Genomic DNA, 57,671 nt, shown 5'->3' on the forward strand with positions numbered 1-57,671 from the left:
ACCCGCCCACCACCTACAACACACCCATATTTTTAAAACTCTTCCCCCCCCCTACCCTCTTCCCATCTCCCCCCCCGCCGGCCCCCCCCCGGGCGGCCCCCCCCGTCCCACTGTCATGGGCGGGCGCGAACACGTCGCCGAGCATCAGTGCCGGCGCGCGACAGCACCTTCACCAGGGCGAAGAGCCTGCCGGATCATCGTCCAGGCCGTCGACGAGCGAGATCCGCACACGGACGCGTTTGCCGACGGGCTCGCGGCGGACCTCGAAGCTCTGGCAGACCGCGAGGACGATCTCCAGTCCGTGCTGTCCCGCGCGCGCGGGGTCGGCCCGCAGGGCGCCGGGGAGCACGGAGCCGGAGTCCCACATGGTGATGCCCAGCATGTCGCCGTCGACTTCGAGGTCGAGCAGGCAGGGCCCCGGCGCGTACTTGCAGACATTGGTGGCGAGCTCACTCACCACCAACTGCGCGGCGCCGAGCGCCCGTGCGGACACGTGCGGACCGCCCGGGGACCGCTGCGCCCCGGCCAGGAAGTCGCGGACGAAGTCACGGGCACGGGCGATCTCTCCCGAGTCCATGTCGAAGGCGGCGCTTCCTGCCACGACGCCCGGGACGGCCACCGTGCCGTCCTGCCCGGTACCGCGATCCGTCGCCAGCCGTTCCACCATCACACGCTCCATCACATGTCCCCCGTCAGGTGCGCTGCACCACACCGCTCACTTGATGCTCCGCCTACCCTCCCTCTCACGTTTCAGGCCGGAGAGTCGGGAAAAAACCGGCCGCGCCGCACAGGGCCTGCGCGCCCGCCGCGTGGATCGCAGCCCGGACCGCTGCGGGGGCGCCTGTCACGGTCCGGTCGCGGCGGGCGACAGTGCCGAAGCGGCTCGGTCGGCATGCCAGGGTGCCCGGGTGTGTATGTGGAGTGCCGCCGGCTGTGGCGGACACGAGGAGCACGGCGACACGACTTCCTACAGGCGGATGACGACGAGGGCGACGTCGTCGGCGGCGCCCTCCGCGATGTCGAGGCTGGTCAGTAGCCAGTCGGCCATCTTGCCGGGGGCGAGCGTGCTCTCCTGGGCCAGGGCCGTGGTCAGGCGCTCCAGGCCGACGTCGATGTCCTCGCCCCGGCGTTCTATGAGACCGTCCGTGTACATCACGAGGGTGTCCCCACTGGTGTAAGGAATCCCCGCCTGGGGGCGGGGAACATGGTAGGGGCGCGCGCCGAGTGGCGGATCGGTCGCCTGGTCCAGCAACTCGAAGGACCCGTCGCTGTGGAGCAGGACGGGCGGTGGATGCCCGGCGTTGCTGTAGATGATCAAATTGCTGCGGACCTCGATGAGTACCTTGACCGCGGTCGCGGCCGTCGCGCCGTCCAGGGAGCGGGCGTACAGCCCGAGGACCTCGAGAGCCTGGGCGGGACTGGGAATGGCACGGATGACCGCGCTCAGTGCGCTACGGAGCATGCCCATGACCGCCGCGGCTTGCAGGCCGTGGCCGACGACGTCCCCGACCGCCGCCGCGTACCGGTCCGGTGACAGGTCCACGATGTCGTACCAGTCGCCGCAGACGTTCAGTGATGTGGTCGCGGGAAGGTAGCGCACGGCGACGTTGTCGTTGTGCCTGGTCAGGTCCGGGGCGGAGAGCATGGCTTCCTGGAGGGTTATGGCGACCTGCTGTTCGCGGGCGTGTGCCGAACGCAGTTCCTCGTTCAGCCGCTCCAGCTCGCCGGCCCGCGCGTAGAGTTCCGCTGCCATGCCCTTCTCTCGCTCGGTGAAGTCCTCGGTGAGCCGGCGGGCGCGGTGGGACCGCACGAAGGCGGTGACATCCTCGGCCCGTTGCACGATCCACCGCACCCTGCCGTCGGGTCCGGAGAGCGGGGTGTGTATCTCGGACCACCATCGCTCCTCGAACTCGCCCGGGCGGCCGACGACGGGGATGTCGTACCGCGACAGCACCAAGGTGTCCGGTTCCCCTGTGTCGAGGACCCGCTGAAGCGACGACTTCACGTTCTGGTGTGTGTCGCGCGGAATGCCCGGGCGTTCCGGCAGGGCTTCGAAGAAGTACTTCCCGATCAGCTGGTCCCTGGTCCGGCCGGTGGCCCGCAGATAGGCCGCATTCGCATAGGCGATCACCAGGTCCGTGTCCAGCATCAGATAAGGGCTGGGTGTGGCGTCGAAGAACGCGGTGAAATCGATGTCCGCCTTCATCACGCGCTCCCTCCGGCCTGCGAGCGCGACGGGTCTCCTACAAATCTACGCGTGATCCGACGGCCGGTCTCATTCGGCCGAGGGGGACGTCGGTGCGGGCACACGGCCACGTTCGCATGCGCGTCCCGCCGACGTGATCACCGGGCCCGGGGGCGCGTGACGTCGACCCCACGTGACGGACGAGGGAGACGAGATGACGGCCGACCGCGGGCCGCCCCCTCACCCGGGGCGGCCGTGGGTGAGAGGGCCGACCGGCTACATGAGCCGGTGCAGCGCGCGCACCAGTGCCTCGATGCCCGCCTCCGCCTTGGAGCGGGGGCACCCGACGTTGAGCCGGACCCGCCCCGGGGAGCCGTATGCCGCTCCGGGCATGACGGCCACCTTCTCCACCTCGACGAGCTCGCGCTGCAGGGCGTCGTCGTCGACGCCGAGCGGCCGCAGGTCGATCCAGGCGAGATACCCCGCCTGCGGGGGCTCCCAGCCGAGCTGCGGGAACTCCCCGCGGAGGCGGCCGGCCACCATCGCTAGGTTGCCCGCGAGGTACGTACGCAAGGCGTCCAGCCAGGGCGCGCCCTGCCTGTACGCGGCGATGTGCCCGACCAGCGACAGCACAGCGGGGGAGGAGAGGCCGTCCGCTTCCTTGAGCCGGCGCAGGTAGGCGTCACGTGACGCCGGATCCCCGATGATCCCGTAACTCCCGGTCAGCGCAGGGATGTTGAACGACTTCGATGCCGAGGTGATGACAGCCCAGCGCCCTTCGTCACCGTGTCGTACCCAGGTGCGGTGGACATGGGGCGCGTACGCCAGGTCGGAGTGGATCTCGTCGCTGATGACGGCCACGCCGTGCCGGGCGCACAACCGTGCCATCCGGTCCAGCTCGTCCGCGGACCAGACCCTGCCCGTCGGGTTGTGCGGCGAGCACAGCAGCAGCACGGCCGTGTCCGGCAGAGCCAGGAGGCGCTCCAGCTCCACCCAGTCGTCGAGCGGGCACGCGTGGAGCTGCCGTCCGTGGGCCGCCACCGTCTTGGGGAACGCGTCGTACATGGGGGTATGGGCGACCACGCCGTCACCGGGCCGTGACCACAGCCGGAGCAACTGCGACAGCTGGTAGACGACGGAGGGGGCGTAGACCACGGACCCGGGATCGACGGCCGTCGCATGCCGTGTCGCGTACCAGTGGACGATCGCGGAGAGGAAGTCGTCCTGCCGCCACCGCGAGTAGCCGAGCACACCGTGGTCCAGCCGGCCGCGGAGTGCGGTCATGATCTCCGGAGCGGTCTCGAAGTCCATGTCGGAGATCGTGAACGGCAGCAGATCCGGCACGCCGAAACGGTCCTCGACGTAGTCCCACTGCGTGCACCAGGTGCCGTGCCGGTCCACCGGGGTGTCGAAGTCGTAGGGCGTGGGCACGCTTTCACGAGCCCGGCCCGGGGAGGGGGAAGCCATGGTCAGCCCACCGGGATCATGGTGGCGATGGCGTCCTTCACCGACTGGACCTGTGGCCCGATGACGACCTGCACGTTGTGGTCGTCGAGCTTGATCACGCCCACGGCGCCGAGCTTCTTGAGCCGGGCCTCGTCCACCTGTCCGGCGTCCTCCACCGTCATGCGCAGACGGGTGATGCAGTTGTCCAGCGACCGGATGTTGTCGGCGCCGCCGATCGCGTCGAGGATGGCGACGGCGTCGTACTTCCCGGCGACCAGCTCACGCGCGGGCTCCTCGGCCCCGTCCGAAGCGGCATCCGCGTCCTCCTGCTCCGACTCCTTCTCGCGGCCGGGGGTCCTGAGGTCGAAGCGGGTGATCGCCCAGCGGAAGAGGAAGTAGTACACGGCGAACCACACGGCCGCGATCACCGGCACCAGATACCACTTGGTCGTGGAGCCCTGGAGGACGCCGAAGACCAGCCAGTCGATGACGTTGCCGTCGGTGTTCCCGATGAAGACGCCGAGGACGGCAGCCGTGAGGAAGCCGAGCCCCACCAGGACCGCGTGGATGAGGTACAGCCACGGTGCGACGAACAGGAAGAGGAACTCGAGCGGTTCGGTGATGCCGCCGACCACGCAGGCCACCACGCCGGACACGAGCAGGGCCTTGATCTCCGGGCGCATCTTGCTGTTCGCGCAGTGGTACATCGCCAGCGCCGCTCCGGGCAGGCCGCCCAGGTAGGCGGCCATCTTGCCCTGGGAGAGGAAGTGCGTCGCGTCGGTGACGGCGGCGTTCGGCGCGCCCGCGCAGTTCAGGTGCGCGTAGAACATGTTCAGTGCGCCGGAGACGTTGTCCCCGCAGACGGCTCCCGAACCGCCGACGTCGGTGAACCGGAACATGGCCACGAGGATGTGGTGCAGCCCGATCGGCCGCAGCAGCACCTCTCCCATGCCGAAGAAGAACGGTCCGAAGACGCCGGTGTGTCCGATGCCACGGCCCACGGCGGTGATCCAGCCGTTGAAGGTCGGCCACACCAGGGGGATGAGCAGACCCAGCACACTCAGGACGAGTGCGGAAAGGATCGGGACGAAGCGCAGCCCGCCGAAGAAGGCCAGTGCATCGGGCATCCGCTGCGTACGAAAACGCTGGTGGAGCAGGCTGACAACGATGCCAACGGCTACGGCTCCGAGGAGTCCCGTATCGATGGACTGCACGCCGAGCACATCGGCTATGCCGTAGTGCTCGATCGCCTTCTCGTCCTCGAAGTCGACGCCCTTGGCCGTGAGGTAGAAGTTCACCGCGAGATTCATGGCGGCGAAGCCGACGAACCCCGAGAACGCGGCGACACCCTTGTCCTCGCGCGCGAGACCGAGCGGAATCGCCATCGCGAAGAGGACGGGCAGGAAGGTGAAGGCGACCAGACCCGTGTTGGCCATCCAGGTGAAGACGAGGTGGAAGCCCTCGGCCTTCAGGAAGGGGAGGTTGTCGGTGACGGCCTCGCTGGACAGCGAGGAGCCGATGCCCAGCATGATGCCGCAGAAGGCGAGCAGGGCCACCGGGAGCATGAACGTCTTGCCGAGTCCCTGGAGGAATTCCCAGAGTGCGGCCTTGGTCTTCTGCATGTGTACGGAACTTTCGAGCCTGGGGGACGGACCCGGGCGCTCGCCGTGGTGCTCGCGGAGAGCCACGGATGATCGAGCGGCGTAAGGCATGACGCGGGGATGCGGGCCGCCTTCGCGCGACGCACCCGAGGATCTCCCGGTGAGTAGCGCCAGGCGGGGCCGTTCCACCGCACGGATCACATCACAGCAGGTCGGCGACTGTCCATGGTCGTCGGGACCTCGCTCCGGGTACACGCAGAGTGATCGACGCACGGAGTGAACCCCCTGTCGCGTGCGGTGACGTACGCCACCCGTTCGCCGACGTGACGGGTGTTTGGCCGCGCGTCCGGGGGTAGGGGCCTTGTGATCGCCGGAAATGACAATCCGGTGGAGAGTGCGCGAAAGCTACCGAATCAGGAGGGTCGATGTCCTCGAAGCGACGTCGTAAGAAGAGGGCCCGCCGCAAGAACGGCGCGAACCACGGCAGTCGTCCCCAGTCCTGAGGGGTGGCTGTGCGTCAGGGGGGTGGCACATGCCACCCCCCTGACGCGTTCCCGCGATCCTGACGCGTTCCTGTGATCAGGTGAGCAGCTGGTTGCGGTGGGAGGCGCGCCGGGCGGCCGTCAGCAGGGCGTGGATCTGGGGGCCGGCCTGGTCGAGGCGTGCCACGGGCTCGGCGAAGGGCAGCCGCACATCGCGGTGGGTACCGGGGTACTCCAGGCGCAGGGTCACGCCGTAACGGTCCATCGCCAGCGGGAGGATGCGCGTCACACCCTTGTCCGGCTGTGGCTGCACGAGGCGCAGGAGCAGCGGGACGAGTTCGCCGTGGTCGTCCACGAGGTGGGTCAGCATCGCCGCCTCGCTGGTGGCGATGGGGTCGGGAATCGTGTCCTGCAGCGTATCCAGTGTGACGAAGGTGCGGCCCCTGTGGTCCTCGAAGACCGCCTGGCCGAACTCCATGCAGGTGCTTTCCGCGGCCTCGGTGCTGTACGGGGCCGACAACAGGCCGGTCACCGTGACGCGGGCGCGTGTGCGGTCCCGTACGGGTGTGGGCGCGATGTCGGTGAACTCCAGCCTGACCGGGATGCGCGCCCCTGGTGGGGTGGGGCCGGTCTCGGACGGTTCGTGCAGGTGAATGTGGCCCATCGCGGCCGTGCCGTCGAGCCGGTGCACCTCGACGGGGTCCAGCCCGTCGCTCACCACCGTCATCGAGTGGGCCGCGGTCAGGATCGCCAGCACGCGTTCGGCGGGGGTGGGCTGTGTGGTGCGGGAGTTGAAAGGACGCATCCAAGTTCTCCAGAGGAGCGGGCAGGGAGCCTCATTGCGTTGACTTAGGCATGCCTAACCTAACTTATGAGGGGGGGTTCGGGTAGTGCGTCGCCCTCGCCCGGCAGGTGTCCGGGCGTCGGGATGCCCCGGGCCCGTGGTCGGCAGGCTGGGTGTCGATGCCGCCGGGCGGCAGCTCCAGCCCGGTCCGCTGCGCGCCCGTCAGGTCTCCGCGCGGCCCTGGGCAGCGGGCGGGCCGGACCCCAGCGCGTCCTGGGGTCTCGGGGCCGTGGTCCGGCACTTTGGCGGCAGACCCTGACTTGATCTTTGACCTCGGGCTCCGGACGAGTCCTCGCACTTGAGCACTCGGTCGGGTAACTGCCCTACGTACGGTCGGCCTTCGGCTGAGCGTGTGATCCGGCCCGGGAACACACGAGCTCAGCACGAAGGCCGTGAGGACGGGTCTGTCGCATCACGTCGTCCCACAGGATCCGTCTGCGGAACCGTCACGCTTCCGGGGCGAGTTCCACTCCTGTCTGCCCAGGCGCGCGGACGCGCTGTTCGAGCTCTCGGACGCGCTGTCGTGCACGGCTGGTCCGGTCCGGTCGTCGGTGGAACTGTCGCCGGTCGGCGAACACCGTCGCGGGCACGGGAAGTTCTAGGGGGCGTCCGCGCCTGCCGAAGGCCGCGCCTGCGCGAGGCCGGCGATCTCCTGCGGGGTGAGGCCGGTGAGGTGGGCGATGCGCTGGGCCGGGATGCCGGCGGTCAGCGCGCGGTGCACGAGCGCCTCCCAGTCCTGGGTCGTCTCCCGGAAGCCCAGAAGCTCGGCCTCCAGGTCAGCGACCGCCGTCGGAGCGCACTCCCGCTGCACCCGCAGCGCCTCCTCCTCGCTCAGGGGGACAGGCAGGCTCTCCGTGTCTGCGGGAATGAGCGATTCCGCGTCGGCGGGAAGGATCCTGACATGCTCCGACGAGGCGGAAACCCCGTGCGCCTGCAGCCATGCGTGCACAGCAGGCGTCTCCGCACACGCCGGTGCGCCCACTGCTGCGAGAGCGGCCCCTACCTTGGGGTGGCCGTCGGGAAGCAAGAACAGGCGAGCGTCGTGGTCCATTGCACAAAGCTACCTTCTCGAGCGGAGCGCAACGAAACCCGGATACCGGGGTTCGTCGCGCTCCGCCCGGCCGGGGCAACGTCACCGGGAGCGCGTGAAGAACGGCGGGACCGCCGACTCCTCGCCAGACGCCGGGTGTTCGTGGCGGTACGGGCCGGGAGGGGGCGCGACGCGGAGACCGGAGCCGACAGGCGGAGGGGTTCCCGGGGCTTCGGTGCTACAGCCGGTCGTGAGCCTCAGGCCGGTTCGGAGGTGTCCCTCACGGGAGTGTCCTCGATGCGGGAGCCGGGCGCTCCCCGGTTGGAGGCCGCCGGGCTGTGAGCGTGCTGCGGCGGGACCTCCTCGTCCCCCGCGCCCACGCCCGCCGCCGGGATGCGCAGGACCAGAAGGGCGACGTCGTCGCCACTGGGGTCGATGCGGGCCAGGAGTTCGTCGAGGAAGTCCTCGACATCGCGCTCCGCCAGGGCCGCCGCGTGCCGGCGCAGCGTGTCGAGGCCGGCCTCGATGTCACGGGTCCGGCTTTCGACGAGCCCGTCGGTGTAGAGCAGGAGCGTCGACCGGGGCGGCAGGGCCGTGTGCGCGTCGGGCCACGTCAGCCCCAGGTGCAGGGCCGAGTTGAGGCCGAGGAGAGGGCCGTGACCGGCTTCCAGGAACCCGGCGCGCCCGTCGGCGGTGACGAGCAGGGGCGGTGGATGGCCGGCGTTCACCCATCTGAGCTGCCACGGCCCGCCTTCCGGGCCTTCGATGCGTGCGAAGACGCAGGTTGCCATGGGGGCGTCGCTCGTGTGGGTCATCGCCTGGTCGAGGCGGTGCATGATCAGGCTCGGCGGCTCCGTACGGTCCCAGGCCAGGGCACGCAGCATGTTGCGGACCTCGGCCATGTGGGCGGCGGCCTTGAGATCGTGGCCGACGACGTCCCCGATGACCATCGTCAGGACGCCGTCGCTGAGGAGGAAGGAGTCGTACCAGTCCCCGCCGATCTCGGCGGCGCTCTCGGCCGGCCGGTAGCGGGCCGCCATCGTGAGGTGGTCGACCTGCGGCAGAGGGGTGAGGAGCTGGCGCTGCATCGTCTCGGCGACATGGCGCTGCTGCTCGGACAGCTCGGCGGCTTCCATGACGAGACCGGCGCGGCGCGCGATGTCGGACAGCACGAAGACCTCGGCCTCCGAGTAGGACGCGTCCGGAGCGACGCGGGCCACGGTCAGCGCGCCGAACACCTGCCGCCGGGTGTATAGGGGCACCACGACGGCGCAGCTGCCTCCCAGCCGGTCGAACAGTTCCCGGTGGGCGCTCGCGAGCGGGCTGTCCGGCTCCTCCGCCAGGGAGCGGGCGTCCAGCAGGACGGGCTCGGCGCTCCGCAACGCCTGCACGGCTGCCGAGCGGGTGGACTCCGGCCATGACGGCAACGGGCCCTTGAGCGCTTCCGCCGCCTCCTGATCGCCGATGGTCCGGACGGTGACGCGGTGCAGCTCACCTGTCTGCTCCGCCGTACGTACGTCGATCGCGGCCCAGTCACCCATGTCGGGCACGAGCAGGCCGGCCAGTCTGTCCAGCATCTCCGGCGTGTCCAGGGTGGAGGTGAGGGCCGTGGAGACCTCCGCCACCATCGTGAGCCGGGCGGTGAGCCCCTCCAGGGCGGCGAGGTAGGCCGCGGTCTGGTCGGCTGCGTCGCGATGCAGGCTGAAATCGTGGAAGACGACCACCGCGCCTTCGAAACGCCCCTCGTGCCGCAGGGGTGTGGACGCCCAGATGACCGGGACGAGGCTGCCGTCCCCGCGAAGGAGGAGTTCCTCGCTCCCCTCGGCCGGCCGCCCGCTCTCCAGCACGGTCAGCGGACCGCCCTCGCTTCGCGGGACCGCGCCACCGTCCCGCCGGCGGTGCAGCAGATCATGCAGGTCGCGACCCAGTATCTGCTCCTGCGAACGGCCCAGGAGCTGCTCGGCGCGTGGATTGCACGCGGTGAGCCGGCCGGTGGTGTCGGCGACGAACACCCCCGCCCCCAGGCTGTCGAACACCGAGCGAATGAAGCCGATCTCCAGCAGTCCGTCCGTGGATCTCATCGGGCCGCCCCCGCCGCCCCCGCGCGCACCGTCGCTTCGGTCTCCGCGCTCGTCGCGACCTCCGGACCACCCGGCGGCGGCACGTGCACGGACGGCACGTCGTCCGCCGCCGGAAACGCGGTCTGGGAGGTCATGCGCTCCTGCCTTCCGCTTCGTGGTCGGAGCCGCGCCCGGCGACGAGGCCGGACGGCACCCGAGGCACCACGGCCTCTGTTCATCATTCATCCGGCGTCCCGGTTCCGCCGCTCGGGCGGGGCTCACCGCCACCGGGTTCGGCGCCCCGGGGCTCAGCCGCCCGGGAGGGACCGCGCACCGGGCCCCTCGTACCCGGGCCCCTCGTACCGGCCGGTGCGAGGGGCCGAGGGAGCCTACCTCTCCAGCACCAGCGCCGAGCCCTGGCCCACGCCGATGCACAGCGTCGCCACGCCGACCCCGGATCCCGCGGCCCTGAGCTGGTGGGCGACGGAGCCCGCGAGGCGGGCTCCCGAGGCACCGAGGGGGTGGCCGATCGCGATCGCCCCGCCGCGCGGGTTCAGCACGGACGGGTCGAGGTCGGGCCACTCGGCGACGCATCCCAGCACCTGGGCGGCGAAGGCCTCGTTGAGTTCGAGGGCCGCGAGGCGGGCGAAGCTCCTGCCCGCGCGGTCCAGGGCCCTGTTCACGGCTTCCACGGGAGCGAGTCCGAAGTAATGGGGCTCGTTGGCGGACACGGCGGAGGCCGTGATCCGGGCCAGCGGCTCGCGGCCGGTCGCCCGCAGCCCTTCCTCGTCGGCCAGCAGCAGGGCGGCCGCACCGTCGTTGAGCGGGGAGGAGTTGCCCGCGGTGACGGTGCCGTTCTCCGTACGGAAGGACGGGCGGAGCCCGGCCATGGCCTCCAGCGACGCGTCGTCCCTGATGCACTCGTCCCGGTCCACGACGAGTGGGTCACCCTTCCGGCGCGGGATGGTCAGTGGCGCGATCTCCCCGTCGAAGAGCCCTGCGGCCCGGGCGGCCGACGCCTTCCGGTGCGAGGCGAGAGCGAACTCGTCCTGGTCCTCACGGGATGGAGTGCCGCTCGGCGATCAGTTCGGCGCTCTCGCCGAGCGGCACCGTCCACCGCGGGTCCATCCGGGGGTTGACCATGCGCCAGCCCAGAGTGGTCGAGTACATCTCCGTGTGCCCGGCAGGGAAGGCGCGGTCGCTCTTGGGCAGGACGTACGGGGCGCGGGTCATCGACTCGACCCCGCCGGCGACGACGAGCGAATGGTCCCCCAACGCCACGGCGCGCGCCGCGTGCACGACGGCTTCCAGGCCGGAGGCGCAGAGCCGGTTGACGGTCACGCCGGGGACGGAGACCGGCAGACCCGCGAGCAGTGCGGCCATCCTGCCGACGTTGCGGTTCTCCTCGCCCGCGCCGTTGGCGTTGCCGAGCACCACGTCACCGATGCGTGAGGGATCGAGCTCAGGCGTCCGGTCGAGCAGCGCGCGGATGGTGTGCGCGGCGAGGTCGTCGGGCCGCACCTGCGCGAGTGCGCCGTTGTACCTGCCGATCGGGGTGCGGACGGCGTCGACCACGTACACGTCGCGGGGACGGAAGCTCATGACGCGATCCTTTCGGCGGCACGGACGGGAGCGGCGGCACGGACGGGAGAGGCGGTATTGACCGGAGCGGCGGTCCGCTCCTGGACCTCGGCGGCACTCACTCCGGGAGCGGTCTCCACCAGGACCAGGCCGTCGTCGGTCACGTCGAGTACGGCGAGGTCGGTGATGATGCGGTGGACGCACGCTCTGCCGGTCAGCGGCAGGGTGCACTCCTCGACGATCTTCGGGCTGCCGTCCTTGGCGGTGTGCGTCATGGTCACGATGACGCGCCGGGCCCCGTGCACGAGGTCCATGGCGCCGCCGATGCCGGTCACCATCTTCCCCGGAACCGCCCAGTTGGCCAGGTCCCCCCGGGCCGAGACCTCCATCGCCCCGAGTACGGCGGCGTCGATGTGACCGCCGCGGATCATGCCGAAGGAGAGAGCCGAGTCGAAGAACGAAGCCCCCGGCCGGACGGTCACCGTCTCCTTGCCCGCGTTGATGAGATCGGGATCGACGTCCTCGTCGTACGGGAAGGCCCCGGTGCCCAGGATGCCGTTCTCGGACTCCAGGACGACGTGCACGCCCTCGGGCAGGTGGTTCGGGATCAGCGTCGGCAGCCCGATACCGAGGTTGACGTACTCGCCGTCGCGCAGCTCCGCGGCCGCCCTGGCAGCCATCTCGTTCCGGTTCCAGGCCATCAGACCCGTGCCTCCCGCTCCGTGATCGTCCGCTTCTCGACCTTCTTGTCCACGGCCTGCCCTGGGGTCAGCGCGACCACCCGCTGCACGAAGATGCCCGGCAGGTGTACGTGGTCCGGGTCGATCCCGCCCGGCTCGACCAGTTCCTCGACCTCCGCGACGGTGATGCGGCCCGCCATGGCGGCGAGCGGATTGAAGTTGCGAGCGGACTTGTTGAAGACCAGGTTTCCGTGCCGGTCGCCCTTCGCCGCCCTGACGAGGGCGAAGTCGGTGCGGATGCTGTGTTCCAGGACGTATGCGGTGCCTTCGAAGTCGCGCACCTCCTTGGCCGGGGATGCCACGGCCACGCCGCCCTCACCGTCGTAGCGCCAGGGGAGGCCGCCGTCGGCGACCTGCGTTCCCACGCCGGCGGGGGTGTAGAACGCGGGTATCCCGGCCCCGCCGGCCCGAAGCCGCTCGGCCAGCGTGCCCTGCGGGATCAGTTCGAGCTCCAGCTCGCCCCCGAGGTACTGCCGGGCGAACTCCTTGTTCCCGCCGATGTACGAGCCGGTCACCCGGCTGATCCGGCCGGCGGAGAGCAGCACCGCGAGGCCGGAGTCCATCGCTCCGCAGTTGTTGGACACGACTCCGAGCCCGCTGACACCGCTCGCGTACAGGGCATCGATCAACACGTTCGGCACGCCGCTGAGGCCGAACCCCCCCACCGCCACCGACGCTCCGTCCGGCACGTCGGAGACGGCCAGCGCCGCTGACGCGACCACCTTGTCCATGGAACCGTCCGTCCTGTAGTGTTCGCATAGTGAAGTTTCCTTCACTATGATGCTGTGAGTCTGCCGCCCCGATCGGAGACCTGTCAACGGGCCGGTGACACATCGGGCGCACCCGACGGGAGAACAGATGCCACCGACCCGCCCCGACCGGCCAGGCGAACAGGCCCCCGCGGAGGCCGTCGCGCCGCTCATGCGCGGCATCTCCGTACTGCGCCGGCTGACCGACGCGGACGGCTCTCTCAGCCTCAGCGAGCTTGAACGCGCCACCGGACTCGCCCGCTCGACCGTCGACCGCGTCACGCTCACCCTCGCCCGCACGGGATACGTGCGCCTCGACGGCCGGACCGTCACCCTCGCACCGCGCCTGATGGAGCTGGGCAACTCCTATCTGTCCTCGGTCCGCGTCCCCGGCCTCCTCGGCGACCTGGCGGACGCCCTCGCCGACGAACTCGACGAGTCCGTGTCGCTCGCGATGCCCGACGGCGAGGACATCCGCTTCGTGCACCAGGCCACCCGGCGCCGCGCGATGTCCCTGAGCTTCCGCATCGGTGACCTGCTCCCCGCGGAACGCACCGCTCCGGGCGCGGTCTTCGCCACTCGCTGGGGGCCCGGGGAATGGCACGCATGGCGGGAGAGGTCGGCCGCCGACCCCGACGGCACCGGCTTCCCGTCCCTGCCGCGGCGCCGCCGCCCGTCGGACGAACCCTTCGAGGACCGCGTCGACGCGGCGCGAGCCGACGGCTGGGCCCTGGACGACCAGCTCATCGAACCCGGCCTCCTGGCCCTCGCCGTACCCGTACGGAACCCCGCCGGAGGCATCGCGTGCGTACTCAGCGTCGTCAGTCACACCAGTCGGCACAGTGCGCAGGGCCTCCGCGACGGCCTGCTGCCCCGGCTGCGCGATGCCGCCGCGGCCATGGAGAGCCGGCTGCGTGACGCCCCTCCCGGCGGCACCGGACCGACCCCGGGGGCCCTGGCCTCGTGGACGGCTGCCTCGAAGCAGGAACTGGGGCGGGAGTTCGTCGAGTCCCTCGCCCGGGGCCTCACCGTCATCACCGCCTTCGGCGACACCGGCGACGCCCTGACGCTCAGCGCCGTCGCCCGTGCCACCGGTCTGTCCCGCGCCTCCGCGCGCCGCGCGCTCATCACCCTCGAACACCTCGGTTACGTGGCAGCCGACCGGCGCGAACACCGGCTGACACCCCGTGTCCTGGCGCTCGGATACCCGCCGCTCTCCCGCATCACCCTGGCGAGGATCGCCGAACCGCACCTCGCCGCGCTCGCGGGGCGGATCCACGAATCCACGTCCCTCGCCGTCCTGGTGGACGACTCGGTGCAGTATGTGGCGCGTGCCGCCACCCACCGCATCATGAACGTCAACATCACCGTCGGCACCCGGTTCCCGGCCTACGCCACCTCGCTCGGCCGAGTCCTGCTGGCCGGCCTGCCCGCCGCCGGACTGGGGTCCCTCCTCGACCACGCGGAGCTGCGCCCGCTCGCCCCCCACACCCTCACCCGCCGTGCTGAACTCGAAGCCGAGCTCGAACGCGTGCGTGCCGACGGATACGCCCTGGTCGACGAGGAACTGGAGGCCGGCCTGCGCTCGATCGCGGTACCCGTGCGGGACCGGAGCGGCGAAGCGGTCGCGGCCGTCAACGTCGCCATGCACAGCAGCAGCCGGACGATCGACGAGTGCCTCGAGCACGTGCTGCCCCGACTCCGCCTCACCGCAGGGAACATCGAGGCCGAACTGCACACCGCGGCCCGCTTCGCCCGGGTGGCCACGGTGTGAGCCGGGCCGGGGAGCACCCCGGCCCGACCCCCCTCCCGACCGCCCGGTGACCCGGGCGGGGGGAACCGACCACGACGGCACGTGCCTGCCGCGCACCGGCGTGGGTAGGCGACCGTTCGACGGGGCGCGTGTCCCGTCACCCGCTCCGTCCGGTGGCAGGGGAAACCCTGCCGCACCGCCGGGCCCGCTCCGGGTGCGGAGGGCGACGCGGGAACGGAGGATGCGAGGGTGGCGAGCCACGCCGGCCGGCCCCGTCGTACCGAGAAGCGACATCCGAGGGAGACAACACCATGGCGCCCGAGCGATCCTCTTCCGGCAGCACCGCACCCCGCGATCCGGGGCTCGCCCTTCCCGTGGCCGACCGGGCCGGGTGGAGCGAGGTGGACCTGCGCGCGGTGGACACCGTACGCGTGCTCGCCGCGGACGCCGTCCAGAAGACCGGCAACGGACATCCCGGGACGGCGATGAGCCTGGCGCCGCTCGCCTACCTGCTGTTCCAGCAGGTCATGCGGCACGATCCCGCCGACGACCAGTGGCTGGGCAGGGATCGGTTCGTCCTCTCGTGCGGCCACACCAGCCTGACGCTGTACATCCAGCTCTACCTCGCCGGCTACGGCCTGGAGATGGACGATCTGAAGTCGTTGCGGACCTGGGACTCGGCGACTCCGGGCCACCCGGAATACCGGCACACCCGCGGAGTCGAGATCACCACGGGCCCGCTGGGCCAGGGGATGGGCGCCTCCGTCGGGATGGCGATGGCGGCACGCCGGGAGAGGGGCCTGCTCGACCCGGAGGCCGCGCGGGGAGCCAGCCCCTTCGACCACCACGTGTACGTGCTGGCGTCCGACGGCGACATGATGGAAGGTGTCGCGTCCGAAGCCGCGTCACTGGCCGGCCACCAGAGGCTGGGCAACCTGATCGCCTTCTACGACTCCAACCACATCTCCATCGAGGACGACACCGACATCTCCTTCAGCGAGGACGTGCCGGCCCGTTTCGCCGCCTACGGATGGCACGTGCAGACGGTCGACTGGACACGCACGGGCGACTACGTCGAAGACGTCGACGCACTGCTCGCCGCGATCGAGGCCGCGAAAGCGGAGCAGGACCGGCCCTCGCTGATCATGCTGCACACGATCATCGGCTGGCCGGCCCCGACGAAGCAGAACACCGGCAAGGCACACGGGGCGGCCCTGGGGGACGAGGAGGTCGCCGGAACCAAGCGGCTCCTCGGCTTCGACCCCGAGGCGTACTTCCCCGTCGAGGACGAGGTCCTCGCCCACACACGGGCGGTGGGGGAGCGGGGCAGGGACGCCCGGAACCGATGGCAGCGGACCTACGAGGAATGGCGCACCGCCAACCCGGAGCGTGCGGCCCTGCTGGACCGGCTGCGGGAACAGGAACTGCCCGACGGCTGGACCGACTCCCTGCCCGACTTCCCGGCCGACGCGAAGGGCATGGCCACCCGCAAGGCGTCCGGCCAGGTGCTCACCGCTCTCGCACCGGTCCTGCCCGAGCTGTGGGGCGGGTCCGCGGACCTCGCGGGCAGCAACAACACCACCATGGACGGCGAGCCCTCCTTCGTCCCCGCCGACCGGCAGACGACTGAGTTCGCCGGAGGCCCCTACGGGCGGACCCTGCACTTCGGAATCCGTGAGCACGCCATGGGCGCCGTGCTCAACGGCATCGCGCTGCAGAGTCTGACGCGCCCCTACGGCGGCACGTTCCTCACCTTCAGCGACTACATGCGTCCCGCGGTCCGCCTCGCCGCCCTGATGAAGCTGCCCGCCACCTACGTGTGGACCCACGACTCGATCGGTCTGGGCGAGGACGGCCCCACCCACCAGCCCGTCGAGCACCTCGCCGCGCTGCGCGCGATCCCCGGGCTCGACGTCGTACGCCCCGGCGACGCCAACGAGACCACCACCTGCTGGCGGACGATCCTGGAGCACACCGACCGTCCCGCCGGTCTCGTCCTGACCCGGCAGAACCTACCTGTGCTCGACCGCGCGGACGGTGTCCACGCCCCGGCCGAGCGGGCCGCCCGCGGCGCCTACGTCCTCGTGGAGGCATCGGGAACAGCCCCCGACGTCATTCTGGTGGCGACGGGGTCCGAGGTCCACATCGCTCTCGACGCCCGCAAGCTGCTGGTCGACGAAGGGCTGGCCGTTCGTGTGGTCTCGATGCCCTGCCGCGAGTGGTTCGCCGAGCAGCCGCTGTCCTACCAGGACGAGGTGCTGCCGCCCGACGTACGCGCCCGCGTCAGCGTCGAGGCCGCCGTCGGCCAGGGCTGGCGCGAGGTGGTCGGCGACGCGGGCCGGATCGTCAGCCTGGAGCACTACGGTGCTTCCGCCGACTACCAGCGGCTGTACGAGGAGTTCGGCATCACCGCCGCAGCGGTCGCCGCAGCGGCACGCGCCAGCATCCGCGACGCGGTGGAGCCCCCCAGGCCGGGCGGGCGACGGTCCTGAGAGCCGGGCCGGGTGCCCGGATCCAGCGGCCCGAAGCCCCGCCCCGCCCCCGGCCGTGACAACGATTCGACGAGGTGACAGCCGCACCGGCGGACGAATCCCAGGCTTAAGCTCCCTGACATGACCAAGTTCTTCGTCACCGTGTGCCTGCCCCCGACCGCTCCACGGAAGCTCTCACGGGCGATAGCCGACACCATGGCGCCCTACGACATCAACCTCACGGAGGATTGGAATCCGGTCGGCCGCTGGGACCGGTGGACCATCCACTCCAGCCCGGGCAACGCCTTCCTCGTGACGCCTCCGCACGACGGCGACCGCAGGCTCGTCACGGCCTCCACCATGCGTCGCAGGAGGGCCGGGCTCGCCCCCCTCGGACCGCTGGAGTGCTACGGAGGGCCCCGGGGCATGCTTGACTTCGACGCCATGCGGAAGCGAGCGGCGCGCGAGCATGACGCGCTGTTCGCCGCGTGGACCGAGCTGACCGCGACACACCCGCCGGCCCTCCCCCTCTCCGACTTCATCACCCGCCACGAGGCCGATCCCGAGAGGTACTCCACGGCAGACGCCAGGGAAGAGCACCTGGCCCAGCCGCTGGTGCAGGACGTGGCCCGGCGGGCCGTCGCGGGAGACCCGCATTTCGACATGGCGTTCCTCACCGACGACCCGGTCGCGTACTTCGCGCAGGAACACGAGGAAGCACGGCTGTGGGCGGTCCGGTGCGCCGTGCCCGGTTTCGCACTGGTCACGCTCGACGGCTCGTGGACGGACGCCGAGACCGACGGTTACTGGGAACAGTCCAACCACTACCTCGACGGCCTCGCCGCCGAGGCCGTCGTCGTCGACCTGCTCTGTCACTCCTGAGCCGCAGGCCGGACCGGCGGCTGCACGGCGGGAGCCCATGACCGTCCGGACCGGCCCGCGCGGCCGGTCTCCGGGACGTGGGGCCTACCCCATCTGACGCCGCACCAGTTCGTGGAGCTGCCCACCCGTGTCCGCGAGGAGCTGGGCGGGTGGCCCCTCCTGTACGACACGGCCGTCCGCCATGACGATCACGCGATCGGCGTCCATGACCGTGGACAGCCGGTGCGCGATCACTACACGGGTGGCCCGCAGGGACCTGGTGCTCTCGATGACCGTGCGCTGGGTCTCGTTGTCGAGGGCGCTGGTGGCCTCGTCGAAGAAGAGGATGCGGGGGCGCCGGACCAGCGCCTGGGCGATCATCAGCCGCTGGCGCTGCCCGCCTGAGATCGAGCCGCCGCCGGAGATCATCGTGTGCAGCCCCATCGGCATGCGCTTGATGTCCTCGGCCAGCCCCGCCATGGCGGCGGCCTCCCACGCCTCTTCCTGGGTGAAGACCTCGGCGCCGCAGATGCAGTCCAGGATGGATCCGGAGAGTGGCTGCGCGTTCTGCAGGACGACCCCGCACTGGCGGCGCACCGCCGCCTGGTCGAGCGCCGTCAGATCCTGACCGTCGTACAGGACACTGCCCGAGACCGGCCTGTCGAAGCCGATGAGCAGCCTCAGCAGTGTCGACTTGCCGCATCCGCTGGGGCCCACGATCGCGACGAACTCGCCCGGCCGTACGGTCAGCGACACCTCGTCCAGGACGACGGGACCGTCGTCGGAATAACGGAACGACACACCCCTGGCCTCGATCTCCCCGGCCAGCGCGCCCGGCTGGGTGCTGGCGCCGCGAACCTCGGGTGCCTCGTCGAGCACCGGCTTGATCTGTTCGAACATCGGCAGCACGGCGGCGGCCGACACCAACGCCCCGGTGAGCTGGGTGACGGCCGTCAGCAGCATCGTCACGGACGTGTTGAAGGTCAGGAACTCGCCCGCAGTCAGGGAGCCCCGGGCCGGGCCCGCCAGCAGGACGAAGATGATCAGCGAACACAACGGCAGGTAGACGGCGTTGAGCACCGTCGTCAGATTCTTGATCCGGCCCGCCCGCTTCTGCAGCTCACGGCTGCGGGCGAACTCCGCGGCCCACGCCCCGTACGCGAAGCTCTCAGCCGCCGCGACCCGCAGCTTGGGCAGTCCGCGCAGCGTCTGGAACGCCTGGTTGTTCAGCTTGTTGCCCAGCACGACCAGCCTGCGCTGCCAGCGGAGCTCCCACATGCCCATGGCGAGGAACACCCCGGCGATGACCACCAGCATCGCGACGGCCGTGAGCGCCAGCGGCACACTGAACCAGAGCAGCAGCCCGAGATTCATCGCCCCGAGCGTGCCCGCCTGCACGACGACGGGACCGGTGCCGGACAGCACCCGGCGGATGGAGCTCACCCCCATCGCCGCACTCGCCAGCTCTCCGGTGGAGCGCCCGGTGAAGAACTTCGTCGGCAGTCGCAGCAGCCGGTCCCAGACCGCGGGCTGGAGCGTGCTCTCGATCCGCCCCTCCATCCGCAGGATCGTGAGGTTCTGCAGCAGCATGAACGCCGCGGAGACGACACCGGAGATGATGACGGCCAGCGACACCTGCACGATCAGCGCGTTCTGGGCGTTGGGCACGTACACGCCGAGCACCTTGCCGGTGGCGATCGGCACCAGTGAACCCAGCGCCACCGTCACCACCCCGGCCAGGACCAGGTTCCGCACGTCGCCCCGCGTGCCGAACATACCGAAACGCAGCAACTGCCTCCTGCTCAACGGCTTCTCCGGCAGCGGTCGGTAGAACATCACCGCGCGTTCGTCGAACTCCTCGGCACAGGCGCCGTCGACGCGGGAGCGCCGTCCCGTCAGCGGGGTGACCGCCTCGTAGCGGCCGCGGCGCCAGAGCAGGGCGACCGGCGCACCGGACGCCGCCCTGCGGCCCACCAGCGGCCCGGAGTTCTCCCGCCACCAGCGACCGTCGAGCCGTACCGCGCGGGTGCGGACACGCGAGGCGACCGCGACGCGCTCGACCGGGTCGATCCGGTCGCTGACCGCCCCGCCGGTCGCGGGCTCCGCGAGGACGATCCCGGAGTCCCGGGCCACCAGACGGCAAGCCGCGTACACGGCGTCGTCCGAGGCCCCCTTCGCGGGCGAGGTGCCCCTCCCGGACCGGCCGATCGAGGTCAGCAGCGCGTGGTCGGCCTCCTTGCGGACGGCCTCGCCGGCCTCGAGGCCGGCGGCGGTCCGGTCCTCGTGGGCACGCTCCAGCTGTTCGATCCAGCGGTCGAGCGCCGACAGCAGGCGGTACTGCTGATTGACCATTCCCTGCCACATCGCCGGGTCGACGAGCAGATCGCCCGCCGCCTCGGCGCTGAACGCCGCACCGTACTGCACACTTCCCGGTGACACCGGCAGCCACAGGATGTCGTCGTCGCCCACCGTTTCGTCGAACGTGGTCCGCCCGTCCAGCGGGGCCTCGAACAGCACACGCCGGCTGCGGCCCACACCGAGCGAGAAGGCGTGTTCCAGCAGGCTGAGCGTGGCGTCCCCGGTGTCGTAGTGGCTGCGGTACTGCCCGTCGTACGCCCCCTGGCCGGTGTACTCCGGGCGGTACAGCTCACGCAGTGGGATCCGGCGCAGCACACACTCCTGAAGGGGCCGCCCGACCAGGGTGTGCTGCGGGCCCTCGACCGGACCCAGGACGAGGGTTCCCGGCTCCAGCCGGCCCAGGAAGTGCCAGTGCCCCTGTTCCACCGCGTCCACCGCGAACAGGTCGAGTGCGCCGGCCACGACGAGCCACAGCACCTGGGGCCCTTCCAGCGACAGGCTCCGGAGCCCGGTGCAGTCGACCGGCTCGCCGAGAGCTCCCAGCGCACCGATGACCGGGTCCTGCCCGGGCGCCTCCGTGCCCGCGAGGGGATGAACGGATGCCATGTCAGTGCTCCCTGACCAGATCGGCGTAGGGGCCACCCGCGGCCACCAGAGTCTCGTGCCGACCGCGTTCCACGACGGTCCCGTGGTCCAGGACGACGATCTCGTCGCTGTCGCGCACGGTGCTCAGCCGGTGCGCGATCACGACGCACGCACAACCGCGCCGCCGGAGGTTGTCGATGATGATCCGCTCAGTCTCGGCGTCCAGGGCGCTGGTGACCTCGTCCAGCACCAGGATGCTGGGCCGGCGCACGAGGGCCCGGGCGATCTCCAGCCGCTGGCGCTGCCCGCCGGAGAAGTTCCGGCCGTCCTGCTCCACCCGGCTGTGGATGCCGCGGGGGCGGCGGGCCACGACGTCGTACAGGGCGGCGTCCCGCAGGGCTTCGGCCACGGCCTCGTCCGGGATCGAGGGGTCCCAGAGCGCCACGTTGTCCCGGACCGTTCCCTCGAAGAGGAAGACGTCCTGGTCGACGAAGGACACCGACGCGGCCAGAGCGCCCCTGGGTATGTCCTCCAGACGCTGCCCGTCGATGCGGATCGTGCCCTCCCACGGGCTGTAGAGCCCGGAGATGAGCCGCGAGACCGTCGACTTGCCGCTGCCGGAACCGCCGACGAGCGCCACCTGCTGTCCCGGACCCACCGAGAGGGAGAAACCGGTGAGCAGCGGCTTGTCGAGCGGGCTGTAACCGAAGGTGATCTCCTCCAGCGTCACATGTCCCTTGAGACGGCGGGTGCTCGCGGCCGGCTCGCGGCGGGAGTACAGCGCGTCCACCGGGAAGTTCTCGACGTCCTTGAGACGGGCCACGTCGGCCGCGAAGTCCTGGACCCGGCCCGCCACCCCGTTGAGCCGGGTGACCGGCGCGGTGAAGCGGGTCACCAGGGCCTGGAAGGCGACGAGCAGACCGATCGAGATGTGCCCCTCCACGGCCCGCAGTCCGCCGATCCACAGGATCAGCGCGCTGTTGACCGTCGCGAGGGCGGGAGCGACGATGCCCAGCCAGGCGCTCGGCACCCCGAGGCGCTGCTGCTCCTCCAGCGTCGTCGCGTGCTGCCCGGCCCACCGGCGGAAGTAACCGTTCTCGCCGCCCGTGGCCTTCATCGTCTCGATCAGCTGGAGACCGGTGTACGAGGTGTTGGTCAGCCGTGCGCTGTCGGCCCGAAGCTTCTGGGTGCCGGTCGCCCGCAGCCGCACGACGATGCGCATCGCGACCACGTTGAGCAGGGCGATCCCCACCCCGATGACGGTCAGCTGCGGATCGTAGGTCCACAGCAGGAACGCGTAGAGGAGGACGACGATGCCGTCCACACCGGCCGCGGTGAGATCCCGGGCGAGTGTCTCGGCCACGGCGTCGTTCGACTGCAGGCGCTGGACGAGGTCGGCCGGACTGCGCTGCGAGAAGAAGGTGACCGGCAGCCGGAGCAGATGCCGGAAGAAGCGCGCGCTGCCGAGCGTGGAGGAAATGATGCGCCCGCGCAGCAGATTCGCCTGCTGCAGCCAGGTCAGCACGGCGGTGAGCGCCACCGTCGTGCCCATCGCGCCGAACAGCACGCCCAGCAGGGAGGTCTGTTCACCAATCATGAACATGTCGATATAGGTACGGCTCAGCGCCGGGAGCGTGGCGCCGACTGCCACCAGCAGCAGGCTGGCGAGGAGGGCTGCCAGCATCGTGCCCGTGGTGCCGCGCAGCCGGGCCGGCAGTGCGGCCATGACACCCGGCTTGCGGCCGCCGCGCTCGAAGTCCTCGCCGGGCTCGAGGACGAGGACGACTCCGGTGAAGCTGGTGTCGAAATCCTCGGTGGGCACGAACCGGCGCCCCTTGTCGGGGTCGTTGATGTACACGCCTCGCCGTCCCAGACGGCGTCCCACGCCGTCGTACACGACGTAGTGGTTGAACTCCCAGAACAGGATCGCGGGTGCCCGGACCTCCGCGAGGGCCGCCGGCTCCATCTGCATTCCCTTGGCCTGGAGGCCGTAACCGCGGGCCGCCTTCAGCACGTTGCTGGCGCGGGAGCCGTCACGCGAGACTCCGCAGGCGATCCGCAGTTCCTCCAGCGGCACATGGCGGCCGTAGTGGGCGAGCACCATCGCCAGCGACGCCGCACCGCACTCCAGCGCCTCCATCTGGAGCACGGTGGGGGTGCGTACCGTCTTCGTCCGCCCGGGCTTCGGTGCCGGGCGCGACCGCCGTCTGTTGCCCGAGGGCCCTTCCGGACGGTGCCTGCCGCGGCCGGCCGGCGGCAGTTGCTGGGCGGTGGGGGACGGGTGCGGAGCGGTCACGGGAGCAGCCAATCGATCGGGCGCTGGTCGGCGAGACGGACGGATCCGGTGGCCAGGGTCATGGAGCCGATCGCGTACGGAGGGCCCTCTGCGGAGGACCACCGGTAGCCGGACTCGGTGGAGTCCGAGCGCTCGATCTTCACCAGGACCGCCAACGGCCTGCCGTGCCGGGAGAACTGCTCACCGAGCTGGGCGTCGCCGAGGAAGCGGGTGATCTGCTGCTGTGTCTGCGCGGCCCTGCCGACCGCTGCCACCTTGCCGCGCAGCACACCGTACTGCTGGGCGGGTACCGACTGGACGGTGAGGTCGACAGAGGCACCCACCGGCACCGAGGCGGCACTGCTGCCGGACACGTACAGCAGCACGACCAGGGGGTCGTCGGCGCCGTCGATCCGTTCGACGCTCGCCACGTCCGCGCCGGTGGTGACCACAGCGCCGATCGTGGCCGTCACCGCGGTGAGCCGGCCCGCGTCGATCGTACGGACGACGCGGTCACCCCGGTCCGTACGGACCTTCAGCAGGGGCGAGTCGCGGGGCAGGGTCTCGCCCTCGTCGGCGAGCACCTCGGTGATCTGCCCGGCCACGGGGCTCTGCAGGATGTAACTGCCGCGGGAGTGCGTGAGGATGCCGGGCGCGTCGAGTGTGCTTGCGACGGATCCCGTCACGGCCCAGAAGGAGGCGGCCGCCATCACGGCGACGGTGACGCAGAGGACGAGCAGACCCTGCGGGCGGGCGAAGCGCACCGGAAGGTCGAGCTGTTCTGGCGACTGCAGCTTGGAAAGGGCCTGTTGGCGGAACTGCACGGAACTCTTCCCTCACTGTCAGCGATCGGCACCGAGCCCCGGAACCGATGGGTTCCGGGGCTCGGCGGGGTACTGCCGTGTCTCAGAGACCGGCGGTCAGGCCGGAGGCCAGACCGGTGACCGCGCCGGTGTTCACGCCGGTGGCGCCCTCGACGAGACCGGTCACCGAACCGACGACGCCGGAGACCGGGACGATGCCCTCAACGGTGCCCGTGACGTTGCCGACGAGGCCGCCGACGAGGCCGCCCGAGACGTTGTCGAGGTCGCTGTCGGAGATCTCGGCGGTCTCGACCTGGGGGGTGTAGTTCATGATGAGCAGCCCTTCGTGTGGAAATTGCTTACATACGGAAACCCGTACCGCAGCCTCCGTATGGCCCAGGATCAAAGCATGCCTGCGCCTCGTACAGCCAATCGAACTGCGGTGGATCTGGGTTTTTCGGACTGCTGGATCCGGCTGGCGTGGAGAAGTGTTCATTTCGTGGCGGCAGATCCTTCACGAGCTTCACCGGAGTAATTCCGCACCGTCGCAACTTGCCGCTCCCCAAGTGGGGCGCTCTCGCCCGAATCCACCCTCTGACCCGTCGGGACCTGCGCATCTGCGTCAAACCGCGTGATCGGTGTGCGCACGCCGTGTGCAGGTTTCCCTGATTCGGTGACCCCTGCAATTTCATGCCCCCATGGTGTGAGCCTGCGGAGAGTTCGGAAGGCATCGATATTCACGCGATTGTAAAAGGTGAGCGTGACTCGCTTTTTTATGAGCCTCTCCGGTGAACGGGTGGCGTGTTTATGGAGTGCTTTCCGGGTTCGCGTGTCCGTCCCGTCACGCGAACTCCTGGTCTGTGGAGGAGGTGTGGTGTCCGTCCGGGCGGTGGTGGGGGTGGGCGCACGCCGCGGGGGTTGGTGGTGCGTAAGGGTGCTGCGTGATTCATCCGATGAGACGACTGCGCCACCCTTCTCTCGGGAGGCGCTCGGCGCTACCATCGGGATGCTCTATGGGAGCGCTCCCATCTCTGTTCGGCCCCGTACCGCCGCTGTGCGGCGGACCAGCTCGGAGAGGACGTTTCCGTGCGCTTGAGCGCCAGACCAATCGCCGCCCTACTGGCGGCACTTGCCCTCACTGCCGGGTTATCGGTCACCGGAACCCCGGCCGTGGCACGATCGGCCGACGAGCCCGCCGCGGCCGAAGCATCGGATGTGTCCCTCGCGGCGGACACCTACACCTGGAAGAACGCGCGGATCGACGGCGGCGGCTTCGTCCCGGGCATCGTCTTCAACCGGTCCGAGAAGAACCTCGCCTACGCGCGCACCGACATCGGCGGCGCCTACCGCTGGGACCAGGCGGGCAAGCAGTGGAAGCCGCTGCTCGACTGGGTGGACTGGGACCGGTGGGGCTGGTCCGGGGTGGCGAGCATCGCCTCCGACACGGCCGACCCCGACAACGTGTACGCCGCCGTCGGCACGTACACCAACGGCTGGGACCCGACGAACGGAGCGGTCCTGCGCTCCTCGGACCGCGGCGCCTCCTGGAAGGCGGCCACGCTGCCCTTCAAGATCGGCGGCAACATGCCCGGACGCGGGATGGGGGAGCGGCTCGCGGTCGACCCGAATAAGAACTCCGTGCTGTACCTGGGCGCGCCCAGCGGCAAGGGGCTGTGGCGTTCCACCGACTCGGGGGTCACCTGGTCGGAGGTGACCGCCTTCCCGAACCCGGGCAACTACGCGCAGGACCCGTCCGACACCAGTGGATACGGCAACGACAACCAGGGCATCGTCTGGGTGACCTTCGACGAGCGCTCCGGCAGCGCGGGCAGCGCCACCCAGGACATCTACGTCGGGGTCGCCGACAAGGAGAACACCGTCTACCGCTCCACGGACGGTGGCAGCACCTGGTCCAGGATCGCCGGCCAGCCCACCGGATACCTCGCGCACAAGGGCGTACTGGACTCCGCGACGGGCTACCTCTACCTGACGCTGAGTGACACGGGCGGCCCGTACGACGGTGGCAAGGGGCAGATCTGGAGGTACGACACGGAGTCCGGCGCATGGGCGGACGTCAGTCCCGTCGCGGTGGCCGACACCTACCACGGCTTCAGCGGCCTCTCCGTCGACCGGCAGAAGCCCGGCACCCTGATGGCGACCGCCTACAGCTCCTGGTGGCCCGACACCCAGCTCTTCCGCTCCACGGACAGCGGTGCCACCTGGACCAAGGCCTGGGACTACACGAGCTATCCGAACCGGGCCAACCGCTACACGCTGGACGTCTCCTCCGTGCCCTGGCTCAGCTGGGGTGCGAACCCGTCGCCGCCGGAGACCGCTCCCAAGCTGGGCTGGATGACGGAGTCGCTGGAGATCGACCCGTTCGACTCGAACCGGATGATGTACGGCACGGGCGCGACGGTCTACGGCACCGAGAACCTCACGTCCTGGGACTCCGGCGGTCAGTTCAAGATCACGCCGATGGTCAAGGGCCTGGAGGAGACGGCCGTCAACGACCTGGCGAGCCCGCCCTCCGGCGCGCCGCTGCTCAGTGCGCTGGGTGACATCGGGGGCTTCCGGCACACGGACCTCGACAAGGTGCCCGCCATGATGTTCACCTCGCCGAACCTCGACTCGACCACCAGCCTGGACTTCGCGGAGACGGCCCCCGGCACGGTCGTGCGCGTCGGCAACGCCGACGCCGCACCGCACATAGGGTTCTCCACCGACAACGGCGCCAACTGGTTCCAGGGCTCCGAACCCTCCGGGGTCACCGGCGGCGGTACGGTCGCCGCCGCGGCGGACGGCAGCGGTTTCGTCTGGAGCCCGGACGGCGCGGCCGTCCACCGCACCACCGGTTACGGCAACTCCTGGACCGCTTCCACCGGAATCCCGGCGGGGGCGACGGTCGAGTCGGACCGGAAGAACCCGAAGAAGTTCTACGGATTCAAGGCCGGCACCTTCTACGTGTCGACCGACGGCGGAGCCACGTTCACCGCCAAGGCGACCGGACTCCCGGCCGAAGGCAACGTCCGCTTCAAGGCGTTGCCCGGCTCGGAGGGTGACATCTGGCTCGCGGGCGGCGCCTCGACGGGTGCCTACGGGCTCTGGCGCTCCACCGACTCCGGCACCAGCTTCACCAAGTTCTCCGGTGTGGGGCAGGCCGACAGCGTCGGCTTCGGCAAGGCGGCGGCCGGTGCCGCCTACCAGACCGTCTTCGTCAGCGCGAAGATCGGCGGGGTACGCGGCATCTTCCGGTCGACGGACATGGGCGCCAACTGGACACGGATCAACGACGACGCACACCAGTGGGCCTGGACCGGCGCGGCGATCACCGGGGACCCACGGGTCCACGGCCGCGTCTACGTCTCCACGAACGGCCGGGGGATCCAGGTCGGCGAGTCCTCCGGCACCGACGGCGGGGGCACGGACCCGGGCCCCGGCACCGACCCGGAGGAGCCGCCGGGGGAAGCGGACTGCAAGGTGACGTACACGGTCACCAACCAGTGGTCCGGAGGCTTCCAGGCCGAGGTGACGGTCACCAACACCGGCAGCGCGGCGTACGACGGCTGGCAGCTGGGCTGGTCCTTCCCCGGAGACCAGAAGGTCACCCAGATGTGGAACGCCTCCTACCAGCAGGCCGGGGCGAAGGTGACCGCCACGAACGTCGGCTGGAACGGCAAGGTGGCTCCCGGTTCCTCGGCGGGCTTCGGCTTCACTGGCACCGCGACGGGCACCGGCACCGAGCCGGCCGCGTTCACGCTGGGCGGTGAGGCCTGCACCGTCGCCTGATGCCCACGGGCCGGTGCGGGGAGCGGTTCTCCCGGCACCGGCCCCTGAGCGTCACGAAATGGACATACCACCCCCTGTGTGGTGCATTGGAGGGAACGCACCTCGCCTGGGGAGGCACCCGTGGTCGATGTCGATGTGCTGGTCGCAGGGGCGGGTCCCGTCGGACTGACAGCCGCCTCCGAGCTGCGTCGGCGCGGGCTCGCGTGCCGGGTCGTCGACCGGCTCCCGGCGCCGCTTCCCTACGCGCGCGCCGTGGGCGTCCAGCCCCGGACACTGGAGATCTGGGACCGGATGGGGATGATCCGTGAGGCGCTGGAGACCGCCGTCCCGTTGAGGGGGCAACTGCTCTACGTGAACGGGAAGGAAGGGCCGCGGATCGATCTCGAACTGCCGCCGGACGTGCCCTACGGCTTCGCAGCCCTCCCGCAGTACGAGACCGAGCGGCTCCTGGAGGACCTCCTGCGGCGCTGGGGAGGCCATGTCGAACGCGACACCGAACTCGTCTCCTTCGAGCAGGACTCCGAGGAGGTCAGACTCGTCCTCTCCCTGCCCGCCGGCGGGACCGAGGAGCTCACGGCGCGCTACCTCGTGGGCTGCGACGGCGCCCACAGCGTCGTACGCAAGGGGCTGGGCCTGTCCTTCGAAGGCGCGGCTCTGCCCGAGGAGTACATGCTGGGAGATGTCGAGGTCGACTGGGACCTCCCCGCCGGATACGGGATCCGGGCCTCGCACGTCGTCGACGGACGCACGGACGACCTCCTGGTGTGCATCCCGCTGCCCGGCGACCGCCGTTACCGGATGTCGATGGGGACCCCGCCCGAACTGTCCCGGGCGGGGCGCGAAGACGCGGACGGCGTCGCGCACGGCCTCAGCGGTGAACACGGCCCGGTGCCCGGGATCGAACACATCCAGAGGGTTCTCGACCGGCTCTCTCCCCGCCCCACGACCGCCTCCTCACTGCGCTGGTCCTCGGTGTTCCGCATCAGCCACCGCATCGTCGACCGCTACGGCCGGGGGCGTGTCTTCGTGGCCGGGGACGCCGCGCACATCCATCCGCCCACGGGGGCCCAGGGGATGAACACAGGCGTCCAGGACGCGTTCAACCTGGCATGGAAGCTCGCCGCCGCGGCGCGGGGCCGGGCGGGTGCGGGACTGCTGGAGAGCTACGACGCCGAACGCCGCCCGGTCGGCGAGGAGGTGGTGGCGCGCACCCTGCGCCACGCGCGGAGAGGCATCCACGCCGACCCCGACGACCCCGGGACGATGATGCTCCGCGAGGCCCAGCTCCTCGTCGGCTACCGGGGCAGCGCGCTGGTGGGACCGGACGGCTCGGCACACGACGGCCCCGCCCCCGGTGACCGCGCGCCCGACTGCGGCGGTCTCCGGTACGCCTTGGGGACCTTCCCCGTCCGGCTGTTCACCCTGCTGCGGGACCGGGAGCACACCCTCCTGCTCTACGCCGACCACGAGGACCAGGCGGCATCGTTCGACGACGTGGCGGCTGCGGCCGTGCGGGCGGCGCACGGCATGCTGAGCGCCTGTGCGGTACTCGCCCCGAAGCTGCGTGTGTCCGTGGTGCGCCTGCCCGCCGTGCACGACAGCCTCGACGAATTCCGCCGCATGTACGGGGCGCGGGGCGGTGAGGCCGTCCTCGTACGGCCCGACGGCCATCTCGGGCTGCGAGCGACCCCGGTGGGGGGTACGGAACTTCCCGCACATCTGGAGATGCTCTTCGGACCCTGAGGGCAGGACGGGGGCGGCGGGACCGGGGGACGGCGACGTGACGCGGGGCCCGGCAGGGAGTGACTGCCGGGCCCCGCGCCGTCCGACGAGCCGACTCCGCTCATCTCACCGCGGCTCAGGGAAAGGACACCACCTGGGACGGGATGGTCGACGTACCGGAGGTCGGTGATCCGGTGTTGTTGATGACGTGTTCGTACTGGCCCTGTCCGCCGAGGGACACGACGAGCAGGTCGTGGAACTTCACGCCCGGCTTCACCGGTGCCTGGAAGCCGTGCTGCTGACGGATGGTCGGGTCGACGTTGAAGTAGCAGTAGCTGCCCATGCCCCAGCCCTCATGGGTGGTGACGGAGTCGCCCACCTTGTAGGCGGCGTAGCCCTTGATGTCACCGTTCTGGATGGCGGCCTGGTCGGGGGCGTCGTACGCCTTCTCGTTCTGGAAGAAGATCGTCCTGCCGTTCTCGCCGTACCACTGGACGTCGTACTTGTTGAAGTGCTCGACGAACAGTCCGGTGGCCAGCACGTCGTCACCGTTCACCCGGAGGCCGTAGTCGGACCGGTTGGTCTCCCAGCCGACCCCGTCACCGTGGTCGGCGCGCCAGAGCCACGTGTGGTCGATGATCGTGTCGTCGCTGTTCACCACCATGCCGGTGGTCGCCTTGCCGGCTCCCGCGCCACCGACCCGGACGAAGACGTCCTGGAGGCTGGTCGGGTTGGCCGAGTGGTCCGCTGCCGCGCCCTCGGGACCGACCTGGACGAGCACCGAGGAGTTCTGCGTACCCGCGTCCACCAGGAGCCCGGCGAGCTTGACGCCGTCGACGTCGCCGACCTTGATCGCGGTCACCCCGTTGTCCGGGATGATCGTGGCCAGGCCGAGGCCCAGCGCGACGGTGTTCGCGCGGTTGATCTCGATGGGCTCGTTCACGTGGTAGATGCCCGGGGTGAACAGCAGGTGCAGACCCTGTCGGACGGCCGCGTTGATCGTCTGCGCGGTCGCGCCGGGCTTCACCACGTAGAACTGGCTCAGCGGGATGGAGTCACCCTGCGGGGTGCCGTTCCACGAGACACCGCGGGCGTTGGTGCGCTTGGCGGGGACGAAGACCTTGTAGTCGTTGCCGTCGAGGTAGAGGAAGGGCTTCTCGCGGGAGACCGGGGTGGTGTCCAGGGTGGTGTACGGCGGTTCCGGGAAGCTCTGGGCGGGTGCGCCCTCGACGCCGGAGAACGTCATGTTCCAGACGCCGTTGCCCCAGCCGCCGATGGAGCTGTCGCGGGTGTACCACTGCTGCTGGGAGTAGGGCCCGACCTGGCCGTCGATCTTGCTGTCGGCGATGTAGCCGCCGCTGGCCCAGCCGTAGCCGTCGGGTGCGAGGTTGAGTCCGCCCTTGACGTGCATGCGGCGGAAGGGGGCGGCCTGGGAGACGGCCCAGCGGTTGGTGCCGTTGACGGGGTTGAGGGCGAGGTTCTCGGCCGAACGCCAGAAGTTCTGGGTGGCGTTGCCGTTGAACCAGCCGGCGTCGACGGTGACGTCACCGTTGAAGGTGGTGTCGTCGGGCTTCAGGCCCAGTCCCGCGATGGAGGTGTAGAAGCCGATCTGGGCGTTGATGTTGTTGTACGTGCCCGGCTTGAACATCAGTGCGTAGCGGCCCGTGCCGAACTGCGCGGACTCCTGCTTCCTGAAGATCTCGTCGACCTTGCCCTGGATGTCGGGAGTCGAGGGGTCGAAGACCAGCACGTTGGGACCGAGGTCACCGCCGCCGGGGATCTGCGGGTCGCCGCCGCCGGTCGTTCCGAAGACCTGGAACTCCCAGAGGGAGTGGCCGTATCCGGTGGCGCGCGCGGTGCCGGTCAGCCGGACGTAGCGGGCGGCGCCGGAGACGTTCAGGGTCTCGGTGCCGCCGGGGCCGGTGGTCGTGGAGTAGGCGGTGCTCCAACTGCTGTTGTTCGAGGAGAACTCGATCCGGTAGGCGGTGGAGTAGGCCGCCTCCCAGCGCAGCACGATCTGGCTCACCGATGCGGCGGATCCGAGGTCGATCTTGATCCACTGTGGATCGGAGAAGGCGCTCGACCAGCGCGTTCCGTTGTTCCCGTCCACTGCCGCGGCAGCGGGGGTGCCGTCGTTCTCCTGGCTGGACGTGGTGACCGGCTTCCCCTGGGAGAGCAGTGCGGGCGCGGCGCTCGCGGGGGACTGGGGCACGAGGGCCAGCAGCGAGAGGACGAGACCGGCGATGACGGCCAGCACACCGCTGCGTCTTCCGGTCGGTGCGAGCAGGGGTCTGTGGAGGTTCGGAGGTGCGTACACGGGGGTCTCCTCTGTCGTGGGGCGGGTACACGACGCGCACAGCCGGAGAGAGCGCTCTCTCCGGCTGTGCGAGATACTCCACCCTTGTTACGAACACGTCAAGAGATGTGCAACAACGGCTACGACAGGGCCTGTTGTCGCCAAGAACTGATGACTGCGCCGTGGTGATGACCCGTCCTGGTGGTCCTCCTCGGTGACGGAACGTAATATCTGACGGGGCATGGGTTCAGGAGATGGCGGATGGACTCACCGGACTGCGTACGTCCGTACGTAGTCGAAGTCCGCTGTCGCCCCCGACCTGTTGTGGGAGACGAGGCCGATCCTCAGCGCGCCGCGCACCGGCAGGGTCCAGGTGCCGCCCGGGGACCAGTGGGTGCCGTCACGGCTGGTGGACGCACGTACCTCGTGCTCCCCGTTCGCGTTGTCGCGGTGGTACGCCATCCGCAGCCACATGGTGTCGGCCGTGGGACCCGAGAACATCGGAGCGTTGGCCACTGCCGTCGGCGGGGTGGTGGTGGGGCGCTCGCCCTCCTTGCCGAACTCGCTGACATCGAGCAGCGCACCGTTGCCGTTGGTGAGCGGCAGCACGGAATGGACGAGCTTGAACCACCGGTCGTCGTTCTCGTACAGGATGAGGCCGGCCTGCTGGGCCGCCTGGTCGGGAGCGAACCGCAGCTTCGTCTCCACGGTGAAGTCGCCCTCGGGCGCGTCCCGCAGCAGTACGGCGGCCGTGTCGTTGCCCAGGTGGAGCTCCGCGTTCTGGGTGGGCCAGGAGAGCGCGCCGCCGGTCATGGTGACGCTCGTCACCGGCCCGCGTACCCAGTGCCAGGGGGAGCCGGCACCCGTGCCCGGGACCGTGGCGGTGTCGAACTCGTCGCTGTGACCGGGGAGCAGACGCCCCGGCGGAGCGACGGCCACCCGCTTCGTGACCGGCCGGTACAGGGCGGCCGCACCCACGTTGTCCGCCGCCGCTCCCGCACCCCGCGCGGCGGCGCCCACCGCGCCCTTGCGCACGGCCGCGGCAGGCAGGTCGCGGGACTGCAGGGCCACCGGATCCCGCAGTCGGTCGCCGGTCACCTCGGCCGTCAGTCGTTTGCCGCGTATCTCCACGGAGACGTTGTTCCAGGTGTCCCAGGAGAAGCCGGACGGCAGCGCGGTCACCTGCTCACCGCGGCTCCTGCCGTTCACGCGTACGTCGGTGACGAGCGCACCGCGTGCGCGGTCGAGCCAGGCCACGATCCTGTTACCGGGGTCTTGGTAGGCGATGGTGAGCCCCGCCGCGCCGCCCGCCGAAGTCACCTTCAGGTCCGCCTCGGCCCGCAGGTCCGCGGGGGCGCGCCCGTCGGCGACGAGGTACGCGGCGTCCGTCCGGGACGGACCGGGGGTGTGCTTCGCGTAGCCGCGTGCGGTGGGATCGGCCGCCGTGGACCAGCCGTGGGTGCCGACGCCCTCGGCGCGCCAGTCCGACAGGCCGCCTTCGTTGAAGGTTCCGCCGGTCGCCCACGAGGTCACAGGGGCGGCGGTCGGCCCGTCCGACGGTCCCGCGCCGGCCCGCACGACGGGCCAGCCGTCGATCCAGTCGAGCCGGTCGATGAGCATCGGGCGCCGGGTCAGCTTCAGGGTGCCGTCCGAGGCCGGGGCGAGGTCCGGCGACTCGGCGGGGATACCGTGGTAGACGAGCCAGTCCTGGCCCGCGAGGTCGGTCTGGAGGGAATTGTGGCCGGGGCCGATCCACCGGTTGCCGTTGGCCCCCGCGACCACGCCCGCCTTGCTGGTGAGGGCCATGAGATCGGTGCCCTCGTCGTCGGTGAACGGACCGGTGGGGCTGGTCGACCGGCCCACCTTCACCTGGTAGCCGCTGTAGGCGCCGTCGCAGCAGCCCGCGTCGGAGTAGAAGAGGTAGTAGAAGTCGTCGCGCCGTACGACGAAGCCGCCCTCGACCCGGCGTCCACGGGCCACCTGGGTGACCTCGCCCTCGGTCCGGGTCAGGTCGGCGTTCATCTTCGCGACGCAGATCGTGTCGTAACTGCCCCAGTACAGATAGGGGGTGCCGTCCGTGTCCGTGAACTGGGCCTGGTCGATGTTCCCCGCCGGGCAGCCGCTCGGCGAGGGCAGCACGGCGCCCTTGTCCGTCCAGGGGCCCGTCGGCGTCGGCGACGTGGCGAGGCCGACGGTGTTGCGCCCGGGTACGGAGTAGTAGAGGTGGTACCGGCCGAGGGCGTAGCGGACCTCCGGTGCCCAGAGCCGCGACCCTTCGTGCCAGGCCGGTTTGTCCGCGGGGGTGAAGACCTCGCCCGCGTACTCCCACGTCACCATGTCGGCCGAGCGCAGGATCGGCAGGATGCGTTCCCCGTCCTCGCCCTTGCTCTGCATGACCGGGTTCTGGGTGCCGTACGCGTACCAGAGGCCGTCCTTGCCACGGATCATCGCCGGATCGGGAAAGGTGTCGACGGCCCCGGTGGAGACCGGGTTGCTGTACGTCGCCGCAGTGGCCGGACGGCCCGGTGCGCCGTGCGACGGGGCCGAGGCGAGGGTGAGCAGCCAGACCAGGGCTGCCGCACCGGCCGCCCAGCGGGGAAGACGTCGGGTGGTCCTTCGTGCGCGTCTCATGGGGTCTCCGCGAGTGTCCCGCCCGGATCCGCGGTCGCGGTCCAGGTGCTGTCGTCGTTCTCGAAGGCGCTGAGGCTGGGGTCGTAGTCGGAGGCGCCGATGTCGTACATGGACGTCATCCAGTGGTAGAAGTTGTCGCCCCGGTCCCGCAGCAGCTCGTACAGCCGCCGCATCAGCCGGGCCCTTGTCGCGGCGAACTCGGGATGCGTGTACCGGTTGCTGAGCTCGTGCGGGTCCGCCCGCAGGTCGTACAGCTCGTTGACCGACTCCGGGTTGACGACCAGCTTGTAGCGGTCGTCGCGGATCATCCGCTGCGGGTACGGGAAGTGGTGGCCGTGGAACTCGGCGACCAACTCGTCGGGCCATGTGGCTTCTTCACCCCTCACCAGTGGCACCAGGCTGCGGCTGTCCACCGCCGGGGACGGGTCGCAGCCCGCGAGTTCGAGGATCGTCGCCGTGCAGTCGGTGAGGCTGACCAGCTCGTCCCTGACCTGCGGGGCGGCGCCGGGGATCCGGATGATGCCGGGGATGCGGTAGATGTCCTCGTACATCGCCGGGCCCTTGTCGTGGAGCCGGTGGGCGCCGGTGAACTCCCCGTGGTCCGCGGTGAAGAAGACCGAGGTGTCGTCGCTCAGGCCCAGCTCCACGAGCCGGGTGAGGATACGCCCGATCTGCTCGTCGATCAGGGTGACGTAGCCCCAGTACACGGCGATCAGCTTGCGGGTCGTCTCGATGGGGATGGTGTCGAAGGCCCAGTGCGCGCTGTAGTTGCGCTGCACCGGCGGTTTGCCCTCGAAGGTCTCGGCGATCGACGGCGGCAGCTCGACGAGCCCGGGATCGTAGAGGTCGAAATAGGCGTCCGGGAGCAGGTACGGCAGATGCGGGCCGAAGAAGTGGGTGGCCAGGAAGAACGGCTCCTCGCCGGCCGCGTACCGCTCCAGGTGCTCGATGGCGCGCGTGGCGAGATAGTACTCGAACGTCGCTTCCACCGGCTGGTGCAGCCGGGCGGCCAGGAGGTTACCCGGGTTTCCGCCCGGGGCGGTGCCCCGGATCGGTTCGGAGATGCGGTACGGGGGCAGCCCCTGCTCCTCCAGGTACGCCAGGTAGTCCGGATGGTCCACCGGGTTGTGCCAGCCCGGCAGGTCGGGGCCCTCGAAACCGTACGAGGCGGCGTTGCGGTGGGTCCCGCCGTGCCACTTGCCGATGAGACCAAGCCGGTAGTCGCGTGCCGCGAGCGCCTCCGGGAAGGTGAAGGCGTCCTCGCGCAGGTCCTCCAGATAGCCCACGTTGCGCTCGTAGTTGGCGAGCAGCCGGTGACGGAAGGGGGCCTGCCCGGTGAGCAGACTCGCCCGCGCCGGGGTGCAGATCGCCGTGGGCGTGTAGAAGCGGTCGAAACGCGTGCCGGTGGCGGCGAGCCGGTCCAGGTTCGGCGTGGCGACATGCGGATTGCCGTAACAGCCGAGGGTGTCGACCCGGTGCTGATCGGTCATCAGGAACAGCAGATTCACTTCGTGTACGCCTTCGTGTAGAGGTCGCCCTCGTAGTACGTGTCGGCCGCCGGAGCCTTCTCGAGCTGGCCCGTTTCCACGAAGAACTCGCCGAGTCCGTCCAGCCAGCCGTCCACGGTGCCGTCCTCGGTCCTGGCCACCAGGTCGGCCGTGGACAGCGTCTCGACGTTGGCCGCGTCCGCGGCCACCTTGGCGCGGTCGATCTTCAGCAGCGAGGCAGCCGCGTCGATGGCCTCGTCGGGGTGTTCGGCGCGCCAGTCGTTGGCCTTCTGGAGGACCTTGACGACCTTGGAGTTGAGCTTCTCGTCGCTCTTGGCGGGCGCCACGAAGGCCGTGGGGAACGCCCGGTCCTTGAAGTCCGCGGTACTCGCGACCTCCTTGAGCCCCGGCTTCTTCGCCTTGATGGTGTCGATCAGCGGATACCAGAGGCCCGCCCCGTCGATCTGCCCGGAGACGAACGCCGAGACGACCGTGGCCGGGTCCATCGGAACCTTCTCGATGTCCTTCTCCGACATCCCGGCCTTCTGAAGGGCGAGGTTGAGTGCCATCGCACCGGAGGTGCCCTCGGGCACACCGACCTTCTTGCCCTTGAGGTCCTCGATGGAGTTGATGCCGGGCTGGGCTATGACCCGGTCGGCGCGGGCGAGCGTGTTGACCGCGACGACCTTCGCCTTGCCCGACGCGGGCAGCCACATGGCGCCGGGGCCGATGTAGCCGAAGTCCAGGTTGCCCGACCCGAGGGCCTGGATCTGCAGCGGGCCGTTGGTGAACGTCGAGTACTCGGGGTTCAGCCCCTCCTCCTTCCACAGCCCCTGCTTGTCCGCGACGGCCAGCAGACTCGCGCCGTTGTAGTCGCTGATGTAGCCGAAGCGGACGGTGGAGGCGCCGTCGGTGGACGAGTCACCGGAGCATCCGGATGCGGAGAGTGCCAGGGCGGACACGGCGACGGCCGCTGTCAGGGCGCGCTGAGGTAGACGCATGGCGCAAGGTTCCTTAAGGGAGTTCGTGGGAGCGGGAGACGGGTGGGTTTCAGGCGGCCGGGGCGGCCGGGGTCTGGTGGTACACGGCGGTCCACACGGCGTTGCGGATCCGGGCGAACTCGGGCGAGAGCCGGATGGCCTCGGTACGCGGATAGGGCAGGTCCACATCGATGACCGACTGGATGCGGCCGGGCCGGGCGGCCATCACCACCACGCGCCGGGCGAGGTACACGGCCTCGTCCACGTCGTGCGTGATGAACAGGACGGTGCGCCGGTCCCGGCTCCAGGTGTCCAGGAGCTGGTCCTGCAGCTGGACCCGGGTCAGCGCGTCCAGTGCGCCGAAGGGCTCGTCCATCAGCAGTACCTGCGGATCGACGGCGTAGGCGCGGGCGATCGCGCAGCGCTGCTTCATCCCGCCCGACAGGGTCCTGGGCAGCGCGTCGGCGAAGTCGGAGAGGCCGACCAGATCGATGGCGCGCTCCGCCCGAAGCCTCCGTTCCACGGCCGGTACGGACGCCAGTTTCAGCCCGAACTCGACGTTGCCGCGCACGGTCAGCCAGGGGAACAGCGCGTACTGCTGGAAGATCACCCCACGGTCCGGACCGGGACCGGTGACCGGCCGCCCGTCGACGAGGACCTCGCCGGAGGACGGGGCGGCGAGCCCGGCGGCGAGATTGAGCAGGGTGCTCTTGCCGCACCCGGACGGGCCGACGACGGTGACGAACTCCTCGTCACCGATGTCCAGCGACACCTCGTCCAGGGCGGTGAAGGTGGTCCTCTTCAGCGGAAAGGTCCGGGAGACGTTCCGGAAGGAGATCTTGGCGTTCATCGGGTCTCCTGCCAACGGGTGAGGCGTCGTTCGGCGAGCATCAGCAGCCGGTCCATCACGAGGCCGAGCAGACCGATGGTGATCAGAGCGACGAAGATGCTGGGGAGGTCGTAGTAGATCTGCGCCTTCTGCATCTGGAAGCCGAGCCCCTCCTGCGCCGCGATCAGCTCCGCCGCGACGAGGGTCCCCCAGGCGGAGCCCAGCCCGATCCGCATCCCGACGAGGATGAACGGCGCCGAGGCGGGGACGACCACCTTGAGGAAGATCGTCCCGTCACGGGCGCCCAGCACCCGCGCCGCGTCGATGAGTGTCCGCTCGACGCCCACGACGCCCTGGAAGGCGGCCACGACGCTCGACAGGAACGCCGCCAGGAAGATCACGAAGATTTTGGGCACCTCGCCGATGCCCATCAGCACGATGGCCAGCGGAATCATCGCCAGCGGCGGCACCGTACGGAAGAACTGGACGTACGGTTCCAGCAGCCCGCGCGCCACCGGGTACCAGCCCATCAGGAAGCCCACGGGCACGGCCAGCAGTGTGCCCAGCGCGAAGCCGGTCAGGACGCGCCGCAGACTGGCCAGCGAGTCCTCGGCCAGCGTGCCGTCCGCGATCAGCTCGCCCGCCCTGCCGGCCACGGCGACGGGGCCCGGCAGCGCCTGCACCCCGAGCGAGGCCAGCCACGCCCACAGGCCGACGCCTGCGACCAGGGCGATCAGGTTCAGAACGGTCGCCGGGACACGGATGCCCTTGCGCCGGGGCTCACGGGTGCCTCCCGCGCTCTTCCGTACGGGAGCGTCCCGCTTGACGGGTGTCTCCGTGGAACTCATGCGGCGTCCTCGGGAAGGTCTTCGCTGCCCGGTTCCGGGTAGCGGGCGAGCAGAGGGGATTCACGGAGTGCGAGGGCGACTCCGCCGAGCGCCCCGCCCGCCTCGCCGAGCCCGGCGGGCAGCAGCGTCACGCGTCCACGGGCCAGCGGCAGGACATGCGCGTCGAGTGCCTCCTGCACGGGAGCGAGCAGCGCCTCGCCGGCCCGGGCCAGCTCACCGCCCAGCACGATCACTCCCGGGCCGACCGCGTTGACGACCCCCGCGAGGACCGCGCCGATCCGGGTTCCCGCGGCCCGCAGTACCTCGTGCGCCGCGGGGTTGCCGTTCTCGACCGCCCTGAGGAGCGTCGGGACGTCGTCCGCGCGACCGCCCAGTGCGCGGTAGGCGGCGAGGACGGGCCCGATCGACGCGATCGTCTCCAGGCACCCCCTGCCCCCGCACTCGCACGGTCCGCCGGAGGGGTCGGCGGTGATGTGCCCGAGCTCGCCCGCCAGGCCGTCCACACCCCGGTGGAGCGAACCGTTCACGACGAGGCCGCCGCCCACTCCGTGCGACAGCCGCAGGTACAGCACGTCCTGGCTCGCTGCGGCAGCCCCCCAGGTGGACTCGGCGAGGGCCGCGAGCCGGGTGTTGTTGTCCAGCAGGACCGGTGCCCCGAAGCGCTTGCCCAGCAGTTCGGCCAGGGTCGCCAGGGGTTCCTCCGGCGCGTCGCCGGCTGTCCGTACCGGGCCGACCACGCCGACCCCGACCGCCCCGGTCGTGCCGAGGGAGGCCAGCCGGAGAGTGCCGCCGGCCAGCGAGGCGACCAGCCGCTCGGCGAGCTCCACCCGTCGCTCCCAGGAAAGATCCGGAGGGTGGGCACGGCTCGCCGAACCGATCACCTCGTGCGCCACGTTGGCGGCGGCCACGTGAACGGCCCGGCGGGCGAAGTCGATGCCCACGGCCTGCCCGGCGGCGGGGTTCAGCGTGAGGTGCTCGACCGGACGGCCGCGCCTGCGCGGACCGGGATCCGTGGCGGCCGCCACCACGGCACCGCCGGCGACCAGGGTCCCGACTATGTCGTACAGCGTGGTGCGGGACAGCCCGGCCTGGCGTCCGAGCTCCGCTCGGCTCTGTGGTCCGTGCCGGCGCAGCAGACCGAGTACGCGTTCCTCGTGCCCGCGCCTCAGTCGCGAGAGAGGTCCACCGTGTGAGTGCATGGCGCCCAGCATGATGACCCCGGGATTTTTTCGTCAATGACCCGGAAAAATATTCATGTTGCCGCAATGACGGCTGGTTCAGGCCGTGCGCACACAGCGGAAGCCCAGGTTCCCCGTGGTGCTGTCCGGTGTGTTGCGGGTGCGGGCCGCCACCCGGTACCGGTTGCAGTACGAGCGGTGGCACAGGTAGGAGCCGCCCCGCATCACCTTGGAGTCACCCGCGCCCGGGCCGCGGGGGTCGCTCCTGCGCGCCGCCGGGTGAGAGGTGCTCCACCAGTCCTGGCACCACTCCCAGACGTTGCCGGCCATGTTGTGGAGGCCGTAGCCGTTCGGCCGGTAGGCGTCGACCGGAGCGGTGCCCGCGTAGCCGTCCTCGGCGGTGTTCTTCGTGGGGAACGTCCCCTGCCAGATGTTGCAGCGGTGCTCCGCGCCCGGGGTCAGGTCGTCGCCCCACGGATAGCGTGCCTGCTCCAGGCCGCCCCGGGCCGCGTACTCCCACTCGGCCTCGGTCGGAAGCCGGGCGCCCGCCCACCGGCAGTACGCGCGCGCGTCGTTCCAGGAGACGTGCACCACGGGATGGTCCTCACGGCCGCCGATCCCGCTGCCGGGGCCTTCGGGCGTGTTCCACCGGGCTCCCTCCACCCCGCACCACCAGGGGGTACCGTCCGGGCGGCCGGCACCGCGTCTGAGCGCGGCCGGCAGGAACCCGGCGAAGACGTACGACCAGCCGAACCGTTCCGCCTCCGTGACATGGCCGGTGGCCGAGACGAACTCCGCGAAGCGCCGGTTGCTCACCGCGTGCGCGTCCATGCGGAAGGCCGAGACCCGTACTTCGCGGACCGGCCCCTCGCCGTCGGCCTCGAACCCCTCGGGGTCATCGGTCCCCATCAGGAACGCCCCGGCGGGCAGCAGCACCATCCCGTCCCCGTCCTCCGCCCTGTTCCGGACGGCGGAGGACGGTGCGAGCCCCTCCGCCCGATCCGGACGTGCCACCTGAACTGGAGATTCCGTCTCTGTGGCCGGGGCGGGCGCCGCAGCGCCCGACGGGCCGTCAGGCCTCCTGCGGCCGGGGGAGCAGCAGCCTCCGGATGCGATGTCGTTCATGCGGCGATCCTACGAGCACCGCGGGAGCCCCATACACGGATGATCATCTTCGCCCAAACCTCGCCCCGGCGTGGCGTGCCGTCCAACGGGTGACATCCGGCTTCGCGTCACACGATGAGACCACCGCGTCGCTCGAATGCGGCCCTCCCGAGTGGTGCGCCTCCGTGTTTCGGCTGACGGTGGATCACGTCGCACCCGTGATCCGATGAGCCGACAACCAGCCGGCCAGCGCGGGGGTGGCGAAAGGACTGTGTATCCAATGCGCTCTGCCCGCACCCTGTTCGCATCGGCCGCCGTCACGGCGGTCCTCGCGGTCTCCGTCCCCGCCGCATACGCCGTGACCTCGGCGGACGACTGGGACAAGGACAGCGGTTCCTCCGCCAGCAGCAACGACGACCGGGAGAAGCCGGACTCGTGGAAGCACGAGAAGCCCGAGGGTGGTGTGCACGCCGGTGGCGGCGCGCTGGCCGGGGTGTCGGCCGACGACTGGGAGAAGGACAAGGAGAAGGACAAGGAGTCCGGTTCCGGCAGCAACGACGACCGGGAGAAGCCGGACTCGTGGAAGCACGAGAAGCCCGAGGGTGGTGTGCACGCCGGTGGCGGCGCCCTGGCCGGCGTGTCGGCCGATGACTGGGAGAAGGACAAGGAGAAGGACAAGGAGTCCGGTTCCGGCAGCAACGACGACCGGGAGAAGCCGGACTCGTGGAAGCACGAGAAGCCCGAGGGTGGTGTGCACGCCGGTGGCGGCGCCCTGGCCGGGGTGTCCGCCGACGACTGGGAGAAGGACAAGGAGTCCGGTTCCGGCAGCGGCATGGACAGCGAGAAGACCTGGAAGCACGAGAAGCCCGAGGGCGGTGTCCACACCGGCGGTGGAGCGATGGCGCTCTCCGGCAGCGGTCTGGCCGCGGGTTCGGTTCTGATGCTCGGTGGCCTGGGTGCCGCCGCGTACAAGCTGCGCCGCCGTAACGCCTCGGGTGCCGCGGCCGCCTGACCGGCGTCCCGCACCACTGCATGAACCGTGTCGTGGCCGCCGCCCGTTTCCGGGCGGTGGCCGCGCCGATTTCCCCCGTACAGCCGCACATCCCCGTCACGCGAAAGGCAGCATGCGCATGGCCGCCCCGCAGCCGACCGAATCCGACTCCGCCTCCCCTGCCCTCGGCCGTTCCCTGCTGTGGCCCGTCGCGGCGGTGGGGCTGGGCTTCCTCCTCGTCTACAACTCGTTCGACGCGTCGGCGGGGGTCCCGCCGGCCCCCGCCGTGGTGTCCCTCCCCGCGGCCTCGGCCCCTGCATCGCCCGCCCCGTCGGCGTCCACCGCTGCGCGTGGGCTGCCCCGGTCCGATCCCAAGCGGCTCTCGATCAGTTCGATCGCGGTCGACGCCCCCTTCACGCCCCTGTCGATCGGGTCGTCCGGGCAACTGGACGCGCCGCCCGGGGACGACCCGAATCTGGTGGGCTGGTTCAAGGACGGAGCCACTCCCGGCGAGCCCGGCACCTCGGTGGTCGCCGGGCACGTCGACACGAAGACCGGCCCCGCCGTCTTCCTGCTGCTCAGCACGCTCAAGGCGGGCAGGACCGTGGACATCACCCGCCAGGACGGCACCGTCGCCACATTCAAGGTCGACTCCGTCGAGACGTTCAGCAAGGCGGAGTTCCCGAGCGAACGGGTGTACGACGACAACGGCACCGCCCAGCTCCGGCTGATCACCTGCGGCGGCGTCTACGACAAGAAGAAGAAGGACTACGAGGACAACGTGGTCGTCTTCGCCCACCTTGCCTCCACCAAGGAGTCCTGAGGGCGCACCCGGTGCCTGCCCCTCACGGCACCGGGGTACGCACGTCCCCGGCGTGGTCCCCGGAATCACCCTGTCCGGGCCGGCCGTCCCGCTCAGGGCACCGGGTATTCGCTGGTTGAGCCGATGCGCACGCACCTACCATGCGTCGGTGACCACGACCTCCGCCGACGCGCGGACACAGCAGCGACACACGGGCGGCCCGGGGAACGTCATTGCCGCGGAACTCCGCCCGGTCTCGGAGCTCGGTCCGCTCATCGGACACGACGACGCCCCCACGAGGTACATGGCGCTCACCCTGTTGTCCGAGCGGGTGGCCCGGCTCCCGCCGGCGGCCGGTGAGGCGGCCGAACTGGCGCGGCTGCTGCCGCGGGACGTGCCGGAGTCGCCGGACGAGTCGCTCCTCCTGGCCGGACTCCACGGACGGCTCGGTATCCACCTACCGGGCCGGCGGTTGCCCGCTTGGCGCACGCCCCCGCCGGAGCAACGCGTGCGAGTCGCCTGGCTGCGTGCCGAACTGCTCACCGACCCTTCGGTGCTACGGCACGAGCAGCCCGAAGAGCCCCTCTGCCAGGCCGTGCGCACAATCGACGCCGTGGACGCCCACCGCCCCGACCTGCTGGTGGCCGAACTCCTGTGCACCGGTGTCCCCGTCCTCCTCGCGGAGGCGGTCCGGCTGGTGCGGCAGGGCCTGCACGCGGGTCTGCTGGCTCCCGGCCCCGCCAGGGCGCATCTGGCCGGGCTCCTCGGCGCGAGCCCCGCCCATCCGCTCGTCACGTCCGCCGTCCTGGAGGAACTGGCCAAGCCCTGGGCCGCCTTGGACCCGCTGCCCGCAGCCCGCTTCGCACCCTTCCTCGACTCCGCTCATGCGGGGGTGGCGGCCCTGGCCCTCGTCGCCGCCACCCGGCACGGACACGGCGTACTGCTGCTGCGGACGGCGGCCGACCCCGACGTGCCTCCGTCGGTACGACGTCCCGCCATGGAACTCCTCGGTGAGCTGGCGGAACGCGATGACATCGGCGCGCTCCTGGACATCGCCGCCCAGGACCCGCTGCTGCTCGGGGGGCCCGCGGTCACCTGTCTGCGTGGACTTCACCGGCGAGGGCACTTCCCCGAGGTGGCCCAGGTGCCGGCCGTCGTAGGCCTGGCGCTCGCCGATCACCGGATCGACCCCCGTGCCCTCGCGACCATTCTCTACACCTGCCGTCGCGCGATGCTGGATCTGCTCGTCGACGCCCCTCCGGACGCCCAGGACTGGCCGCGACGGCTCGCCCTGCTCGTCGCGCTGGCCGGGCAGGGGACAGGCGGCCTTCCCATCGGGTCGGCCGTCACCCGGCTGCTTCCCTCCGCGCGCCTGCCCGCGCCGTTCCTCGACGCGATCCGCGAACTCCGCCACCGGGACGCCGAGGAGACCGTCCTCTCCCTGCTGCCCGAGGCTCCCGCAGCAGTCCTCGACACGCTCGAAGCCATAGGCGGACCTCGCACGGTCGCCGTGCTCACCGAGGCGCTCGGCCCGGACACCGACGGCCGCGGCATCGCCCCCTTCCTGCGCCCGGTACGCCACCGTGCGCTCGAACTCCTGTGGCAGCTCACCACCGATCCGGACCTTCGACGCCACCTGCTCGCCCGTTTCGATCCCGCCGAGCTGCCCCCGGCCGTCGTCGCCGGCCTCGGAGCCGCGGACGAGCGGGAACTGGCCGTGCTGACCGCAGGTCTGCGGGGGACCGGCGACCCCGTCGCCGCGCTGTGCGCGCTCGCGGCCCACGACAGCCCGGCTGTCCTGCCCTCCGTCGCCGGACTGCTGCTGCGGGTCGTGAACGAACTGGCGGTGTCCTGGGAAACCGTGGAAACGGCCCCGAAAGCGACCCGGACCGAGGAACCCGCCGTACCCCAGGAGATCGCGGACGCCGCACGTGACCTGGGCGGCCGGCTGTACGACCGGCGCAGGATCAGGCCCGCCTGCCTGCTCGGAGCCCGGGATGCCCGGGAGGCGGGGGACGCGTTGCTGGCAGAGATCGTCCTGGACCTGCTGGACCGGCCGGGCCTGCCGGCCCGTCAGACGTCGATCCTGCTCGAGGTCCTCGGCCGCGCGCCGTCCGCGCGAACCCGCCCGGGCGTGCACCGGCTGCTGCGCCACCGCGATCCGCATGTGCGCAAACAGGTGATCGCGCTGCTGGCCGCGGGCGCGGCGGGTGAGGACGCGCAGGCCCTGTCGGCCACGCTCGTCGCGCTGACCCGTGCCGACGACATCCAGACCGTGCGGCAGGCGCTGCTGGCGCTCGGCCACGCCGAGGCGCGCTGGGCCTGCCCCGCGATCACCGCCCAGCTCGGCCACCCCACCATGAACATCAGGAAGACCGCCGCCTCGGCCCTGGTGCGCGCCGGGACACCCGCGGCGGTGGCCGGCCTCCTGCGCACGCTCGGCCGCACCGACAACCCGGGGCTACGCGCCGGGCTCGTCGCCGCACTCCGAGCGGTGCTGGGTGACGCCTGCACGGCCACGGTCCTCGCCGCCGCCGAGCGCGCCGAGGACCCTCGTGGGCGCACGCTGCTGCTGCAGGGCCTCGACGGCGATCTCGCCTCCCGCACGGTCCTCGCCCTGGCCGACCAGGGCTCTTCGATGCTGCCCGAACTGCTGGCCATGGTGGCGGACGGGCGGATCCGTCTCGGCGCGGGGACCGCCGCCGACCTGGCGGAGCCGGCGGCGGGGCACGGGATCACGATGCCTGGTCACCCGTCGGACGCGGACTCGTGCGCTGCCGCGCTGACCGGCCACGGCTGGAACGCCGGGATCGCCCTGCGCCTTTCGGACAGCGCGCACGATCTGGCGGCACCTGTCCTGCGGGAGCTGCGGCCGATGCTGTCGGACTGGCTGTGTCTGGCCCGGTCCGTGTCCGGGGCCGACCGGGACAGGGTCCTGGGCCTCGTCCTGCGGATGTGCCCCGCACCATGGGCGCCCGGCGAGCTGGCGCACTTCGCCGGTTCCGCCCGGGTTCTGGTGGAGGGCCTCACGGGCCTGCGGGTGCAACGGCCGCGTCTTCTCTCCCTGATCCAGGCCCTTGCGCCCCGACTGCCCGGCGCGGAGCGCATGTCGGTCGCCGATGCCGTACGCGCCCTGTCGCCCCCACAGCACGTGACGGCACTGCGGCTGCTCCGTGCCTGCGATGCCGTGCCGGTCAGAGCGGATCTGGACCGGTCCCTGGCCGCGGCCCGGCTCGACGCCGAACCCAGGCGCGCCGAGACGGCCGTACTGCGCGAGGCGTTCGGTGCACCGGTCCCGCCCTCGCCGGAGGCCGAGTCCTGGAGGTCCGCGCTGCGCATGGTCCTCCGAACGCGGCGCGGGACGGAGGAGTTCAGGCTGGACGGCCACCCGTGCCCGCCGGACTCACGGCAGCGTCTCGCAGCCCTGATGGCCGCCTACCCCGATGCCGGGGACGACGGCGTGAGGGCTGTCCTGCTCGACTGGATGACGGCCCTTCAGCCTCTCGACGTGCCGTCCTGGACACGTGGCGAGACGGCGGGCCCGCCTTCGGCAGCCGTGCCCGAGGACGACACGGACCAACAACGTTCCGCCGCACGGCGTGCCCGGCTGCTGAGCATGCTGGACGCGCCCGATGCCGCCGGGAGAGCCGCGGCCGCCCGGCAGCTCCTGGATTGGCCCGAGCCGGAGCCGGCCCGTGCGGTCCTCGACGCGTACCTACGGGGCCGCATCCCCCTGCCTACGGAAGCCCGCCCGGCCCGCACACTGGCCACGGTCGATCCGGCGGACTTGGGTGGCGCTGAGATCATCCCCGACAGGGTGGCCCGCCTGGCCCGGCAACTCGGGCCCTGGGAGGTGGTGCCGCTGATCCCGCTGCTGCTCGGATGGTGGGAGCACGGGCCTGCGGGGCTGCGGACCGAAGCCGCCCTGGCCCTGCGCACGGCACCCGCCGATGTGCTGGCGGACCGCCTCCGCCCCCGGATCACGGCGGGCGCGTGGGGCTTCCTCGACCTGCTCACAGGGCTGCGACTGCTGGGCTCCACGGACATGAGAGGCGTCCGGGAGCGACTGCGGGCGGAGGGACGCGACGACCTCGCCGAAAGCCTCCTCCTGGACGAGGGGCCGGATTCCGCTCCCCGCACGACCGACGCCGGTGCGGTCCACCGTCCCGGGCGGGCGGAACTGCTTCGTCTCGCCCGCACGGGAGGCCCTGAGCAGATCCGCAGGGTGCTCTCGCGGCTCGCCGAGGAGCACGGTGGGCGGGGGACGGACAGCGACCCCGTGCTGAGGGAGGTCATCGGTGAACTGCTGGTCCATCCCAGGCCCAAGGTGAGGCTGCACGCCCACCGGACCTCGCGCACCATGCTGGACCGGCCGGCTCACCTGCTCCACACCGCCGTCCTGCTGAACGACCCGCAGCAAGACATCAGCCGTATGGCGATCAGAACGCTCTGCCGCGCCGGCTGGGAACCCGTCGTTCCCTCGCTGGTCGCTCTGCTCGGCGACACGCGTCCGACGGTCCGCAAGGAGGCGGCGGCGGGGTTGCTGCTGATGGGCGGATCCGCGGTTCCCGCACTGCGGCACGCGGCGGGCCAGGCTCGCCCCGACAGGCGTTCCCGCTACACCGGCCTCCTCGACCGGCTCGCCGGAGCCGACGGAGGGCCGCCCGCGCGATGAGTTCTCAGCCCATGCCCTCCCGCTCCGCCACGGCGACCTGGTGCAGCGTGCGGCCGGTGCGGGCCGAGCGGGCGTGGTAAGGATCGGGGGTACCCGGGCGGTCGTGGACCGCCTGCCGGTCGTCGGCCTTGATCAGCAGCCATGCCTCAGGGCTGCGGGCCCCGTCCTCGTCGTCGACGTGGAAGCGGGTGAGCGCGAATTCGCCGTGCAGCTTGGTCCCGTCGAGCCGGAACGTGGCGTGGCCGCGTTCCAGTGACTCGGCGAACGGGACGGGGGCGCCCGCGAGGTCGTGGCTGGTCGGGCTGTAGGTGCCCTGGTCCCAGACGATCACTGTGCCGCTGCCCTGCTCGTCCCGCGGAATGACGCCCTCGAACTCGCGGTATGCCAGGGGATGGTCGTCCGTCGGCACCGCCAGCCGCTTGTCACTCGGGTTGTCCGACGGGCCGCGCGGAACGGCCCAGGATCTCAGGACGCCGTCGACCTCGAGCCGGAAGTCGAAATGCATACGCCGGGCGTCGTGGATCTGCACCACGAAACGCCGTGTGCTCTCGCTGTCCACGACTGATCCTTCCGCCGATGCGTCGGACGATGCGCACCCGCCCGGCAGGGGCCACGCGAGCCCCGCACAGTCCATGTCTCCACTGTGCCGCCGCCGACGTCGGGCCGCATGGCGGCGGCACGGGGAGGCCGGTCAGTGCGTGTGCCGTTCGAGCGCCGCGTCGGCCGCCTCACTCGACCGGTGCCACCAGGTCGTGACCGGCTCCCAGACCCGGATTCCGTCCGGAGCCCCCAGCGAGGCGGCGTCGAAGGTCCGCCCCCGGTGCCCGGGGTCCCCGGCGACCGTCAGCCGGTCCACGACCCGCAGCTCCGTGGCGGCCGGGTCCAGGGTGCGCACCGCGGCGTGGACAGTACGGCCGGCCGGCACGGGGTACGGACCGCTCTCGCCCTCGGGCACCGGCAGGGCGGGGCCGTCCAGGTCGCCGAAGACGACCGTGGGGATGCGGTCGACGGCGCAGGTCTGCCGCCCGTCGTTGGTGACGCTGATCCGCACCGTTTCGGGCGTGCCCGAGACCGCTGCGGCGACCTTCAGACTGCTCTCCCGACAGGTGGGGAGGACGGGCGCGGGCGAGGCGGCCGTCGCGGCGGCGGGAGCCGACAGGGCGAACGAGAGGACCAGGGCTGCGGGAAGGGCGACTTCGATACGGATGCGCATGGGTTGTCCGTTCCCCGCGGCGGTGACTTCTACCCGTACCCGCCCGGTCTGGACCAGGTCCTTGACGGGCCGTGGGCCACTGCCTTAAATCAAGAGTTGAAAGATACGCCAGGGGCGGGTGCGTCACGTGTTCACCTCTCGGCGTCATCTGTCATGCACATGACTGTCATCTCCCCACAGAAATGATGTGGTGACTGTGCCTTCCCCCCACCCCGCCGTGCGCCGTCCCTCCAGGAAGCGCCGCGCGACTCTGTACACCGCCCTCTCCCTGCTCTGCTGCTCCGTGGTCATGACCGCGGTCCCCGCCGGAGCCTCCGCCGCACCCGACCCCCACTCGGCTGCGTCCTCCACCGAATCCCGCAAGGCGGCGGCCGTGGCCTTCGCCGACGAGTTCGACGGCCCCGCGGGCTCCGCCGTCGACGGCGGGAAGTGGCAGACCGAGACCGGCGACAACGTCAACAACCACGAACGGCAGTACTACACGGCGGGCAACGACAACGCCGCACTCGACGGCCAGGGCAACCTCGTCATCACCGCGCGCAAGGAGAACCCCGGCAACTACCAGTGCTGGTACGGCACCTGCGAGTACACCTCGTCCCGTCTCAACACCTCCGGCAAGTTCACCTCGACGTACGGACACGTCGAGAGCAGGATGAAGATCCCGCGCGGACAGGGCATATGGCCCGCCTTCTGGATGCTCGGCGCCGACATCGGAAGCGTCGGCTGGCCCAACAGCGGTGAGATCGACATCATGGAGAACGTCGGCTTCGAACCCGGCACCGTCCACGGCACCCTGCACGGCCCCGGCTACTCCGGCTCGGGCGGCATCGGCGCCGGCTACACGCTCCCCGGCGGAGCAGCCTTCGCCGACGACTTCCACACCTTCGCGGTGGACTGGGCCCCCGACTCCATCACCTGGTCCGTCGACGGCACCGTCTACCAGCGAAGGACACCCGCGGACCTCAACGGCAACGCCTGGGTGTTCGACAAGCCGTTCTTCCTCATCCTCAACCTCGCCGTGGGCGGCTACTGGCCCGGCGACCCGGACGGCAGCACCAGCTTCCCGCAGCAGCTGGTCGTCGACTACGTGCGCGTGACCACCGGCGACTGACGCCGGGCGGGACCGGCGGCCCACGCCGCCGGTCCCGCGTGCCGACGTAGCATGATCCGCATGGAGCAGCGCACACTCGGCAGGACCGGCCGTGACGTATCGGTCGTAGGACAGGGCACCTGGCAGCTGGGCGGGGACTGGGGCGAGGTGCGGGAGGCGGATGCCTTCGGCGTCCTCGACGCCGCCGTCGAGGCGGGAGTCACCTTCTTCGACACCGCCGACGTGTACGGCGACGGCCGCAGCGAACAGCTGATCGGCCGCTATCTGAAGGACCGCCCGGACGCCGGCCTCTTCGTCGCCACCAAGATGGGCCGGCGCGCGGAACAGCTTCCGGAGAACTACGTACTGGACAACTTCCGCGCCTGGAACGACCGCTCGCGGACCAACCTCGGCGTCGACACCCTCGACCTCGTACAGCTGCACTGCCCGCCCACGGCCGTCTACTCCTCGGACGCCGTGTACGACGCCCTCGACACGCTGGTCGCCGAGCAGCGGATCGCCGCCTACGCAGTCAGCGTCGAAACGTGTGCCGAGGCACTCACGGCCATCGCCCGGCCCGGTGTCGCCAGTGTCCAGATCATCCTCAACCCGTTCCGCCTCAAGCCGCTCGACGACGTGCTCCCGGCCGCTGTCGAAGCCGGCGTCGGCATCATCGCGCGAGTCCCGCTCGCGTCCGGGCTGCTGTCCGGCAGGTACACCGCCGACACGGTCTTCGCCCCCGAGGACCACCGCACGTACAACCGCCACGGTGAGGCGTTCGACCAGGGGGAGACGTTCTCCGGTGTCGACTACGCGACCGGTGTGGCCGCCGCCGCGGAATTCGCCGGGCTCGCCCCGGAGGGCGCCACCCCGGCACAGACCGCTCTGCGCTGGATCATCCAGCAGCCGGGTGTCACCAGCGTCATCCCCGGTGCGCGCTCGACGGAGCAGGCCGCCGCCAACGCGTCGGCCGCCTCACTCCCACCACTCCCGCAGAGCACCCTGGACGCGGTCCGCGACCTGTACGACCGCCGCATCCGCGCCGAGGTGCACCCGCGCTGGTGAGCCCGGGGGCTCAGTCGTCCCCGTCGTCGTCCTGAGCGGGATTCGCCGCAGACCCGTCCGGCGCGGGTGAGTCGAGCCCGGCCGTCGGCGAGGGACCGGGATCCGGAGTGTCCGCCGCTCCGGTGTCCGGCGCGAAGAGGATCGTGCCCAGGTACACCGCCGCGAGGAAGGCGACCGTTCCGGCCACCGCGCTCGCCACACGGGGACGGCGGCGGATGGCCTCACCCGTACTGATCCGGCGCGTCGTGGCCGGTCTGGGCGCCCGCGGCGCGGGCGCCGCCCGTCTGCGTCCGGTGGCCTGCGGCAGCCGGTACGTCGACACGCCCCCGGTGCCCGGGGCGGCGCCCTGAGCCGGGACCTGTGAGGTGCCGGGGGCCGCGGGACGCGGGGAAGCCGCCGCGTGCTGCGGCAGCGGCTCGGGCCGCCCGCGCCAGGCGTCCGTGCGGAACCAGTCGGACACCTGCTGCGCGGTCGGCCGCTCCTCGGGCTTCTTCGCCAGCAGGCCCAGGAGGTACGAGTCGAAGGCGGGGGAGACGTCCACACCCCGCTGTCTGACCGGCACCGGAGGCGTGTCCACATGCTGGTAGAGCGTCGCGGTCGCCGTGTCCGAGCGGAACGGAGGCTGCCCCGCCAGGAGTTGGTAGATGACACAGCCGAGGGAGTACATGTCCGACGCGGAGTCGGCCGTACGCCCGAGAGCCCGCTCGGGAGCCAGGTAAAGACTCGTACCGACGATGTGGCCGGCCGTGGTCAGCGCCGTCGAGGGGTCGTCGACGAACTGGGCGATACCGAAATCACCGATCTTCACGGATCCGTCCGCGTCCAGCATTAGGTTCCCGGGCTTGATGTCGCGGTGGACGATGCCCTGCCGGTGGGCCGCGGCCAGTCCGGCGGCGGCCTGGCCGGCGATCAGGGCGACCTGCTCGGGATGGACCGTCTCCTGGGCCTCCAGCAGATCCCCGAGGCTCCTGCCCTCGACGAGTTCCATCACCAGATAGAAGCGGTCCTCCCAGGAGCCGAAGTCGAACACGGCCACCAGATGAGGGTGGCTCAGACGTGCCGCCGTCTGCGCCTCCAGACGGAAGCGCGCCGTCGACGAGGCGTCGGCCTGGTCGCCCAGCAGCAGCTTCACCGCCACGGCACGGCCCAGCACTTCGTCCGTGGCGCGCCACACCTCGCCCATACCACCACGGCCGATGGGGGATATCAGCCGGTACCGTCCAGCAACCAGCACCTGTGCACACCAATCTCGATTTGTGGCCCGCTCCGACTGCCGCGGCGGCGACCTCAACGGGCTCATCGCCTCGGTACGGTGCGTGGGGGTGCGCGGCTTGATCAGGATATCCGTCCCCCGGACCTCCGCTCGCCCGGCCCGAGCCATGGGCGCCGGATCCGGCCAATCGCGGGGCCGGACCGGCCTGTTCTCAGCCCGCGGCGAGCCAGTCGAGCACAGCCGCGGCGGTGAATTCGGCCTGCCCGCCGGGGAACAGCAACTCGGCCCGCCCGAACACCGGACCGTCCGGCGTCGCGTCGGTGTCAGGAATCGCCACACAGCGCATCCCCGCCGCGTGCGCAGCCCGGACGCCGGGGACGGCGTCCTCCAGGACCACACACGAGTCCGGCGCCACGCCGAGCCTCCGCGCCGCCTCCAGGAACACATCGGGCTCCGGCTTGCCGTGCGCCACCTCCTCCGCCGAGACGTAGACGGGGAGGTACGCCTCCAGCCCCGTGACCTGGAGCGTGGCCGCGATCGCGGCCCTGGACGACCCTGACGCCACCGCCATCGGCACGCCGTCCCCGTACAGCCGCTCGACGAGGGTGCGCATCTCCGGGAAGGCGGCGGTGGACGTCCCGGCGAGCTCCAGGTAGAGGGCGTTCTTCCCGGCCAGCAGTTCGTCGACCGGCGCCCCGATCCCGTACTCCTCGCGCAGGACGGTGAGGGTCTCACGGGTGCCGATCCCGATGAAGCGCGTGTGGTTCTCCCAGCTGAAGTCCCGCACGCCGTAACGGGCGAGGAGCCGGCGCCCCGCCTCGTAGTAGTTCGGTTCGCTGTCGACGAGGGTGCCGTCGAGGTCGAAGAGGACGGGCGGTGCCGGGCGCGGGGTCTTCATGGTCCCCAGCATGCCCGACCGTGGTCAGACGGCCCCGCCCGCCGCCCGCCCCACCGCCTCGACCAGGGGCAGCACCCGGTGCGCCACACGCTCGCGCAGAGCAACCTCGGTCCGGGTCCTGACCACGCCGGGGAGCTGGATCAACTGCTGGATCACGTCCTCCAGATGCCCGTTGTCGCGGGCCACGACACGGGTCAGGAGGTCGCCGCCCCCGGTGGTCGAGAAGACCTCGATGATCTCCGGGACGGCGGCGAGCGCGTCGCCCACCTCGTCCAGGTGCCCCTGGGTGACCTCCAGGTGGACGAAGGCCAGTACGGGGTGGCCCAGGGCCGCGGGGGAGAGGGCCGGGCCCGTGCCCGTGATCACCCCGTCCCGCTCCAGACGGTCCAGCCGTGCCTGAAGGGTGCCGCGTGCCACACCGAGGATGCGCGCGTACTCGCGCACGCTGGTGCGCGGCTGCTCGATGAGCAGCCGGAGGATGCGGGTGTCGAGGACGTCCACCGCCATGTCCGGGTGTGCTCCTCCTGGATCGGTGATCGGTAGCCCGACTGTACCCAGGGCGGTGCGACGGCGCCCGCCCCGGGGACGGCACGCCCATGCCGGACCGGGAGGACACGCAAAGCGGCCGGCCCCTCGTTCACAGGCCCCGGTCAGCGGCGCCGCCGCACCCCCCGGCGGGCCCGCCGGGGGTGAGCCCCACGGCGGACCGGTGCCGAACCTGCTGGGAAGGCCGCGCGCCCGTCGCGCGCCCCCGTCACTCCGCCTCGGCCAGGACGTCGTTCATGCCGTCGCCCGCGCGCCAGTTCCTGAGCAGTGCGTGGAAGGCGACCGGGCCGTCGCCGAAGGACTCGCTGCGCGCCCGCGGCCTGCCCTCGTTGTTGTAGTACCCGGGGGTGCACTCCGCCTGGAACGCGTGCAGGCTCGGAGCCTTCCGGCGGATCGTGGCCACCCACTCCTCCTGCGCCTCGACGGTCGGCTCGACGTGCCGGGCCCGGCGCCTGCCGGACTCGGCGACGACCTCGGCGACGTGCGTGGCCTGCTCGTCGAGGATGTGGACGTAGTTGACGGCGCTGGCGTTCTGCAGCGGACCCAGCTGGAAGAAGTTCGGGAAGCCGTGGCTGTAGAACCCGTGGAGCGTCTTCGGACCCTCGGCCCAGGACTCCAGCAGGGACACCCCGCCCCGTCCGTACACCGGCAGCTTCCCCGACATCACGCCGGAGATGCCGACTTCGAACCCGGTCGCGAAGATGATGCAGTCGACCTCGTACTCGACGCCGCCGACCACCACGGAGTTCCGGGTGATGCGTTCGACCCCATGGCTGTCCGCGGTGTCGACGAGGGTGACGTTGGGGCGGTTGAAGGCCTGGAGGTAGTGGTCGCTGAACGTGGGCCGCTTGCACATGTAGCGGTACCACGGCTTGAGCTTCTCGGCCGTCTCGCGGTCCTCCACGAGGGCGTCCACGCGGGCACGGATCTCGTTCATCTTCTGGAAGTCGGCTATCTCGTAGGCCCGTTCCCGCTCCTCGGCCGGGACATCCGCGTAGGCGTCGGTCGGGATGAGCTTCTCCTGCAGGCGGGCCGTGCTGGTCCAGGCGTCGTCCACCAGGTCCTCGCCGACCGTCCTGCCGGTGACGACCTCGAGGAAGTTCTCCATCCGCCGCCGCTGCCAGCCGGGCCGGAGCGACTTCGCCCATTCCGGGTCGGTGGGCCGGTTGTCGCGGACGTCGACCGAGGAGGGCGTGCGCTGGAACACGTGCACCTGCCGCGCGTCGGCTGCGAGGTGAGGTACGACCTGGATGGCCGTGGCGCCGGTACCGATGAGCGCCACTCGTTTGTCGGCGAGCCCCACCAGGCCGCCGTCCTGGTCCCCTCCGGTGTAGGCGTAGTCCCAGCGGCTGGTGTGGAAGGTGTGGCCCTCGAAGGTCTCGATCCCCTCGATGCCGGGCAGCTTCGCCTGGCTGAGCGTGCCGCTGGACACCACCACGTAGCGGGCCCTCATGCGGTCACCGCGGTCCGTCGTGACCGTCCACTCCGACGCGTCGTCGTCCCAGCGCAGTTCGGTGGCCTCGGTCTGGAAGCAGGCGTCGCGGTAGAGGTCGAAGTGCCGCGCCACGGCCTGCGCGTGCTCGCGGATCTCCTCGCCCGGGGCGTACTTCCACTTCGGGACGTAGCCGACCTCCTCCAGCAGCGGCATGTAGGTGTAGGAGTCGATGTCGCAGTGGATGCCCGGATACCGGTTCCAGTACCAGGTGCCGCCGAAGTCCCCGCCCTTCTCGATCACCCGGATCGAGCGCACGCCCGCCTGACGCAGCCGCGCGGCGGCGAGCAGGCCGCCGAATCCGCCGCCGACGATCACCGCGTCGACCCGGTCCCGCAACGGGGCCCGCGTGAGGTGCGGGTCGGCGTGCGGGTCGGCGTCGTAGTAGCCGAACTCGCCGGCGGTTCGCCTGTACTGGGCGCTGCCGTCGGGACGGATCCGCCGGTCGCGTTCCTCGCGGTACTTCAGACGCAGCTCTTCGGGGTCGAAGCCGAGCTCGCGGCCATCGGGGCCGGTGGGCGTGGGTGAGGTGTGGGGGGAGGGCATACGGGCCTCATTCCAAGGGGGCGGGATCAGGGCTGGTTGTCGTACGGACGTCGGCGTACCCGGCGCTCCCGCGCCTGCCACGGGCGGGCCGGAGGGCCTGCGGGCGGGGCGTCGCGGGCGAAGGGGCCGCGTCGGCCGGAGGGTCCCGGCCGGCACGGGGGAGGGGCGGCGCACCGGGCGGATGCTCCTGCCCCCTCGCAGAACAGGACGGGCTGCCTCCGGAGGCGTTCACGGGCAACTCCACCGGTTCCTGGTGGACTTGCCACGCGTCCCGTGCTCATGAAGTGCATAGTACACATCATGTGGTTGATGCATATCGTAGGCGTGATCGGGTGGCGGAAGGTGTCCGGAAACAGGCGGACGCCGACCTGGAAGGGGCGTCGGCCGGCCGGCCCGAGGCGCCCCGGGGTCGTGTCCGCCGGGTGAGGGTCGGTCAGACCGCGGACCAGCCGTTGTCGACCGGAAGGATCGCCCCACTGATGTTGCTCGCCGCGTCCGAGGCGAGGAAGACGATCGCCGCCGCCTGCTCCTCCGCCCGGGCGGGCGAGCCGACGTTGCCCATGTAGGGGGCGAGGGCGCCCGGGCCGTGGGCGTCCCGGGCGGCGTCGACCCGGATGTTGGTGACGGTGCCGCCGGGTGCGATGGCGTTGGAACGGATGCCCTGGTCGCGGTACATGACCGCCAGCGACTTCGTCAGACCGGCGATGCCGTGCTTGGACACCGTGTACGCGGCTCCCGCCGCGCTGCCCCGCAGGGAGGCCTCGGAGGCGGTGAAGACGATGGCGCCCTTGCCCGCTGCGAGCATGTGCGGCAGTGCGGCCCGGGTGAGGCGGAACGGGGCCGTGAGGTTGATGCCGATGACGCGCTCCCACTCGTCGTCGCCGGTGTCGGCCGCGGCCGACATGCTGTCCATGACCCCGGCGTTGTTGACCAGGACGTCTATGCCGCCGAACTCCTCGACGGCCGTCGCCGTGACCCGGTCGACGACGGCCTGGTCCCGCAGGTCCCCGATCACGGTCGCCGCGGTTCCGCCGCTCCGCGTCACCTCCTCGGCGGCGGCGAGGGCGGCCGCCTCGTCCACGTCGGCGACGACGACCCGGGCGCCCTCCTGCGCGAACAGCAGGGCGGTGGCCCGGCCGATGCCCGATCCCGCGCCGGTGACGATGACGCTGCGGCCGGGGCCGCTGGTGCTGACGCTCACGTGATGCTCCTCGTGTTGGTGGCGGAACCGCACGCTATCTTTAATGGCGCAGACTGCCAACATGGCCAGTAGTGCCATAAAGGAGAATGGCTACGATGTCCGCAGCTCGAAGGAAGGTGGCCAGCCGTGGAAACCGCGCACAGAGGTGAGACGCAGGGGCCTGCCCCGGACTCCGCCGGGACGGCGGCCGACGGCGGAAGCCGCCTCGGACGCCCCCCGCTGACCGAACGCCGCAAGGCCGCGACCCGGCTGGAGATCGCCCGCGTGGCCGTACGTCTCTTCGCCGAGCGGGGCGTGGCCGCGACGACCGCCGACGAGATCGCCGCCGCGGCGGGAATCTCGCAGCGGACCCTGTGGCGCTACACCTCGTCCAAGGAACTGTGCGTCAGCCCCCTGCTGACCTACGCGCTCGATTTCGTCACCGCGCTCATGAGGTCCTGGCCACGTGACCGGCCACTGGTGGAAGTCGTCGGCGGGACCCCGTCCTCGCTCCCGGCCGCGTCGGCGGACACCGACGCGGAAGCGCTCCGCGACCTGGTCCTGCTCACCCGCACCGAGCCCGGACTGCGCGCCGTGTGGCTCCAGGTCCACCACGACGCGGAGCTGGTCTTCGCCGAGGTCATCGCCGGGCGCACGGGACACCGGCCGGACGACCTCGAGCCACGGATGCAGGCGACGCTGCTCAACGGCGCCCTCCGCATCGCGGTCGAGCAGTGGGCATGGAGCACGGACCCGCAGCCGGCCTCTCTTCCCCGCACGGTCCGCCGCGCGCTGGACATCGCCCGGGCAGGGCTGTCCGGCTGAGCGGCGGCATCCCCCGGACCGAAAGGTTCCGGACGTGTCCGGTCGCGCGGATCGTCGTTGACCAGGGCATGAACCTGCGGTCCTTGTCCCTCGCGCTCGTCGCCCTGCTGAGCACGGCCGGCTGCGTCTCCGTCCCGGCCGAAGGTGCGAGGCCCGCACCCGCGGCCTCCTCGCGCTCCGGCCACGCCCCCGCCGCGCAGGCGTCCAGGGAGCCCGTCGCGCCCCCGGCCGTCCATGACGTTCTGGGTGAGACCGACGAGCGGCAGGAGCGTGCGAGCGGGAAGAAGAGGAAGGGAGGAGGGACGGGTGCCGCGGACGCGGTGGCACCACCGGCCCGCCAGGAGGTCCGGCAGCAGCCGCGGCGCGTGACTCCCGCCCGCCCCGAACCGCCACGCCGTGCGGGGACGCCCCGCCGGGCCCAGCAGCGGAAGACCTACGACATGCGCA

The 57,671-nt window shown here is 71.1% G+C and carries 41 protein-coding genes and 2 pseudogenes (1 of these 43 running past the window's edge); 13 read left to right on the plus strand and 30 right to left on the minus strand.

Annotated elements, in window-relative coordinates:
• Positions 1 to 169 precede the first annotated feature (169 nt).
• The 5 genes from ABZ441_RS28810 to ABZ441_RS28830 form a co-directional block, all read right to left on the minus strand.
• A complete protein-coding gene (locus ABZ441_RS28810) occupies positions 170 to 667 on the minus strand; it encodes an ATP-binding protein (RefSeq protein WP_358979474.1) in 498 nt (165 codons plus the stop codon).
• Between the two features lie 300 nt (positions 668 to 967).
• Positions 968 to 2,206, minus strand: a complete 1,239-nt coding sequence (locus tag ABZ441_RS28815) for a SpoIIE family protein phosphatase (protein ID WP_358979476.1) — start codon at positions 2,204 to 2,206, stop codon at positions 968 to 970.
• A gap of 255 nt (positions 2,207 to 2,461) precedes the next feature.
• Positions 2,462 to 3,652, minus strand: coding sequence for a MalY/PatB family protein (locus ABZ441_RS28820; RefSeq protein ID WP_358979479.1), 1,191 nt, complete (start codon positions 3,650 to 3,652; stop codon positions 2,462 to 2,464).
• 2 nt (positions 3,653 to 3,654) lie between these two features.
• Positions 3,655 to 5,253 (minus strand): maltose/glucose-specific PTS transporter subunit IIBC, encoded by a 1,599-nt coding sequence (gene malX / locus ABZ441_RS28825; protein ID WP_358979482.1) that lies wholly within the window; start codon positions 5,251 to 5,253, stop codon positions 3,655 to 3,657.
• Positions 5,254 to 5,811: 558 nt separating this feature from the next.
• Positions 5,812 to 6,519, minus strand: coding sequence for a DUF2470 domain-containing protein (locus ABZ441_RS28830; RefSeq protein WP_358979488.1), 708 nt, complete (start codon positions 6,517 to 6,519; stop codon positions 5,812 to 5,814).
• Positions 6,520 to 6,962: 443 nt separating this feature from the next.
• On the opposite strand from ABZ441_RS28830, the pseudogene ABZ441_RS28835 reads away from it, so the two are divergent.
• Positions 6,963 to 7,151 (plus strand): annotated as a pseudogene (locus tag ABZ441_RS28835) (transposase); the annotation flags it as partial.
• 5 nt (positions 7,152 to 7,156) lie between these two features.
• On the opposite strand, the gene ABZ441_RS28840 reads toward ABZ441_RS28835, so the two are convergent.
• From ABZ441_RS28840 to ABZ441_RS28865, 6 genes and pseudogenes are all read right to left on the minus strand, one after another.
• Positions 7,157 to 7,609 carry a DUF6003 family protein gene (locus tag ABZ441_RS28840; protein WP_358979490.1) on the minus strand — a complete coding sequence of 151 codons (453 nt, stop codon included), beginning with the start codon at positions 7,607 to 7,609 and terminating at the stop codon, positions 7,157 to 7,159.
• A gap of 236 nt (positions 7,610 to 7,845) precedes the next feature.
• Positions 7,846 to 9,669, minus strand: coding sequence for a SpoIIE family protein phosphatase (locus ABZ441_RS28845; RefSeq protein WP_358979491.1), 1,824 nt, complete (start codon positions 9,667 to 9,669; stop codon positions 7,846 to 7,848).
• Positions 9,666 to 9,803 (minus strand): hypothetical protein, encoded by a 138-nt coding sequence (locus ABZ441_RS28850; protein WP_358979492.1) that lies wholly within the window; start codon positions 9,801 to 9,803, stop codon positions 9,666 to 9,668. Before ABZ441_RS28850 ends, ABZ441_RS28845 begins: the two co-directional genes overlap by 4 nt.
• Before the next feature lie 234 nt (positions 9,804 to 10,037).
• Positions 10,038 to 11,250: pseudogene (locus ABZ441_RS28855) on the minus strand (thiolase family protein).
• Positions 11,247 to 11,930 (minus strand): CoA transferase subunit B, encoded by a 684-nt coding sequence (locus tag ABZ441_RS28860; RefSeq protein ID WP_358979494.1) that lies wholly within the window; start codon positions 11,928 to 11,930, stop codon positions 11,247 to 11,249. Before ABZ441_RS28860 ends, ABZ441_RS28855 begins: the two are co-directional and overlap by 4 nt.
• On the minus strand, positions 11,930 to 12,700 hold the full coding sequence (locus ABZ441_RS28865; RefSeq protein WP_358979495.1) for a CoA transferase subunit A: 771 nt from the start codon (positions 12,698 to 12,700) through the stop codon (positions 11,930 to 11,932). Before ABZ441_RS28865 ends, ABZ441_RS28860 begins: the two co-directional genes overlap by 1 nt.
• A gap of 127 nt (positions 12,701 to 12,827) precedes the next feature.
• Here ABZ441_RS28865 and ABZ441_RS28870 point away from each other — a divergent pair, with 127 nt between their 5' ends.
• The 3 genes from ABZ441_RS28870 to ABZ441_RS28880 all read left to right on the plus strand — a co-directional run bounded on the left by ABZ441_RS28870 (position 12,828) and on the right by ABZ441_RS28880 (position 17,824).
• Positions 12,828 to 14,492 (plus strand): IclR family transcriptional regulator C-terminal domain-containing protein, encoded by a 1,665-nt coding sequence (locus ABZ441_RS28870; RefSeq protein ID WP_358979497.1) that lies wholly within the window; start codon positions 12,828 to 12,830, stop codon positions 14,490 to 14,492.
• A 290-nt stretch (positions 14,493 to 14,782) separates the two neighbouring features.
• Positions 14,783 to 16,963, plus strand: a complete 2,181-nt coding sequence (tkt, locus tag ABZ441_RS28875; RefSeq protein WP_358979499.1) for a transketolase — start codon at positions 14,783 to 14,785, stop codon at positions 16,961 to 16,963.
• Positions 16,964 to 17,083: 120 nt separating this feature from the next.
• Positions 17,084 to 17,824, plus strand: coding sequence for a hypothetical protein (locus ABZ441_RS28880; RefSeq protein ID WP_358979501.1), 741 nt, complete (start codon positions 17,084 to 17,086; stop codon positions 17,822 to 17,824).
• A gap of 84 nt (positions 17,825 to 17,908) precedes the next feature.
• On the opposite strand, the gene ABZ441_RS28885 is transcribed toward ABZ441_RS28880, so the two are convergent.
• From ABZ441_RS28885 to ABZ441_RS28900, 4 genes are all read right to left on the minus strand, one after another.
• Complete coding sequence (locus ABZ441_RS28885) at positions 17,909 to 20,767, minus strand: NHLP bacteriocin export ABC transporter permease/ATPase subunit (RefSeq protein ID WP_358979503.1); 2,859 nt, start codon at positions 20,765 to 20,767, stop codon at positions 17,909 to 17,911.
• Between the two features lies 1 nt (position 20,768).
• The gene (locus ABZ441_RS28890) at positions 20,769 to 23,042 is read right to left on the minus strand and encodes an NHLP family bacteriocin export ABC transporter peptidase/permease/ATPase subunit (RefSeq protein WP_358979505.1); all 2,274 of its coding nucleotides are present in this window, start codon (positions 23,040 to 23,042) and stop codon (positions 20,769 to 20,771) included.
• Positions 23,039 to 23,845 (minus strand): HlyD family efflux transporter periplasmic adaptor subunit, encoded by an 807-nt coding sequence (locus ABZ441_RS28895; protein WP_358979508.1) that lies wholly within the window; start codon positions 23,843 to 23,845, stop codon positions 23,039 to 23,041. Before ABZ441_RS28895 ends, ABZ441_RS28890 begins: the two co-directional genes overlap by 4 nt.
• An 82-nt stretch (positions 23,846 to 23,927) precedes the next feature.
• Positions 23,928 to 24,155, minus strand: a complete 228-nt coding sequence (locus ABZ441_RS28900; RefSeq protein WP_014157700.1) for a hypothetical protein — start codon at positions 24,153 to 24,155, stop codon at positions 23,928 to 23,930.
• A 755-nt stretch (positions 24,156 to 24,910) separates the two neighbouring features.
• Here ABZ441_RS28900 and ABZ441_RS28905 point away from each other — a divergent pair.
• Both ABZ441_RS28905 and ABZ441_RS28910 read left to right on the plus strand, forming a co-directional pair.
• The gene (locus tag ABZ441_RS28905; RefSeq protein ID WP_358979511.1) at positions 24,911 to 27,613 is read left to right on the plus strand and encodes a cellulose binding domain-containing protein; all 2,703 of its coding nucleotides are present in this window, start codon (positions 24,911 to 24,913) and stop codon (positions 27,611 to 27,613) included.
• Between the two features lie 120 nt (positions 27,614 to 27,733).
• On the plus strand, positions 27,734 to 29,356 hold the full coding sequence (locus ABZ441_RS28910) for an FAD-dependent monooxygenase (protein ID WP_358979514.1): 1,623 nt from the start codon (positions 27,734 to 27,736) through the stop codon (positions 29,354 to 29,356).
• A 115-nt stretch (positions 29,357 to 29,471) separates the two neighbouring features.
• Here ABZ441_RS28910 and ABZ441_RS28915 read toward each other — a convergent pair whose 3' ends face one another.
• The 8 genes from ABZ441_RS28915 to ABZ441_RS28950 form a co-directional block, all read right to left on the minus strand.
• Positions 29,472 to 31,652: a discoidin domain-containing protein gene (locus tag ABZ441_RS28915; RefSeq protein WP_358979516.1), complete on the minus strand. Its 2,181-nt coding sequence runs from the start codon at positions 31,650 to 31,652 to the stop codon at positions 29,472 to 29,474.
• A gap of 246 nt (positions 31,653 to 31,898) precedes the next feature.
• Complete coding sequence (locus ABZ441_RS28920; RefSeq protein ID WP_358979518.1) at positions 31,899 to 34,262, minus strand: family 43 glycosylhydrolase; 2,364 nt, start codon at positions 34,260 to 34,262, stop codon at positions 31,899 to 31,901.
• Positions 34,259 to 35,770: a sulfatase-like hydrolase/transferase gene (locus ABZ441_RS28925; protein WP_358979520.1), complete on the minus strand. Its 1,512-nt coding sequence runs from the start codon at positions 35,768 to 35,770 to the stop codon at positions 34,259 to 34,261. The genes ABZ441_RS28920 and ABZ441_RS28925 overlap by 4 nt, the downstream gene beginning before the upstream one ends.
• Complete coding sequence (locus ABZ441_RS28930; RefSeq protein ID WP_358979522.1) at positions 35,767 to 36,750, minus strand: aliphatic sulfonate ABC transporter substrate-binding protein; 984 nt, start codon at positions 36,748 to 36,750, stop codon at positions 35,767 to 35,769. The genes ABZ441_RS28925 and ABZ441_RS28930 overlap by 4 nt, the downstream gene beginning before the upstream one ends.
• A 49-nt stretch (positions 36,751 to 36,799) precedes the next feature.
• The gene (locus ABZ441_RS28935; RefSeq protein ID WP_358979524.1) at positions 36,800 to 37,579 is read right to left on the minus strand and encodes an ABC transporter ATP-binding protein; all 780 of its coding nucleotides are present in this window, start codon (positions 37,577 to 37,579) and stop codon (positions 36,800 to 36,802) included.
• On the minus strand, positions 37,576 to 38,406 hold the full coding sequence (locus ABZ441_RS28940; protein ID WP_358979526.1) for an ABC transporter permease: 831 nt from the start codon (positions 38,404 to 38,406) through the stop codon (positions 37,576 to 37,578). Before ABZ441_RS28940 ends, ABZ441_RS28935 begins: the two co-directional genes overlap by 4 nt.
• Positions 38,403 to 39,617: an ROK family protein gene (locus ABZ441_RS28945; RefSeq protein WP_358979528.1), complete on the minus strand. Its 1,215-nt coding sequence runs from the start codon at positions 39,615 to 39,617 to the stop codon at positions 38,403 to 38,405. The genes ABZ441_RS28940 and ABZ441_RS28945 overlap by 4 nt, the downstream gene beginning before the upstream one ends.
• 66 nt (positions 39,618 to 39,683) lie before the next feature.
• Positions 39,684 to 40,523, minus strand: coding sequence for a formylglycine-generating enzyme family protein (locus ABZ441_RS28950; RefSeq protein ID WP_358979562.1), 840 nt, complete (start codon positions 40,521 to 40,523; stop codon positions 39,684 to 39,686).
• A gap of 445 nt (positions 40,524 to 40,968) precedes the next feature.
• Between ABZ441_RS28950 and ABZ441_RS28955 the strand changes: the two genes are divergently transcribed.
• From ABZ441_RS28955 to ABZ441_RS28965, 3 genes are all read left to right on the plus strand, one after another.
• A complete protein-coding gene (locus ABZ441_RS28955) occupies positions 40,969 to 41,700 on the plus strand; it encodes a hypothetical protein (protein WP_358979531.1) in 732 nt (243 codons plus the stop codon).
• 118 nt (positions 41,701 to 41,818) lie between these two features.
• Positions 41,819 to 42,502 (plus strand): class F sortase, encoded by a 684-nt coding sequence (locus tag ABZ441_RS28960; RefSeq protein WP_358979533.1) that lies wholly within the window; start codon positions 41,819 to 41,821, stop codon positions 42,500 to 42,502.
• 148 nt (positions 42,503 to 42,650) lie between these two features.
• Positions 42,651 to 47,156, plus strand: coding sequence for a HEAT repeat domain-containing protein (locus ABZ441_RS28965; protein WP_358979535.1), 4,506 nt, complete (start codon positions 42,651 to 42,653; stop codon positions 47,154 to 47,156).
• A 4-nt stretch (positions 47,157 to 47,160) separates the two neighbouring features.
• Here ABZ441_RS28965 and ABZ441_RS28970 read toward each other — a convergent pair whose 3' ends face one another.
• Both ABZ441_RS28970 and ABZ441_RS28975 read right to left on the minus strand, forming a co-directional pair.
• Positions 47,161 to 47,715, minus strand: coding sequence for a DNA polymerase ligase N-terminal domain-containing protein (locus ABZ441_RS28970; protein ID WP_358979537.1), 555 nt, complete (start codon positions 47,713 to 47,715; stop codon positions 47,161 to 47,163).
• A gap of 132 nt (positions 47,716 to 47,847) precedes the next feature.
• Positions 47,848 to 48,369, minus strand: coding sequence for a DUF4232 domain-containing protein (locus ABZ441_RS28975; RefSeq protein WP_358979539.1), 522 nt, complete (start codon positions 48,367 to 48,369; stop codon positions 47,848 to 47,850).
• Between the two features lie 190 nt (positions 48,370 to 48,559).
• Here ABZ441_RS28975 and ABZ441_RS28980 point away from each other — a divergent pair, with 190 nt between their 5' ends.
• Together ABZ441_RS28980 and ABZ441_RS28985 are read left to right on the plus strand one after the other, a co-directional pair.
• Entirely contained in the window at positions 48,560 to 49,480 is a 921-nt protein-coding gene (locus ABZ441_RS28980) for a glycoside hydrolase family 16 protein (protein ID WP_358979541.1), read from the plus strand.
• A 51-nt stretch (positions 49,481 to 49,531) separates the two neighbouring features.
• A complete protein-coding gene (locus ABZ441_RS28985; RefSeq protein WP_358979543.1) occupies positions 49,532 to 50,524 on the plus strand; it encodes an aldo/keto reductase in 993 nt (330 codons plus the stop codon).
• A 10-nt stretch (positions 50,525 to 50,534) separates the two neighbouring features.
• Here the strand turns inward: ABZ441_RS28985 and ABZ441_RS28990 are convergent, their stop codons facing one another.
• The 5 genes from ABZ441_RS28990 to ABZ441_RS29010 all read right to left on the minus strand — a co-directional run bounded on the left by ABZ441_RS28990 (position 50,535) and on the right by ABZ441_RS29010 (position 56,420).
• Positions 50,535 to 51,758, minus strand: coding sequence for a serine/threonine-protein kinase (locus ABZ441_RS28990; RefSeq protein ID WP_358979545.1), 1,224 nt, complete (start codon positions 51,756 to 51,758; stop codon positions 50,535 to 50,537).
• 190 nt (positions 51,759 to 51,948) lie between these two features.
• Positions 51,949 to 52,635 carry an HAD family phosphatase gene (locus ABZ441_RS28995; RefSeq protein ID WP_358979547.1) on the minus strand — a complete coding sequence of 229 codons (687 nt, stop codon included), beginning with the start codon at positions 52,633 to 52,635 and terminating at the stop codon, positions 51,949 to 51,951.
• A gap of 24 nt (positions 52,636 to 52,659) precedes the next feature.
• A complete protein-coding gene (locus ABZ441_RS29000) occupies positions 52,660 to 53,142 on the minus strand; it encodes an Lrp/AsnC family transcriptional regulator (RefSeq protein WP_358979550.1) in 483 nt (160 codons plus the stop codon).
• Positions 53,143 to 53,389: 247 nt separating this feature from the next.
• Complete coding sequence (locus ABZ441_RS29005) at positions 53,390 to 55,219, minus strand: NAD(P)/FAD-dependent oxidoreductase (protein WP_358979552.1); 1,830 nt, start codon at positions 55,217 to 55,219, stop codon at positions 53,390 to 53,392.
• Between the two features lie 433 nt (positions 55,220 to 55,652).
• Positions 55,653 to 56,420 (minus strand): SDR family oxidoreductase, encoded by a 768-nt coding sequence (locus tag ABZ441_RS29010; RefSeq protein ID WP_358979554.1) that lies wholly within the window; start codon positions 56,418 to 56,420, stop codon positions 55,653 to 55,655.
• A 219-nt stretch (positions 56,421 to 56,639) separates the two neighbouring features.
• Here ABZ441_RS29010 and ABZ441_RS29015 point away from each other — a divergent pair, with 219 nt between their 5' ends.
• Both ABZ441_RS29015 and ABZ441_RS29020 read left to right on the plus strand, forming a co-directional pair.
• Positions 56,640 to 57,224, plus strand: coding sequence for a TetR family transcriptional regulator (locus ABZ441_RS29015; RefSeq protein WP_358979564.1), 585 nt, complete (start codon positions 56,640 to 56,642; stop codon positions 57,222 to 57,224).
• Positions 57,225 to 57,307: 83 nt separating this feature from the next.
• Positions 57,308 to 57,671, plus strand: partial view of a hypothetical protein gene (locus ABZ441_RS29020; protein WP_358979556.1) — the 5' portion only. Its footprint extends 74 nt past the window's final position; 364 of the gene's 438 nt are visible here — the first part of the coding sequence; the start codon lies at positions 57,308 to 57,310; its stop codon lies beyond the right edge, outside the window.

The sequence above is a fragment of the Streptomyces sp. NPDC005752 genome (genome assembly GCF_040630715.1).
Taxonomy (GTDB): Bacteria; Actinomycetota; Actinomycetes; order Streptomycetales; family Streptomycetaceae; genus Streptomyces.

What these genes read in the sequence shown, in the direction of transcription:
- ABZ441_RS28945 (WP_358979528.1), bottom strand. Translation starts at nt 39,617, where the DNA reads ATGCTGGGCGCCATGCACTCACACGGTGGACCTCTCTCGCGACTGAGG.
- ABZ441_RS28995 (WP_358979547.1), bottom strand. Translation starts at nt 52,635, where the DNA reads ATGAAGACCCCGCGCCCGGCACCGCCCGTCCTCTTCGACCTCGACGGC.
- ABZ441_RS28935 (WP_358979524.1), bottom strand. Translation starts at nt 37,579, where the DNA reads ATGAACGCCAAGATCTCCTTCCGGAACGTCTCCCGGACCTTTCCGCTG.
- ABZ441_RS28810 (WP_358979474.1), bottom strand. Translation starts at nt 667, where the DNA reads ATGGTGGAACGGCTGGCGACGGATCGCGGTACCGGGCAGGACGGCACG.
- ABZ441_RS28885 (WP_358979503.1), bottom strand. Translation starts at nt 20,767, where the DNA reads ATGGCATCCGTTCATCCCCTCGCGGGCACGGAGGCGCCCGGGCAGGAC.
- ABZ441_RS28870 (WP_358979497.1), top strand. Translation starts at nt 12,828, where the DNA reads ATGCCACCGACCCGCCCCGACCGGCCAGGCGAACAGGCCCCCGCGGAG.
- ABZ441_RS28860 (WP_358979494.1), bottom strand. Translation starts at nt 11,930, where the DNA reads ATGGCCTGGAACCGGAACGAGATGGCTGCCAGGGCGGCCGCGGAGCTG.
- malX (WP_358979482.1), bottom strand. Translation starts at nt 5,253, where the DNA reads ATGCAGAAGACCAAGGCCGCACTCTGGGAATTCCTCCAGGGACTCGGC.
- ABZ441_RS28955 (WP_358979531.1), top strand. Translation starts at nt 40,969, where the DNA reads ATGCGCTCTGCCCGCACCCTGTTCGCATCGGCCGCCGTCACGGCGGTC.
- ABZ441_RS28960 (WP_358979533.1), top strand. Translation starts at nt 41,819, where the DNA reads ATGGCCGCCCCGCAGCCGACCGAATCCGACTCCGCCTCCCCTGCCCTC.
- ABZ441_RS29005 (WP_358979552.1), bottom strand. Translation starts at nt 55,219, where the DNA reads ATGCCCTCCCCCCACACCTCACCCACGCCCACCGGCCCCGATGGCCGC.
- ABZ441_RS28900 (WP_014157700.1), bottom strand. Translation starts at nt 24,155, where the DNA reads ATGAACTACACCCCCCAGGTCGAGACCGCCGAGATCTCCGACAGCGAC.
- ABZ441_RS28985 (WP_358979543.1), top strand. Translation starts at nt 49,532, where the DNA reads ATGATCCGCATGGAGCAGCGCACACTCGGCAGGACCGGCCGTGACGTA.
- ABZ441_RS28940 (WP_358979526.1), bottom strand. Translation starts at nt 38,406, where the DNA reads ATGAGTTCCACGGAGACACCCGTCAAGCGGGACGCTCCCGTACGGAAG.
- ABZ441_RS28865 (WP_358979495.1), bottom strand. Translation starts at nt 12,700, where the DNA reads ATGGACAAGGTGGTCGCGTCAGCGGCGCTGGCCGTCTCCGACGTGCCG.
- ABZ441_RS28950 (WP_358979562.1), bottom strand. Translation starts at nt 40,523, where the DNA reads ATGGTGCTGCTGCCCGCCGGGGCGTTCCTGATGGGGACCGATGACCCC.
- ABZ441_RS28845 (WP_358979491.1), bottom strand. Translation starts at nt 9,669, where the DNA reads ATGAGATCCACGGACGGACTGCTGGAGATCGGCTTCATTCGCTCGGTG.
- ABZ441_RS28815 (WP_358979476.1), bottom strand. Translation starts at nt 2,206, where the DNA reads ATGAAGGCGGACATCGATTTCACCGCGTTCTTCGACGCCACACCCAGC.
- ABZ441_RS28975 (WP_358979539.1), bottom strand. Translation starts at nt 48,369, where the DNA reads ATGCGCATCCGTATCGAAGTCGCCCTTCCCGCAGCCCTGGTCCTCTCG.
- ABZ441_RS28920 (WP_358979518.1), bottom strand. Translation starts at nt 34,262, where the DNA reads ATGAGACGCGCACGAAGGACCACCCGACGTCTTCCCCGCTGGGCGGCC.
- ABZ441_RS28880 (WP_358979501.1), top strand. Translation starts at nt 17,084, where the DNA reads ATGACCAAGTTCTTCGTCACCGTGTGCCTGCCCCCGACCGCTCCACGG.
- ABZ441_RS28820 (WP_358979479.1), bottom strand. Translation starts at nt 3,652, where the DNA reads ATGGCTTCCCCCTCCCCGGGCCGGGCTCGTGAAAGCGTGCCCACGCCC.
- ABZ441_RS29000 (WP_358979550.1), bottom strand. Translation starts at nt 53,142, where the DNA reads ATGGCGGTGGACGTCCTCGACACCCGCATCCTCCGGCTGCTCATCGAG.
- ABZ441_RS28830 (WP_358979488.1), bottom strand. Translation starts at nt 6,519, where the DNA reads ATGCGTCCTTTCAACTCCCGCACCACACAGCCCACCCCCGCCGAACGC.
- ABZ441_RS28840 (WP_358979490.1), bottom strand. Translation starts at nt 7,609, where the DNA reads ATGGACCACGACGCTCGCCTGTTCTTGCTTCCCGACGGCCACCCCAAG.
- ABZ441_RS28930 (WP_358979522.1), bottom strand. Translation starts at nt 36,750, where the DNA reads ATGCGTCTACCTCAGCGCGCCCTGACAGCGGCCGTCGCCGTGTCCGCC.
- ABZ441_RS28850 (WP_358979492.1), bottom strand. Translation starts at nt 9,803, where the DNA reads ATGACCTCCCAGACCGCGTTTCCGGCGGCGGACGACGTGCCGTCCGTG.
- tkt (WP_358979499.1), top strand. Translation starts at nt 14,783, where the DNA reads ATGGCGCCCGAGCGATCCTCTTCCGGCAGCACCGCACCCCGCGATCCG.